Here is a 57671-nt window from a genome sequence, read left to right on the forward strand (position 1 = left end):
GGCTTTCAAAAACCACTTTTTTAATAATTTGTGTGCTTAAATGGTAAGGAATATTCCCAACAATTTTATACCTCTGTTTGTTAGGGAATTGAAACTGTAGAATATCTTGGTGAATTAAAGTGACACGAGTATTCAGTTTTAATTTTTCTGACGATAAGTTGAATAGATGACTGTCTAATTCAATAGACGTTACCTGTTTACTTATTTTAGCCAGTTTCGTCGTTAAATGCCCTTTACCTGTTCCAATTTCGTAAACGGTATCGGTTTCTTTTAAATTCAATTGTTTTATTATTTGGTTGAGTACTTTTTCACTCGTTAAAAAGTTTTGAGAATATTTTATATTTTTGTTCATGTAATCTCTCCTGAAGTGATTACATCTGTAAATAAATACAGAAGTTAAATGATTTGTTTGTAATTTTAGTTATCTGTTTAAAAAGTCATAAGATTAGTCACTGGTAGGAATTAATCTAACGTATTTATTTATCTGCGTAATCACTGTTTTTAGTCTGTTTCAAAACAGTAGATGTTTTATCTACATTACGCATTTGGAATACCAACATGACGAATCCCTCCTTCTTAATTACAAATTTTTAGCATCTAATTTAACTTCAATTCCTATTATACAAAATTTTAAGATAATGCACTATCAACACACTCTTAAGTTTGCTTCTAAGTCTTATTTCCATAACTTCTTTTACGTTTCCGCCATTCTTTGCTGTTTCGATTTTTATGATATGGTGCAAGTCAGCACGAACACGAACCGTCTTATCTCCCATTATATCTTTTTTTGCACTGATTGGTGTATCATTTCGTTTTTCTTTTTGTGCGCCTAAATTTCCCACAATCACTCACTTCTTTCTATTTCTTCTTATTCTTATTTTATCATCAACAATCACAAATCACTTGTGATTTGTGATAAGTGATTTGTGATTAATATATAAAAGCCCTCTTTAAAGGGCTTTTATGTTTATTTTGAGAAAGATATAAAATCAATATATCCCTTTTCTCCGATTTTTACAACGGCATTGTAGGACTTTCTATCTTTCGTTTTGATTCCTTTTACCAGGGTTTCTTTTCCCTCTAGTAATTCTTTTACATTTGTTTTGGTGAGTTTTTTCTTTCTAAAATGTTCAGCTAAAGTGAAGGTACATTCAGGATAATTTGAACAACCATAAAACGATTTTTTTAATACAATATTGTTGCCACACTTAGGACATTTTCCTACAAGGGGTCCCGAGCGCTTAGTGGGAATTTGTACCCCTTATCGATACAAATTCCCCGTAGGCGCTAGGGACCTCTTTAGCTCCTTGGAAGCTGTCAGTAGTATACCTAATAATTTATCTACATTCCCTTTAGTAACGTGTAACTTTCCAAATTTACAAAAGCGACTCATAGAATTATTTCCTCCCGTTAAATAATAGATAACTATTAAAAATAGACAATACTTGCTCATAAGTAACGGTACTTAAATTGTTTACTTTGGCGTGTTTCATTGCTTGATGAAACTGATTTTTAGTAAACAGTTGACGATATTCTCGATTGACCCATTTTGAAACAAAGTACGTATATAGCTTCCAATATTTATCTGGAACATCTGTGGTATGGCGGGTAAGTTTTATTAAGACACTGTTTACTCTTGGTTTAGGATGAAAGCATTCCGCTGGCAGCTTAAGCAATTGCTGAATCGAGACTTGAGTGTGCAAGAGCAACCCTAGTGTTCGGTGAATATCCAAGGTACGCTTGTAGAATCCTTCTTCAACAATCAGATAGATGTCAGACGCATGGCTTTCAAAAACCACTTTTTTAATAATTTGTGTGCTTAAATGGTAAGGAATATTCCCAACAATTTTATACCTCTGTTTGTTAGGGAATTGAAACTGTAGAATATCTTGGTGAATTAAAGTGACACGAGTATTCAGTTTTAATTTTTCTGACGATAAGTTGAATAGATGACTGTCTAATTCAATAGACGTTACCTGTTTACTTATTTTAGCCAGTTTCGTCGTTAAATGCCCTTTACCTGTTCCAATTTCGTAAACGGTATCGGTTTCTTTTAAATTCAATTGTTTTATTATTTGGTTGAGTACTTTTTCACTCGTTAAAAAGTTTTGAGAATATTTTATATTTTTGTTCATGTAATCTCTCCTGAAGTGATTACATCTGTAAATAAATACAGAAGTTAAATGATTTGTTTGTAATTTTAGTTATCTGTTTAAAAAGTCATAAGATTAGTCACTGGTAGGAATTAATCTAACGTATTTATTTATCTGCGTAATCACTGTTTTTAGTCTGTTTCAAAACAGTAGATGTTTTATCTACATTACGCATTTGGAATACCAACATGACGAATCCCTCCTTCTTAATTACAAATTTTTAGCATCTAATTTAACTTCAATTTATAGTATAACACAACAAGATGATATGTTCAATATAAAAGTTATGGAATGAGTCTCATACTTCCAATTCGATGCCAGATTTAAAGGATATGACGAAGTGTTCTTCATAGACTGTAACGCTCTGGATTATCTTCCTTAGTAGCAAGCGATTAGCTTTCACAAAATCTTCTGTTTGTAGTTTTAAAAATTCATCAGGATTTTCTAACTCAACCTCAAAATATTTCATTTTACATTCCCTCATTTCATTTATTGATAAATTGAGTTTACAAAAAAGAGTGGACAATTTTTGTCTACTCTTAACCTTTAAAATAGTTTTTTTTAATCGATTTGAAGTTGCCTAAATTATTACTTATTCGGTAAAATGAAGTATTGCTTTCAACAGATTTCCTTCAACTACACTTCACTTGATTCAAACAAGGTGGGTACATTTCTATTCCCACAAACTCCTTGTCAATGGAAACAAACACGTACCCACAGGGTAAATGGAAATAGAAACTGATAATTTCTAGCTATCACTTCTACTCATTCCAAAAATTTTCTCACTCTGATACTTACCCACCATAAAGCAAAAAGCCTTGCAATCAAGGCTTTCATTATCCCTTTCGTTCAAAGGTTTCTAAGCTTTTACAAGCAGAGCAACACACTCCACGTGATGCGTATTTGGAAATAAATCAGTCGGCTGTACCTTCGTCAATTTGTACCCCAATTCCTCATAAAGTTTAATATCACGCGCCATGGTTGCCACATTACAAGAGATATAAACGATTTTCTCTGGTTTTACAGAAGTACTTGCTTTGATAAAACTTTCTGTCAAACCTTTTCGTGGTGGGTCGACAAAAATCACAGTTGGCTTGACTCCATCTGCCACCCATTTTTGCATAGCGGATTCAGCGCTATCACAGACATAGGTAACATTATCAATCCCATTTCGAGCAGCATTCTTCTGACTATCAAGGACAGCCTTTTCAACGACTTCTACACCGTAAACATGCTTAACTTGTTTTGCAAAGGAGAGACCAATTGTCCCAATACCTGAATAGGCATCAATCACGACATCATCTGCCGACAATTCTGCAAAGTCAATGGCGGTCTGATAGAGTTTTTCAGCCATTTCTGTGTTGACTTGATAGAAAGACGGTGCAGAAATTTCAAATTCATTGCCCAACATGGTATCTGCAATAGTTTCACTGCCATGCAAAAGACGGAATTCTTGACCGAATATAGTATTGGTATTCTGGTCATTAATATTCTGAACGATAGAAACAAGATTTGGAAATTGGCTTGTCAAACGCTCAATAAGGGTTTCAACACGGAAAATCTTCGGACGAGTCGTAACTAAAACTAGCATCAACTGACCTGAATAATGACCACGACGAACAACAATATTTCTCACAAGTCCTGTCTGTTCTTTCTCATCGTAAGGCTTCAAGTCTAATTTTCTCAACAGGTCACGTGTCGCTAGAACCAAGGCATCAATTTCCTTATGTTGAATGTAAAAATCCTCAATCGGAACTAAATCATGTGAATTTTTTCGGAAAAATCCTGTTTCTAACTGCCCATTCACACGACGAACAGGAACAGCTGCCTTATTGCGATAAGCAAGAGGATTGTCCATTCCCAAAGTATCTGCTACTGCTATTTCTGGCAGACCTGCAATCTTACGTAGATTATTCTCAACTTGTTTTTTCTTAAAAGCTAGTTGGGCTGGATAAGTGAGATGCCCCAAGTCAGCAATACCTGTTCTTAGATAGGTCAAATCCAAGTCCTGATTACGGTCTTGTGAGAAGATCTGCCATTCTTCCACCTTACCAAAACCAATATTTTTCTTAAGTTTTAAGATGCGCATGGAAATTTTCTCGCCTGGAAGAGCATTGTCTACAAAGAAGACAAAACCATCAATTTTTGCCACACCCTGCCCCTCATGTGTCAAATCTACAACTTCTACTTCGACAATATCGTTTTTCTTTAACATAATTCTACTTTCTATTTTTGGACCACTAAAAAAGTGACCGAAGTCACTTCTAGTATACCATATTTCTTAACGCAAGCCTAACTCAGCCAAGCGCTGCTGGTATTTTTCAAAATCAACACGAAGAGCCATACCACCATACATATCATAGTCGTCAATCCAGTCTCCATTTTCTGGGATTGTAACACGTTCGATACCATTTGCTGCATCCAATAGAAGGTCTGGTCCCTGTAGCCACATAAAGCTCTGTGGCACTGTTGTCGGAGTCATCGCCACAACCTTACCTATAGCTTCGGAGCCAGAGAATAGTTTCATTGGATTTTTAGCCTGTGTCATAACAGCAGATAACACTTCCTGTTGACGTCTCGTACGACCAAAATCACCTTCATCATCCGAACGATAGCGCGCGTAGTTAAGCAAGGTCTTACCATCCATCTGCTGTACACCGACCTGAATCGTTTGATAAGCAGGAGCATTTTCTTCCAGCTGTAAATCATTCGGCACTTCTACTGAGCTAACGACTTCACCATTAATAGTTGAAAACTGTGCATCAATCGTTACGCCCTCAGGGAAAAGTGTATCAATCGTTGTCGCAAAGGTTGCAAAATCCACCATCGCATAGTACTTGACATCGATGTCAAAATTATTCTTCAACGCCTTCCGAACTTCTTCAGCCCCTTGCTGATTATCCTGTTCTCCCAAAGTATAGGCAGTATTGAGTTTATATTCATATCCCTCAATATCCACCAAGGTATCCCGCATAAAGCTAACAAGTTTGATTTTGTTATCCGTGTTATTCACGTTTAGAACCATGATGGTATCTGTTCGAGTTTCACCTGAACTTTCGCCAACACGACCGTCTGTTCCCAAAATTAAAATATTTGTCCCATTCGACGTATCTACGCCGTTGAAGACCTCAGCTACCGGCTTCTCACTCACGCTATTCATACCTTTGAAAAAACTATAGCCCATCGCTACAATCACTAGCGCTATAGCAAGCAATACGAAACCAATAAAGCGCTTGAAACCACCCTTTTTACGAGCTTTTTTAGGTTTAGGTACTTTCGCTTTGGGCTCGATACGAGGAGACTGAAACCGTTGAGGTTTGGCTTGTCTTGTTTTTCTGGATCTACGTTCAGGATAGCGAGGCAACAGTTCCTCTTGCTCATCATCCTCTTCAAAATAATCTTCCTCGAAGTCATCTTCGTAAGCCGTTGGTGTGAAGCTACGTAGAGATTGCCTTGGACTTCCATGCCGTTCTCTCAGCTCTTTTTTATATAATAGATAATCCAACTCACGACTTTCTTTGTCATTTAAGTAGTGGATATTTTTTTGCAAATAATCTAACCTCAATTGTTCATGATGGGTTAGGATATTATTGTTTTTATTCATCTGTCTTCATCCTAGCTGGTCATATAGACCAGGTAATTCCCTAGTACTTTATAGGTTATGTCTAAACTAGTCAATTCTTTTTGAGAATAGGCTAATAATTCCTCAGACTGATTGTCAAGATCCAGTATGAAAAAATACTCACCCAAAGCCGTTTTCAGGGGTCGGCTTTCTATTTTTGTTAAGCTGATTCCTCTCCATGAGAAAACAGACATGGCCTTATACAAGGCTCCTGGCAGGTTATCTGGCAATGTCAATGCAAGACTGACTTTTTTAGCTACTTGTTCCAGTGCAATAGACGGAGCCTTATCCCCCAAAATCCAAAAGCGTGTAAAATTCTCGCTGATTTCCTGGATGTCTTGCGCAATTACCTCCAGTCCATATTCAACAGCTGCCGCTTGCGGAGCAATTGCCGCAAATGGTTGTTCAGGATGCTCTGCCACAAAGCGAGCAGCATAGGCTGTACTAGCTGTTATTTCAATACGAGCCTGAGGAAAATGTTCCTGAATATATTTCTTCCCCTGAGCAATTGCCTGCGGATGAGAATAGATAACCTCTACAGCTTTATCGGCACTCGTGGCTAACAGTTGTTGGGCAATCGGTTGAACAATCTCTGCAACCGCATGAATCTCCGCCTGATGAAAGAGATAGTCAATCGTTTCATGAACACTACCTTCAATCGAGTTCTCTACTGGAATAACGGAATAGGTAACTTCCCCCGTTTCGTAGGCCTTGATAACCTCTGTAATCGTTTCAAAAGCCTGCAAATCCGCAGTCGGAAAGGCCTGCTGGGCCACTTGATGTGTAAAAGAACCACGAGGTCCTAGATAGGCTACTTGCATAAAATTTTCCTTGCTACTTGTTCTGGATTCAGTTTATCTGTATCGATTACAGTATCGGCTAAACCTTGATAAAGTGCCATTCGTTCACGATAGAGGGCTTCAAACTCTTCCTTACTACACTGTAAAAAGAGAGGTCTTTGCGATTGTCTATCCTTACGAATTCTCTGATAGGAAACTTCAAAGGAGGCAGTAAGAAGTACATTGTCCTCCCTATTCGCCAACAGCAATTCCCTGTTTACTTCAGATTTAATCACACCACCACCAGTTGACACGATACAATTACTAGGTAAGTCCAGCAATTCTTTCAACACCTCTGTCTCCAGTTGTCTAAACGAAGCCTCTCCTTCAAGACTGAAATAGTCAGCAATAGGCATACCAATCCGTTCTTCAATGATATGGTCCATATCGTAAACGGGGAGATTTAACAAATGTGCTGTTGTTGTTTTTCCAACTCCCATAAATCCAAGTAAAACGATTGGCATACGTTCTCCTAATCCATCAAACTATTTAAGTGTTCAAAGAAGGCAGGATAGCTAGTATTGATAGCTTCTGCTCTTTCCAATACAACTTCTCCATCTTTGGCCAACAAGGCGGCAATGGCGGTCATCATACCGATACGGTGGTCACCAAATGTATTGATTTCAGCACCATGTAAAGCAGTTGGTCCGTGAATAATCATACCATCTTCTGTTGGTTCAATAGTTGCTCCCATACTATTTAGAGCATCTGCAACAACCTGAATACGATCCGTTTCTTTAACTTTCAACTCCTCAGCATCACGAATAATCGTTGTTCCATGTGCTTGAGTCGCTAGTAAGGTAATAATTGGCAACTCATCAATCAAACGAGGAATCAATTCGCCTGCAATCTCCGTAGCCTTCAATTCCGACGTTTCAACTGTAATAGTAGCAGATTTTGCAAGTTCATCTATGTTAGAAAGAGTCATTTTACCGCCCATAGCTTTAATGACATCTAAAATACCAGTCCGAGTTTCATTGATTCCCACATTTTCAAGGACAATTTTTGAACCTGGTACGATTAAACCAGCAACCAACCAAAAGGCAGCACTTGAAATATCTCCTGGAACTGTAATCTCTTGGGCAATAAACTCCTGACCACCTTGGATGCGGATTTCCTTGCCATTGACTTCCAACTGTCCACCAAACTGGACAATCATATCTTCTGTATGGTTTCGAGTCAACTCTTTTTCTACGATGACCGACTCTCCCTCAGCCTGCAAGGCAGCAAAAATCAGAGCTGATTTTACTTGGGCAGAGGCTACAGGGAGTTGGTAGTGGATTGGTTTTAAATTCTTATTCCCTTTGATGGTCAACGGAGGTAGGTCACGTTCAGTTTGTCCAGAAATCTCTACTCCCATTTGACTGAGTGGAATAGTTACTCGGTCCATAGGACGTTTGGATAAGGAATCATCACCAAACATAGTCGCCTCAAAATCTTGACCTGCTAAAACGCCTGAAATCAAACGAATCGAGGTTCCAGAATTTCCCATATCCAAATCATTTTTGGGTGCTTGAAGACCATCAAAGCCAACACCGTGTACTTCAACAATATCACCATTGTCTTCAATTTTCACACCCAAATCACGAAAGACCTGCATGGTTGACAAGACATCTTCCCCACGCAAAATATCGTGGACACGAGTAACACCTTTTGCAAGGGAACCAAAAATAATAGAACGATGACTGATTGATTTATCACCTGGGACACGAATCACACCCTGTAGTTTTTCTACGTTTTTTCTTAATTTCATATCCTTACCCCAAACTAGTATTACTTCCATTCTATCATATTTATTAAATATTTTCTGATTTTTATGACAATGACTTGCAAAAAAAATCAATTTCCATTACATTTTTATCCAAAGTGTATGAATCAAAAATCGTTAACCTATTGTAAGTAAAATTTCTTAAATTTTCTTTATATAAAATATTCAGAATTTACTGTAAATTTCACACAAAATCATGAATATTGGTTTTAAATTCTTAAAAATAATGGTATAATTGAGAAATCTATAAATGAAAGAGGAAGACCTATTGTTTACACCAATCAGCGAAAAAATTGACATCAATCAAGTCCGAGAGCATTCTAAACTTTCTCCTGAAACACTTGCTAAAAAACAAGCTCGTGACCGTGAACTTGAAGCCATCTTAAAAGGTGAAGATGATCGTCTTCTCCTAGTAATTGGACCATGTTCTTCTGACAATGAAGAGGCTGTCTTAGATTATGCTCATCGCTTGGCCAAGCTCCAAGAAGAGGTCAAAGATAAAATTTTCATGGTCATGCGCGTCTATACTGCCAAGCCACGTACCAATGGTGATGGTTATAAAGGACTCATGCACCAACCAGATACAGATGCTGCACCAAGCCTTATCAACGGAATCAAAGCAGTTCGTAACCTCCACTATCGTGTCATTACGGAAACAGGTTTAACTACTGCTGACGAGATGCTCTATCCTGAAAACCTGCCTTTGGTTGATGACTTGGTTTCCTACATCGCTATCGGAGCTCGTTCGGTTGAAAATCAACAGCACCGCTTTGTAGCGTCAGGCATCGATGTTCCAACAGGCTTGAAAAATCCAACATCTGGTAACCTCAAAGTCATGTTCAACGGTCTTTTTGCTGCTCAGAAGAAGCAATCCTTTCTCTTCAACAATACTGAAGTTGAAACATCTGGCAATCCACTTGCTCACGTTATTCTTCGTGGCGCAGTCAATGAAAATGGTAAATACCTACCAAACTATTACTATGACAATCTTCTAGAAACCATTGAGCTCTATGACCAATTTGGCTTGAAAAATCCATTTATTATTATCGATACCAACCATGACAATTCTGGGAAAAATTATTTGGAACAAATCCGTATCGTTCGTCAGACCTTAATCAACCGCGACTGGAACAAATCCATTCGTAACTACGTTCGCGGATTCATGATTGAATCCTACATTGAAGACGGTCGCCAAGACAATCCAGATGTCTATGGAAAATCCATCACAGACCCTTGCTTAGGCTGGGAAAAAACACAAGAACTCATCCGAGAAATTTACAACAGATAGGAAGATATTATGGGAATTCACAAACGTAGCACCAGTTTAGACATTGATAAAGTAAAGGAACTTTCCAAGTTAGAAGGAGAATTTCTAGCTGCAAAAAATCAGCGCGATGAAGAACTGAAAAGAATTATCCGAGGCGAAGATGACCGTCTGCTCTTGGTTATCGGCCCTTGCTCATCAGATAATGAGGAGGCCGTTCTAGAATATGCACGTCGTCTCTCTAAGCTTCAAGAGGAAGTCAAAGATAAAATCTTCATGGTCATGCGGGTTTACACAGCTAAACCACGTACCAATGGGGAAGGCTATAAAGGACTGGTTCATCAGCCAGATACTTCTAAATTACCAGACCTCATTAACGGAATTGCAGCCGTTCGTAATTTGCATTACCGTGTCATTACTGAGACCGGACTCACAACTGCTGATGAAATGCTCTACTCTGCCAACTACCCTCTTGTGGAAGACTTGGTGTCCTACCATGCTATCGGAGCACGTTCGGTTGAAGACCAAGAACACAGATTTGTTGCATCAGGTGTCGATATGCCAACTGGTATGAAAAACCCAACTTCTGGTAATTTGACCGTTATGTTCAATGCTATCTACGCCGCACAAAACAAACAGAACTTTATTTACCGCGATGCAGAAGTTGATACAGATGGCAACCCTCTAGCTCATGCTATCCTTCGTGGTGCCAATACTGAAAAGGGCGGTTATGAGCCAAACTACTACTATGATATTCTCTTGAAAACCATCAAACAGTATGAACAATTTGGTCTTAAAAATCCATTTATCGTAATTGATACCAACCACGACAATTCTGGTAAAAATTACCTGGAACAAATCCGTATCGTCCGTCAAACCCTCATCAACCGTGATTGGAATGAAGCCATTCGCAAATATGTCCGTGGTTTCATGATTGAATCCTACTTAGAAGACGGCCGTCAAGATAGCCCTGAGGTATTCGGCAAATCCATTACCGATCCTTGCTTGGGTTGGGAAAAAACGGAAGCTCTGATTCGTGAAATTCATCAAACTGTCTAATTCTTTCCTTAATTTTTATAGGATAAATAATTTGGAGGTAAGCTATGAACATTGATGGTTACACTCGTCTTGCTGCCGTTGTTGCAAATCCAATCAAACACACCATTTCCCCCTTCATTCATAATCTGGCTTTTAAGGAAACAGGTGTAAATGGTGTCTATGTCGCTTTGGAAATTCCAGAAGAGGATTTGGCTGCTACTCTTGAAAATATCAAACGCTACGATATGTTTGGCATCAATCTTTCCATGCCCTATAAACAAGCTGTCATTCCTTATCTAGATGATTTAACAGCCTCTGCACGCCTGATTGGCGCTGTCAATACTGTCATTCATCAGAACGGCTTACTAATCGGTCATAATACCGATGGCATTGGATTCTTCAAAAGTTTAGAAAAACTAAGAGGATTCCAAGTACGCAACAAGCGACTGACCATTCTAGGTGGCGGCGGTGCTTCTACTGCTATCATAGCTCAGGCTGCATTGGATGGTGCAAAGGAAATTACCATTTTCTGCCGTCAACAAAGCTTGGAAAGAACACGGGCGAGTCTTACACCTATTGCTCAAGCAACTGGAGTTCCCATGAAGATTCTAGCGCTTGAAGATAGCCAATTACTACAGGAACATATTACCAACTCCGACTTACTAGTCAACGGAACCAGTGTAGGCATGGATGGGTATTCTCAACCTGTTCCTTCTACCATTCGCTTTCCTGAAAATCTTTTGGTTGCAGATGTGATCTATCAACCATTCGAAACACCTTTAATGAAGCTTGCCCAATCACAAGGCAATCCAACTATCAATGGTTTGGGCATGCTCCTTTTCCAAGCGGCTGAAGCATTCCAAACCTGGACTGGTAAGGAAATGCCGGCTGACTTGATTTGGGACCAATTAGTCCAGAAATACGACATCAAATAGAGAGGAAATCTGATGAAACTGACCGTCAATCTTCCCCACAATCCCTACGACATCCTCATCCAAAGAGGAAGTTTAGCACAGACAGGTACATGGGTCAAAGGGCTCTGGAAACCTCAGAAAATCGCCATTATCACCGATGATTATGTTGCTCCCCTTTATGCTACCACCGTTCAAACTAGTCTGGAAACAGCTGGCTTTGAAACCATAATCTTTGAATTTCCAGAAGGTGAAGCCTCAAAAAATCTTGACACTGTCAACCAGGCCTACGAATTTCTCGTAAAAAATGGCATGACACGCAGTGACGGAATCATTGCCCTGGGTGGTGGTGTCGTTGGCGATTTGGCTGGCTTTGTGGCATCAACTTACATGCGTGGCATTCATTTACTACAAATCCCAACCAGCCTAACTGCCCAAGTTGATTCTTCTATCGGTGGAAAAACTGGCGTGAATACACCATTTGCTAAAAATATGGTAGGCACCTTCTGCCAGCCAGACGGTGTGCTCATTGACCCTGATACCCTAAAAACACTCGGCAAACGAGAATTGATTGAAGGAATGGGCGAGGTTGTCAAATATGGCTTAATAGATGATGTGGAGCTCTGGGAAACCCTAGACCAATTAGACGGCTCTGTCGAGAGCATTCTGGAGCATGCTGACTATATCATCTACCACTCCTGTGAAGTCAAACGCAAGGTTGTTGTCGAAGATGAATTAGACAACGGTGTCAGACTCTACCTCAACTTCGGTCACACGATTGGACATGCTATTGAAGCGACCGCTGGCTACGGCCAGGTCATGCACGGTGAAGCTGTTGCTATCGGTATGGTACAAATCTCACGCGCAGCTGAGAAAAAAGGACTGATGCCAGCTGGTATGACAGAAAAGATTATCGCAATGTGTGAAAAATTCGGCTTGCCGACTACACACCAACCTTGGAATGTAGATGAATTATACGCCGCCCTAACTCACGATAAAAAAGCACGTGGCAAGACCATCAAACTCGTCATCGTCCCTCAATCGGGACAGGCTGCCATCCATCAAATTCCAATGGAAGAAATGCTAGAATTTCTACAAGTATAGCCTTTTAGTTCACATCAAAAGCCGCAGGTATAACTCAATGCTTTCTTGTTTCTAGGCGACCAGCTGATGTACTTCGCTTTTTTGTTCTCAGGCTCAGGTACGAATAGTCCACTGGACTATTCGTATCCCCCAGATTGCTTGCACAGTCAATGGACTGTGCAAGGTGGGAGATAAAAGAGCGGAGCACGTCGCTTTTGCAAAAGCAGGCAAGACGAGTTCAAACAATCCAGTAGAGTGTTTGAATTTGGAAATAAGGAAACGGAGTTTCCTCTTACGTCGAAGTAATAAAAGTCAACTAAATGACGAGATAAGAAAAATGACTACTGATTCAAAATCATCAGTAGTCTTATTTTTTTATAAAATCATTTCATCGTCAGTTAGCTTTTCACCACTGTTTTTGTAGAAAAGGTCCATCAAGTTTTGAACAGTCAAGTTCTTCTTCTCTTCTCCTTCTACATCGACAACAATCTGACCACGGTGCAACATGACCAAACGATTACCATATTCAATGGCGTTTTCCATATTATGCGTAATCATCAGAGCTGTCAACTGGTGACTCTCGACAATCTTCTTAGTCAATTCCATGACCATATCGCTAGTTTTGGGATCAAGGGCGGCAGTATGCTCATCCAAGAGCAGGACCTTTGGTTTGACCAGCGAAGCCATCATCAATGTCAAGGCCTGACGTTGACCACCTGAAAGAAATTGCGTGTCAACCTTCATACGGTTTTCTAGTCCCAGACCAAGCTCTTTCAAGGCTTCCTTAAAAATAGCACGTTCACTATCCTTCACACCCCAGCCAAGACCACGTGACAATCCACGACGATAGGCAATAGCCATGTTTTCTTCAATGGTCAAGCGGGAAGCTGTTCCCATCTTAGGATCTTGGAAGACACGGCTGATGTCCTTAGAACGTTTGGCAGCTGAGACATGCTTAATGGATTTACCTTCAAGCAAAATATCGCCCGAATCAACCGTCAAGGCACCTGCAAGTGAGTTCATGAAAGTTGATTTACCAGCACCATTACCACCGATAATGGAGATAAAATCACCCTCTTTTACATCTAAGTTCAACCCACGAAGGACATGGTTCTCATTAACTGTTCCAGCTTCGAAGGTTTTATGAATATTTTGAATTGATAAAATTGTAGACATGACTTCCTCCTAAGCATTTCCATTCAATTTTGGACGACGAATATTCAATTTCTTCTGCAATTCTGGCACATAGAGAACGGTTGCCAGAAGGATAGCTGAGAAGAGTTTAACAAGGTCTGCATCCATACCTGGAATTTCCAAAATCGCTAAGATAATCAAACGGTAAACAACTGCACCGAGAACAACCGATAGGAGTCTCCAACCCAGGCGTAAGTTACGCAAGATAACTTCTGCAATAATGACAGATGCTAGACCGATAACAATGGTACCAGTACCTGAGTTGAGATCTGCATAGCCATTATTCTGAGTAAGAAGAGCTCCACAAAGGGCAATTAGACCATTCGACAACATATAGCCGTAGATTTTCATATTGTCTACATTGATACCATTGGCCTCACTCATTGGAATGTTATCCCCTGTTGAACGAATAGCTAGACCAATTTGTGTATTGAGCAAGAGCGTCAATAGGCCTACAACTGCTAGTACAAAGACCAGACCAATCACCAAAACAGCATTGGTTTTTGTCAAACCGAAATCCTGCAATTGGGTCACCAGTGTTTCTTGTTTGAGCAGGGCTACATTGGCTTTGCCTAAAATTTTCAAGTTGATGGAGTAGAGTCCTGTCAAGGTTACAATACCAGTCAAAAGGGCTGGAATTTTTAGTTTTGTATGAAGTAAACCAGAAATCAATCCTGCACCCATACCAGCTACCATAGCCATAAAGGTTGCCAGCAAGGGATTCACTCCGTTCACAATCCCTGTCGCACAAACAGCAGCTCCAAGCGGATAAGAGCCCTCAGCTGTCATATCAGCAATATCTAAAATACGAAACGTCAAGTAAACACCAATCGCCATAACTGACCAAAGCAAGCCTTGCGAGATACTTGATAAAATAATATCCACGATTTTCTCCTTTTTCTAAATTCGTAGTCAATACTAGGTACTATCATACCAATCTTATTCAGATACAGCAAGCTTAGAAGTATCGATACCTAATTTCTGAGCCATTTCTTCATTAACGTGAAGACTGACGGTCTCTGGGTATTCTACCGCTGTTTCTGACACATTGGCTCCTTCGATAATCTTAATAGCCATTTTTGCAGTTTGACGACCTAAAGCTTCATAGTTGGTACCGTAAGTCAAAAGACCTCCTTCATCCACCATGTCCGTTGAACCACCGATTACTGGAACCTTATGCTCTACAGATAATTCACCGATCATGGTCATGGTTGAAGCGACAGTATTGTCTGTTGGAATAAAGAGAGCATCTACATCCTTCATCAAACTTGTTGTCGCATCTTGTACTTCATTAGTCGAAGTGATTCCTTTTACCACTACCTTATAACCTGCTTTTTCTAGCAAGTCCTTAGCTTGCTCTACCTGGACTTCTGAATTACGTTCGCTAGTAGTGTACAAAATACCAACTGTCTTAGCATCAGGAACAGCTTGTCCTAGCAATTCAACCTGTTTGTCAATTGGAGCTTGATCAGAAGTACCTGTCAACAGTCCACCTGGTTTTTCAATGGATTCTACCAAGTCAGCTGACAAGGGATCTGTAACCGCAGTAAAGACAATCGGCGTTTCAGTAGACACAGTCGCTAAACTCTGGGCAGACGGCGTAGCGATTGCCAAGACAATATCATTTCCATCGATTAATTGTTCTGAAATGGTTTGAAGGTTAGCTTGATCGCCTTGGGCATTTTGATAATCCAAAACCAATTTTTCACCCTCTTTGTAGCCATTTGCTTCTAATTCCGCCACAAAACCCTCACGGGCAGCTGTCAATGATTCATGCTCCATATATTGGAGAACTCCAACTTTGACCACATCTGAGGAAGCTTGTTCTGATGATGAGGAACAAGCTGCAAGTGTTAGCAAACCCATACTTGCTACTGAAATAGTTGCCAATTTTTTTACTAGCTTATAATACATAAACGTTTCTTCTCCTAAATATTTTACTCTTCTAATGCTTTTATAGTCGCTGCATCAATACCAACAGCTTTAGCCATTTCTTCATTGACAGTAATAGCCGCTGTATTTGGTTTTTCAACTGCTAAGTCAGCTGGCTTTTCACCCTTCAAAATCTTCACGGCCAATTCACCAGCTTGAACACCGATAGCATGGTAGTCGACACCGTAGGTAAATAGAGCTGCGTCAATAACTGCTGCGTCACTTCCCATAGCTGGAACTTTTGCTTCTTTTAAAATATCACCGATTGTTGAAGCTGTAGAGGCAACTGTGTTATCAGTTGGAAGATAGATAGCATCGACTTTTCCTGCAAGTGAAGTAATAGCTTGCTGAACATCGTTTGTCGTCGTAACTGTTGTCACTTCTACCTTTACACCTTTTGCTTCGAGTGCTTTTTTAGCCTGCTCAGCTTGAACTTCTGAGTTAACCTCGCTAGAATTGTAGAAAATACCGACAGTCTTCGCAGTTGGTACAACTTTGAGCAACATCTCGATTTGACCTTCCACATCAGTTGCATCAGTCGATCCCGTCATGGTCCCACCTGGTTTTTCCAATGATTCAACCAAACCTGCTTCAACTGGATCTGTGACAGCTGTGAATACACTTGATGTTTCACTATCTGCATTAAGCATGGCTTGGGCTGCCGGTGTTGCGATGGCAAAGTTAAGATCATTTTTCCCTGCCAATTTCTCAACCATTGTCTGTAAGTTTGCTTGATCACCTTGGGCATTTTGCAAATCAATCGTCAGATTTTCACCTTCCTTGTAGCCTGCTTCTTCGAGTGCCTCTACAAAACCTTCACGAGCTGAGGTCAACGCTTCATGTTCAGCATATTGAATAATACCAACATTGACTGAGCTTGAATCTGACGAATTGGAACTGCATGCAGCAAGCGTTACTGCTGACAAAAGTGCTACTGAACTAAGTATAATTTTTTTAAATCCCATGATTATTCTCCTTTTATAAATATAATAGCAAACAAGAAAGGACCGCTTAGACTACACTCTAAACGGTCCTTGTATTTCATCTGTATAGGAAAACAGAATGAATTATCCGTGCCATTTAGATGTATCATCTATGGGCACATGTCAAAATAGCTACAGCCACATAGATACAAACTTTACGTTCCCGTGTTTGCATCCATGTTTACCATGTCTACAAACACTATCTAAAATAGCCGTAGAAATAAGTATGATTAGCTGAATGATTTTGACACATTTGTAACATCTCTGTTTCCCTTCCTCATTTATTTGTAACTATCATAACTGTTTTCAAATTATTTGTCAATAGGAAATTGCGTAAATTTTCAGATTTTTCAAGTTTTTTCGAATTTTTCTAAAAATAAACCCCTATATTATTAGCTATAAAACGATCTGTCAACAGCCGCCAGCTATAACTTAATTTTTAGCATTGACTTGAAACAGTCCCCTAGATTGCTTGCACAGTAAATGAACTGTTCAAGGTGGGAGATATAAGAGCGGATTGCAAAATCAGGTCAACAACGACTGATTTTGATTTTCGAAGGGTATAAATGACTATATTTGATGTCACAAAAAAGTCTGAACCTAAGCTCAGACCCTACTAAAACAATTATTTTACTTCAACTTTTTCAGTCCAAGGACATGCTGTAGTTGCTAGAACCTCGTTGAGTTCTTCTACGTTGCGGCGGCCTTGATCTGCCAACCAAGCTTTGGCTGCTTCTTCACCCTCGCTTGCAAAGATGGCTACTGCATCCTTCCAAGTCGCCCGACCACAAAGGACACCATTAAAGCTTGAACCTGCTTCTTTAGCAAAGACAAGTGTTTCTTGGAAGAGTTTGGCAGATACACCTGCACTCAAATAGATGAATGGCAAGTGAGTACTATCTGTTTGTTCCTTGAAGAAGGCCTTAGCTTCTTCAACTGTATAGACTGGCTCTTCATCTGTGTAGCCTTCTACAAAGTTCATATTGACAGGCACTTCAACCTTGAGCACGTCTGCATTATAACGTGACTTGCTAAATTCACGCATGGCACCATTGACCTTGTGTGGTTTGAGGGCTGCGTATTCACGAGAAGTCACATCCATATCGCTGGCATCGTAAGTCAAGATTTCGACAAAGTAAGGAATATCTTCTGCGATACACTCACTACCAATGCGTTCTACCCAGGCATGCTTAATGTCATTGATTTCTGGCTTGTCATCTACATCATAGTAAAGCAAGATTTTTACGGCATCCGCTCCCAATTCTTTGATGCGTTTAGCTGACCAGTTTGGCAAAAGGTCTGGCAAACGACCTGGTGTGGACGCATCGTAACCTGTTTTTTCATAAGCTGCAATGAAGCCACAATCTGCATGGCGTAATTCTGAAGCTGGAACACCATACTCAGCATCCAAGAGGATAGAGCTTGCATAAGGGGTCAAATCACTTGAGATGACTTTCTTGAAGTCAATCAAAATGTCATCTCCAAATTCGCCACCACCTGCTGCAGCAGCAAGCAAGCGTTTCAAAGCCCCCCGTTGGTCAATCGCCAAAGCCGCAATCACCTGATCGCTGTTTGACAAGCGGGTCATGTGATTGAATTTAGCCTGAGAAAGTTGTAATTTTGTCATTAGTTTCCTCCTAAGGAATTTTATTAACCAAATCGTTTCACGCCATCTAGATAGGTCGCTTGTAAGCGTCCTGCATCATCTACGACGATAAAGTCTGCAGCTCGGCCTTCTGCAATCCGACCACAAATATGGTCAATATTGACAGAGCGAGCTGGTGCCAGAGAGGCCATACGAAGGGCATCAGGTAGGGACACCAAGCCCCATTTCACAACATTCTGCACTGCTTCGATCAATTCTAAGATAGAACCTGCCAAACTACCACTTTCTTTTAAACGAGCAGTTCCATCTTTTACAACAACTTCAAATTCACCGAGGCGGGACTCTCCTTCACCCATACCGCCAGCTCGCATACAGTCCGTAATCAAAACAGTTTCCTCTGCGCCACGTGCTTTGACCACGATTTCTGCCGCAGCTGGATGAACATGGTGTCCATCACAAATCATTTCCGCATAGACATTTTTTAAATTCAAAGCAGCTCCGACCATACCTGGTTCACGGTGATGAAGCCCACTCATCCCATTGTAAACATGGACGAAGATATTGGCACCAGCTTCTACTGCTGCTTCCGCTTGTGCATAGGTCGCATCACTGTGAGCCAAGGCAGTATGAATTGCCTTGCTGTTGGCAAATTCGATAAATTCTGTCACGCCTTCTCTTTCTGGCGCAATGGCAATTTTATTGACTAAACCTTTCGATAAGCTGTGCCAGTTGTCCAACTTTTCAATGGATGGATCGCTCATGTACTTAGGATTTTGTGCTCCCTTGTATTTTTCTGTAAAGAAAGGACCTTCTAAGAAAATACCTTGAATCTTGGCGCCTGTTTCCTGCCCTGCATAAGTCCCAATCGTTTCACAAACTGCATCTAAATTTTCAGTCGTATCTGTTAAGGTCGTTGGAAGCCAAGAGGTTACCCCACAAGACAAGAGGCCTTCTGAAATTACCTTGATCCCTTCAAAATCATTGTCCATAACATCGTGAGAAGCGTAGCCGTGGATATGTGTATCAACTAGCCCTGGTGCTAAATGAAAGTCCGAATAATCAACAATCTCCCCTTCAGGCTTTTCGGTCACAATCCGTCCAAACTGACCCTTGTCAGTAATTTCCAAATAGGCTGATTCGACCTCACTCTCTGGTAAAATAATAGATTTTGCTTTTATAAATACTGTCATACTATCTCCTTTATTGATATATACACTTATCAAACTGGTTATAACCATATACTAAATATATTGTAGAACTTCTATTAGAAAATGTCAAGTAATTACCATAACTTTATAAGAAATGGATGCTGTGAGAAGGTAGAAAAAAAGTTCTTACTCCCCAAAGTACCGTTTCTGAATCTGTACTTGGAGATAAGAACTCTACGTAAGCAGTATATACTAGGCGTCAATCCACGACCTAACACCCTGCTCCTATCAAATATAAATATATTACAACAATTCGTTGAGAGGCTTGAAGATGATACGTTCCAAATCAGCTACATAAGTTCCCAATTGTTGTTGCTTGCTGAAATATTCTGTCAAAAGTGGATTTCCCTGAACTTTCTTGTTGAAATCCAACATTTTCTTTTGGTCAGCTTCAGTAGGAATTTCACCAGCCTGCAATTTAGATTGGATTTCTTTTTGGAAAGAAATATAACTTTCCAATATTTCTTTGGCTTCTGAATCCCCCTCAACTGAGACCTTAACGGCTTCCACCGCCTTATATTCAGGCAGGTTACGGATTGCACGTTCCAATTCATTTGCTATATCATAGATATTTGTTGACATAATTTTCTCCTAATCTAAATGAATTTTGTAAGTCGTCTGCTCTCTTAAACGTTTCGCAGCGTCTTCCAAATTTCCCTTATTTTTAAACGTAATTTGTAAAATACCGTGTATATCTTCACGGTTCTCTTCATTGATACGAATATTGACAATGGAAATCCCCCGTAAGACTTCCAAAACCTTCAAAATCGTATCTTCCTCATCAGGAACACTAAGGAATAAATCGTAGAAAGAATCAACACCTGCACGCTTGTGAATTTCCATGGCTTTACGAGTTTGACGCCCCTTATCAAAAAAGTCCCAAATTGCTTTTTGATCGCCAGATCTGAGCACATCTGAAATTTCTGAAAGACGTTCTTGAAATTCCTCGATTCGATTTAGAATAGAATCTGCATTGGTTAGCAAAATGCTAGTCCACATGCTCGGCTCACTTTCCGCAATCCGTGTCATATCTCTAAATCCGCCAGCTGCAAAATTATTCGTAAAGGGATGTTCTTGCGCAAACTCTCCAGCTTGATGCATCAAACTAGAAGCCAATACGTGTGGAAAATGTGAAATTTGACTGGTCACACGGTCATGTTCTGCTGCATCAATCTGAACAAAACGTGCCCCCGTTCCAGATAACAAATCTGTCAATCGGGGAACCGCATCCCGCTTGGTAGCCTGACACGGTGTCATAATGTAGTAAGCATTCTCAAATAGATAGAGATCTGCTGCACTGGCACCAGATTTATGACTACCTGCCATAGGGTGGCCACCGATAAAATTAATTTGTCTTGGCGCCAAATGTTCCTCTGCAGCAGCCACAATTGCAGACTTCGTTGAACCTGCATCTGTAATCAAGACCGTATCCTTCAATTCAAGGGCGCTAAATTCTTCAATCAAGCGCAAAGAAACTTGAATTGGAACACAAAGAAGAATCACATCAGCCTGCTTTGCTACACCCTCCAATTCCGTTGACACCACATCAACCATCCCCTTGCCCAAGGCAATTTGGCACGATTGTTCGTTAGGATCAAAGCCAATGAGGTGATAGTCAGGATGGTCTTTGCGAATACAGAGCGCAAGTGAACTTCCAATCAACCCTAGACCTACAATTAAAATCGTTTTTTTCATTAATTACCTAGAAATTTTTGACATAGTCGCGATGACTGGCTACTGCAGCTTTCAATTCCTCCATATTATCGGAAGAGAACTTCTCTAGGATTTCTGTCGCTAGAGTTGTGGCTACGACTGATTCCATGACCACACCAGCTGCTGGGAGAGCCGTTGGATCTGAACGCTCCACAGTAGCTTTATAAGGTTCATGGGTATCAATGTCAACCGACATCAATGGCTTATAGAGGGTCGGTATTGGTTTCATAACACCGCGAATGATTAGGGCCTCGCCATTGGTCATACCACCTTCGAAACCACCTAGATTATTGGTTCGGCGTGTATATCCTTTTTCTTGGGACCAGAGAATTTCGTCCATGACTTGGCTCCCTTTGAGATAGCCAGCTTGGAAGCCTACTCCAAATTCTACTCCCTTAAAAGCATTGATTGAAACAACAGCTTGCGCTAATTTTGCATCTAACTTTTTATCCCATTGCACATATGATCCCAAGCCAGCTGGAACTCCTCCAACAACAGTCTCAATCACTCCGCCAATAGTATCTCCATCTCGCTTGATTTGATCAATATAGGCTTTGATTTCTTCTTCACGCTCTTGGTTGACAATGGATACTTCTGACTGGGCTGCACGATCTTTGATTTCTGCTACGCTTAAACCATCTGGGACATCAATTTCCTTCCCTCCGAAAACGACTACATGGTTGGCAATTTCAATATCCAACTCAGCCAAAATCCGTTTGGCAACCGCACCAACAGCTACACGCATAGTTGTCTCACGCGCACTAGAACGCTCCAAGGAATTACGCAAATCATCAAAGCGATATTTCATACCACCCACTAGGTCAGCATGTCCTGGTCGTGGATGTTTGATACGACGCTTACTTTTGAGCTTCTCTTCGATGTCCTCAACTGCCATAATATCCAACCATTTTTGATGGTCTTTATTGGTCACATTCAATGTAATCGGGGCACCGGTTGTCTTACCGTGACGAACACCAGCCGTAATCTCTACGCGATCTGTTTCAATCTGCATCCGACTACCACGACCGTATCCCCCCTGGCGACGTTTTAAATCTTCATTAATATCCTCGGCTGTTAAAGGAAGACCAGCTGGAACTCCCTCAATAATGGCTGTTAGACGTGGTCCATGAGACTCACCAGCTGTTAAATAACGCATACTTAATTCTCCAAAATTTCCAAAAACTTACGAGTATTGCCTAAAGACATCTGTCCAGGTGCAGATGTTTCATCTAAGCTGGCAAAAGTCCAGCAGGATCCTGTAATCACACCTGCAATACGCGTTAACTTCCCTAGTTCACCCATAGCGATTGTCGCAAATGTCTGCTCGGTGTTCAGCGATTTAAAACCACGAGTATAATTCATAACATCTAGGACGTCCTGCTCTGTCTTAGCCATTACAGCCATTTTAACAACAGCTGGTGACAGGCTAGTCAGTTCAGACATGATTTCCATATAATTAGACGGTGTTTCCTCAAAATTATGATAACTCAACACAAGATTAGGAAACTCCAACATCTGCTCAAAAACCGACTTATAAGAATAATATTCAAAATCAATATAATCTGGCTGATAAAGCGCTGCAACTTCTTTGATTAAATTAACATATTCTTGATCGTCCAAATCCAAGTGGCCACCTTCACGTGTTGTACGAATGGTGAAAACCACTTCCTTACCATTACATTTTTCAAATATAGCAGGTGCTACTCTTAAAATATCATCTTTCGGAAGATAGTCTGCTCGCCATTCAACAATATCTGCCTCTGCTAGACGTTCTACATCAATGGCCTCTACCTCTTCCAGATTTCTAGGCATAATAGGAACTACTATTTTCATTTATCTACCTGTATCGTAAAGACCTTTAGGTAATTACTACTTTCATCATTTTTATTGATTACAAAATCGGCTGGCAAGCGATAACTTGCCTCATAACGGTGTTTTCTAACACCAAAACCTTTTTCAATCTGCCGCTTAAATTTTTCAACAGAAACATTTGCAGCGTTGGTCGAAGCGATAATAGTTCCACCTGTATTTAGTATTTCCAAAGATTGAGAAATCAACTTGTGGTAATCTTTGGCTACTGAAAAGGTTTGTTTCTTATTTCGTGCAAAGCTTGGCGGATCCAAGACAATCACATCATAAGTCAAGCCTTTACGTTTGGCATATTTGAAATATTCAAATACATCCATTACTACAAAGTGATGATTATCTAAGTCTGAACTATTAACCTTAAAGTGAGCTTTAGAAAGTTCTCGCGAGCGTTTGGCTAAGTCGACAGAAGTCGTTTCCCCTGCTCCGCCCATGGCAGCAGCAATAGAAAATGCTGCCGTGTACGAAAACATGTTCAAAAGTGACTTGCCTGCCGCCAGGCCATCCACCAAGGAACCACGTACTTCATGCTGATCCAAAAAGATTCCCGTCATCAGTCCATCATTCATAAAGACCTGATAGTGAACTCCATTTTCCAACACAGTGAAATACTCAGGGGCTTCTTCTCCATAAAGATGAGCAGACTCAAAGGCCAAACCTTTAAAACGAATCTTCTCATAAGCTCCTCTTACTTCTGGAAATACCTGTTGAAAGGCAGCAACAATCATCTCTTTGACAGAATAAATAAAGGTATTATACCATGAAAAAACTGCGTATTCATCATACAAGTCAACCGTCATTCCACCAAAATTATCTCCATCTTGATTAAATAAACGAAAAGCATTCGTCATCTCAGATTGATAAAAATGTTGACGTTTCTGTTTAGCATCCACGAATAATTTAACAAAAAAATCCACGGTCAAGTCTTGGTTGCTTCTACTAAACAGCCAGCCTATTCCCTTATTCTGTTTGGACAAATAAGCCTGACCTAAATAGCTTCCAGATTCTGAATACAAAACAGCCAGCCTGTCTTCATCAAACGAAAAACCTGAAAAATCAGCGCTATCCAAGAGTTGAATCCCTCTGTTTATTTTCTGTTCTGCAATACGGTTTACCTTTATTTTCATAGAATTATTATAACATGTTTCTTCATATATGCCAAAAAAACTCTAAACTTTGAGGCTTATTTTAAAATTATGGTATAATGAACTAAGCTTTTAGAAAGGACCATGAGGTTTTATTGTGAAAAAACTAATTGACTACGTCAAGAAGAGCGGACAAACTCGACTTGGCTTCGTCTTGATTTTGCTAATCATTTACTGGCTCAAAACACTCTGGGCCTACTATGTTGATTTTAATTTAGATACCCAAGGATTTTTCCAAAATTTTATCGCTATTATAAATCCTCTACCAGTAGGAATTTTATTGCTTGGTCTCTCGCTTTATATAAAGAATACGAAGGCATTCTATAGTGTAGCGATGACCATTTATATTGTTCTTTTCGCCTGGCTCTTTTCCAATACAGTCTATTATAGAGAATTTTCCGATTATATCTCCATTTCTACCATGATGGCTACCTCTAGCGTATCTGCTGGATTAGGAGAAGCAGCTCTTAAGTTATTTAGGCTATGGGATATTGTCTATTTTCTTGATTTTATAGCTTTTGGTTTCTTAGTCTACCGTAAGGCATTTCACTGGGACAAAACTCCATTTCATAAAAAATCTAGCTTTGCCATCACAGCCTTTTCAGTATTATTATTCTCTATCAATCTCTTTTTAGCAGAAATTGATAGACCTGAGCTACTTACGAGAGGATTTTCTAATACTTATATCGTCAGAGCCCTTGGGTTACCAGCTTTCCTTGGCTACAATGCTAATCAAACCTACAATGCCCATAAGGATCGCTCTGGGGCCACCGCCTCAGACCTGGAACCTGTAAAACAATATATTACAGAACATTATGCTCAGCCGAATGACAACTACTTCGGTATTGCCAAAGGACGAAATGTTATCTATCTCCACCTAGAAAGCTTACAACAATTTGTTATTGACTATAAGTTGAACGTCAACGGTGTCGAATACGAAGTCACACCTTTCCTCAATTCTCTGTATCATTCTAGCTCTACTCTCGCCTTTTCCAATTTCTTTAACCAAGTTAAGGCAGGTAAGACCTCTGATGCCGAAACCATGATTGAAACCTCTCTTTTTGGACTCAATCAAGGCTCTTTCATGGTCCAATATGGCGGAAGCAATACCCAGCAAGCAGCACCATATATTCTCTCTCAAAATGGTGGCTATACATCTGCTGTATTCCACGGAAATGCAGCCAGTTTCTGGAATAGGAACAACACCTATAAACAATGGGGGTACAATTACTTCTTTGATCAATCCTATTTCTCTAAAGCCACTGCTGAAAATTCATTCCAATACGGTCTAAATGATAAAATCATGTTCGCCGACTCTATCCAATATCTGGAACATTTACAGCAACCCTTCTATACCAAATTTATCACAGTTTCCAACCACTACCCCTATACAACCAGCTTGATTGGGGATGAGATTGGCTTTCCATTAGCCAATACAGATGATGAAACCATTAATGGCTATTTTGCTACTGCCAACTATCTCGATGCGTCCATAAAGGCATTTTTCGATTACTTAAAAGCGACTGGCTTGTACGAAAACTCCGTCATCGTCCTCTATGGTGATCACTATGGAATTTCTAATTCACGCAATCCTGACTTGGCACCGTTGATTGGAAAAGATTCTCAGACTTGGTCAGATTTTGACAATGCCATGATGCAACGTGTTCCATATATGATTGTTGTACCTGGAATGACCAACGGTGGGATTTTTGATACCTACGGTGGTGAGATTGATGCACTTCCTACTCTCGAACATCTTTTAGGAATCAAATCCGATAACTATCTTCAAGTTGGTCAAGACCTACTTTCTAGCCAACACAGCCAAATTGTGGCTCTTCGAACCGCTGGCAGTTTTATCACACCAAAATACACTAGCTACGAAGGTAAAATCTACTATACAGAAACTGGTCTTGAAATTACAAATCCAGATGAGACAACTCAGAAAGAAATTGATGCAATTAAAGAAGCTACCGCAGCACAACTAGCGACTAGCGATGCCATTCAAACTGGTGATCTTATCCGTTTCTTCGACAATGGATTGCCAGCCTTGGATTCAAGTCAATATAACTACATTGACTCATTGGCTGCCGAGATTGCTCTGGAGAATAAACTTGGTACACAATCGACAAGTTTGTATAGTAAAAACGGCAATAAGTCAACAATTGAACTATTTAAAGCACCAAGCTACCTAGAACTTCACGGTAGTACAACTACTACTAGCACACCAAATACTGGTACAAGCACTAGCTCAACAAGTACCAGTTCAAATTCGCAGTAATACACTAAAAGGCTTAGAATCATGTCAGTTACTACATTGATTCTAAGCCTTTTTATACTCAATGAAAATCAAAAACAGGCTAGGCGACGCAGATGCAGATAGAACTGAAGTTCATCAAATCAAGTCAACAACGTCTGATTTTGATTTTCGAAGAGTATTAGACCACTATTTCAAATCACTCATCTCTATTCCATCAAGGAAATATAGAATCCTCACTAGGCTCTTCCCCTACTGATGGATTCTTAGGGACATCTATGGGTGCAACAGTACTACTTTCAGTTACTTTTGTATCTTCTGTTGTAGTTTCAGCTTCTGTTACAGTTTCTACTTCTGGGCTAGGTGTCAACAAATCATCTAACCAGCCGTCTGCATCCTCTTCTCCATTTGGGACATCTGGAGTATTCGGCAGTGGATTTCCAGGCAACCAAGTGTTCCCGTTCTCAGCTGTTCCGTCTTTGCTATCACTTTCAACTTTATCGAAATGAATATCGTAGACAGTATCTTCCAAAATAGGTGTATCCCATGCTACATTTGGAATAACAGGTTTTGTATAATCTCGTTTATAACCTGTATCACTCTTCAAAGATGGCGGAAAAATTCCAGCTTGGTTCAATGTTAACCCTTTTCTGACAAGGTAAACAACTGTTTTACTAGTTCCCAAATGGGTCTGAAGTTGACCGCCTTCACTTGCTCGAAATGCGAGGGCTACATAATTCTTTGGATCATGCCAATGGTAATTTGGATGTCTACTTGGATCATTGATGTCCGTTGGATTATCCGTATTTTCGGCAATATATGGCCCTATACGAAGAGCCGTTGTCCCAAATGCTGCCAAGCTCGTTGTGGCGCTAACATAATCTGTATCTTTTTCACCACCGGTAATAACTGTCCTAAACTCGATGAATTCATAATCTTTACTTGGAATCGGTTCTGGTACAACAAGCCCCTGCTCCTTAGCTTGTTTCCAAGTTAAGTCAGATTTCACAAAGTATATGAAGCCTGCTCGAATCTCACCATTTAATTTTAAACGACCATTGGCTATCGCACTATATTTAACAGGTACATAGTCTGATAAATCAATATTTGAAACATCATCACTTGGAGTGTAAATATTTTTTGTCGGCTTACGATAAACAGTATCAAAATCAGCATAAAAACTCCGATGTTCTCTTGCCATCTTACCAGACTTTGGCAAAGTAGCATTCCAACCATTGAAGACGCGTCCCTTTTGTCGAAGGGTCTGCGGATAGGTGATGTTCAAATCCTCCCAGTTTAAATCTTTACGAACCAAATAATAAACTCTCTTCGTTTTTTTACCATTAACGACAAAATCACCAAAATCACTATTTGTACTGAATGTTACTAGAATAAAATTTTTAATATCCTGAAGCCCTTCCGGATGATACTTTTGATGGACACCATTACGTGTTAAATTTTCTGTTGAACCTTCTGTATAAAAAGGCCCATATACCGATTGTTTCTCAATAGCAAGATTTACCGTTTCGGTCTTAACATCACGCTCAGGATCATCTGGCAAACTAGGATCAATTTTATAAACGTGCGCATGGTCCCCATGGCGTACACTCATATAGTTCCCATCAATTGTAATGTCCTCACGCTTGACTTTAAAACGCTCCATGTACTGCTTAATGAGACGTTCTTTTCTCTGTTCAAGAGTTTCTCCATCCTTTTGCTTAAGAATACGATCCTCTGGACTTTCAAACGGCTTCCTTGTATCAATTTCCTTTAATAAAACAATATGTGTATGATCTCCATGCGGATACTCTAATCCAATTTGACCGTCAACGATGACTTTCTTAAGACGTGACGGCTCTAAATTCAGTTCTTTTGCTAAATAGTCCAATTTGGTTTGATACTCAAAATTTTCTACCTCAGGTTGTAACTTCTTATCCGATTCAACACTTGGTTTGTACTGGTTCACAAGATAAGACCATTTACTCTTTTTCAATGTTTCAAAATGAATAAGATGCAAATGTTTCCCATGCCTTACTAGAATCCCGGTTTCCGTTACACCGCTGATATTTTGCCCATCAAACAAGAAACCATCACTCGTTTGAAAATCAATCCCCGGAATCCCTTCCTGTTGGTGAACGATAGGAAGAGTTGGCGATTGACGACTATCAGAGGTCAATTGCCTGTGTATCGTGCCACCTAAGCTTGATTTTAAAATATAGTGATAATGATCCCCATGCCGAACAGTATAGCCATTGGCATCCTCTGCGACAATATCTTTAGGATCAAAAACGTATTCATCTTCGGTCTGTTTCGATCCTGACGATAATTGACTTCTCTTAGGTTGTGAAGAATGTGTTTTTTCTTGATAGTTTTCAGGAATTAAATAAGCCCATTTTGTATTCTTTAAATCTGAATAAAAGAAAAAGTGCTTATGATCGCCATGATTGACAATAATTCCTAAATCAGTTTTTTCCTCAATTTGTGACTCATCAGTGAGTAAAAAACCATCATCCGTCGCCTTATCAATCCCTGGAACTTCCTTTTTCGAATCTGAAGGAATCTCTTTTGATTGCTTTGATTGCGATGTTTCTATGCTTGTTATTTTTTGATGGCTCGATTGCTCTTTATAATTAGACACTTGATAGGTTACCAATGCTACAGCACAAATAAGCGATACTCCTGCTACATAAAGCAAAGTCTTACCTTGTTTCATATCACTATTTCTCTCCTTACTTACTATTATATTTATATTATTGACATGATAAATAGATTCTACCCTTATAGAATGGCATCGCCATATCCATTTACTTCATAAAATAAAATTTGTCGCCTTTTTGATTTACCAGTTAAGTATATCATTCATATTGAAATTTAGCAAGCCATGAGCAAATTAAAACAAAATAAAGAGCTTGGTACACAGACCAAACTCTTTATTTTATATACTTATTTAGCAAGCTTTGCTTTAGCAGCATCTGCAAGAGCTGTGAAAGCTGCTGCATCGTTTACTGCCAAGTCAGCAAGCATTTTGCGGTTTACTTCGATTTCTGCCAATTTCAAACCGTGCATCAATTGTGAGTATGACAAACCGTTCATGCGAGCAGCCGCGTTGATACGAGTGATCCACAATTTACGGAAATCACGTTTTTTCTGACGGCGGTCACGGTATGCATAGTAGTAAGAGTTCATTACTTGTTCTTTCGCAGTGCGGAACAAGAGATGTTTAGCTCCGTAATAACCTTTAGCTAATTTTAAAATACGTTTACGGCGTTTACGAGAAACAACGCCACCTTTAACACGTGCCATTTAATTTTCCTCCAAATAATCTAAATTCTAGTAGTCGGCTTATTTCAAACCTGTAAGCATTGATTTGATACGCTTGAAGTCACCAGCATGTACCATACCTGCTTTACGAAGGTGACGACGTTGTTTTTTAGTTTTACCGTGGAAACGGTGTGAAGTATAAGCGCGGAAGCGTTTCAATCCACCAGAACCTGTACGTTTGAAACGTTTAGCTGATGCGCGGTGAGTTTTTTGTTTTGGCATGTTAATTCTCCTTTTGCTTAAAAAGCTTATTTTTTATCTGAAGCTGGGGCCAATTGCATAAACATTTGACGTCCGTCCATCTTAGCGCGTTGTTCGATAATGGCAATATCTTGGGTTGCTTCAGCGAACTCAGCTAATACTTTCGCTCCAACTTCTTTGTGGGTAATCATACGACCCTTGAAACGGATCGAAACCTTAACCTTATTTCCTTTTTCAAGGAATTTACGGGCATGACGAAGTTTTGTCTCGAAGTCCCCTTTATCAATAACTGGACTTAGACGCACTTCTTTTACAGTGACAACACTTTGTTTTTTGCGTTGTTCTTTCTGTTTCTTCTGATATTCAAATTTGAACTTACCGTAGTCCATAATTTTCGCTACTGGTGGTTTAGCTTGTGGTTGAATCAATACTAAATCCACGTTGGCGCTATCAGCAATGGCCTGAGCCTCATTGAGCGGTTTGATTCCCAACTGTTCACCCTCAAGACCGATAAGACGAACTTCACGCACTCGAATTTCATCATTGATGAACAAATCTTGCTTTGCTATGGCTTTTCACCTCATTTTATATTTTTCGAGAAAAACGAAACGGACTTGCTAAACAAGTCCGCACTACACCATTATTCTTTCCGAAGAAATCTTAATCCGTAGAGCCAGACAACGTTAGTCGCAAGGCGAGAAGCTCTCACTTCTGCTTTTCTCAATACGACTATTCTAACATGTCTAAAACTACTTGTCAAGAATTTCTTTCGCTTTTTCGGAAATAAATTTCACTACACCTTCGATGGATACTCCTGTTGTATCAAAGGTAATGGCATCATCTGCCGCCTTTAAAGGAGAAACTTCTCGATGAGAATCTTTATAGTCACGAGCCGCAATTTCCTGCTTTAGAGATTCCAAGTCGGTCTCAATGCCACGTTCCGTATTTTCCTTAAATCGACGAAGGGCACGCTCTTCAACAGAGGCAATAAGGAATATTTTGAGTTCTGCCTGTGGTAAAACAACTGTTCCAATATCGCGACCATCCATGACAATACCACCAGCCTGGGCAATTTCCTGTTGCAGGCGTACCAATTCTTCCCGTACTAGAGGAAGTGCTGCTACTGCCGACACATTATTTGTTACTTGGTTATCACGAATTGGCAAAGTAACATCTTCATCACCCACAAAAACTAATTGTTGGCCATTTTCATCACGCCCAAATCGAATAGGATACTGAGCAAGCAAGGCCACGATTCTATTTTGATCTGTGACCTCTATGCCGTTTGTCAAGGCTAGATAGGTAGCCGAGCGATACATAGCGCCTGTATCTAAGTAAGTATATCCAAAATTTTTAGCAATAATTTTAGCAACCGTTGACTTCCCACTTGAAGCTGGACCGTCAATTGCAATTTGAATTGATTTCATAACTCCTCTTTATCTAATACGAACTACATCACCTGGGTGTGCAAGCCAAGACCCTGTTGTCATTTTCTCTGGATTTAATCGCTCTAGCTCAGCAATTGAAATCCCGCCACGTGCGGCTAATTGTCCAACACCTTCACCTGCTTGAACAGTAAGGGTAGAGCCATCCGTAGCTTCTGCTAGACTGGAACTTGTTTCCGTTGTTTCTGTTTCTGTCGCATCAGTAGAAGTAGACTCCTGTGTTTCTGCAACTGAAGTTGAACTTTCTGCTACAACTGCTGCGGAGCTTGGATTATAGAATTCTTTAGTTGAATCTGTTTTACTTCCTCCAACCGACAAATAGATGGCAGTGATACCAATAATCAGTACGATAACAAAGAAAATAATTGCCAAGACTGTAAATACTGTTGTACTTGCTACTCCCTTGTTTAAACGTTCTTTTCGACTAACTGTTTCTGTTTGATAAACTTCTTCATTCCATGGCTCTTGTGACATTATCGAGAAAACTCCTTGTATTTTTATTAAAATATGATTACAATACTAATATGAAAATAAAACTTATTCCTGAACGGTGCATTGCCTGCGGGCTCTGCCAAACCTATTCATCTATATTCGATTATGATGACGACGGTATCGTTGTTTTTTCAGACGACTCACAATTTGAGAAAACGATTGAACCCAATCCAGATATTCTCAAAGCCATCAAATCATGTCCTACAAAAGCCATTTCAACGGATTGATTTGGCTTTTTTTGTATAATACTCTTCAAAATAATCCTGTTTTATTAAATGGTCTATTAATTCAATCTCACCCTTGAAGCAATTATGAATAGCTAAATGGTTAATAAAGTATTTTTTCGGCCATTTGCGCATGTGATACACCTGCCCATTGGGAAATTCTTGTGAAAATATGCGAATGGCTAGATAAGAAACTTCAATTTTTTCTATGGTAGCAATTTCAATTTTCTGTACTGCAAAAGGATTAGCCGAAGCAATCCGTAAATGCTTTTCTTTTATCTCGAAATAGCGATGTAAGCCAAGCACTACTAATACAGCAAAGAGAGAGAGAAGTAAGATAAATAATCTTGATACTCTCAACTTTTCCAATAAAAGTGTCATACCAATGAAAATAGGCGTGAAGGTAAGTGACCAGTAAATAATGGCCCATGATAAATCCGGTTGCCAATGGTAACGAATTTTACCAAAAATTTTGATCATATCGGACCTCCATCTATTATTCTAGCACAAAAAAAGAGATTTTCCTATGAAAACCTCTATCTTTTGAAATTTTTTATTACATTTATATGACAACGGCGTCTTATTTGTAAAAGAAATGAAATATTTTACTTCTCTCTATTACGAACTTTTCAGCAACCATTTATAGTTGACAAGGTTTACTTGCCAATAAACCTTAATTTATTGAACAAATTTTAAAATCCACAAATTCTTTGTATTTTACCATAATAATATATATCAATGATAAATAACACCGAGTCCTCGAATGATGTAAAAATCATAAATATAACTTTTGAAAATATGAATACTACTTAAAATAAGTAAGAGAGCCGAAATAAGGAAAACCAGTCTTTGAATTTTCGGATACATTTTTAATAACTTCCAATACCCGAACATCATCATCAAGCATAGTGGAACAAATAATCCAATGATATATCTACCTTGTGGCTGATAATCAGTAAAGTAACTCCTATAAACGTGTAAAAAAATAGTTATTAGCATTGAGCCTGCAAGTGATAAATATGCAAAAATTTCCCATATCGAGAGCTTTATTTTAAACTTATAAAAAATGCTAAAACATACTCCAATTATCAAACTATACCAATAGACATTGTAGAGAAAGTCTGACAGAACCAAGGACATATAGCTAAATCGACCAATAAATGACTGCCAAGTCCAAACAATAAAATCATAGTTACGCCAAGTAAAAAACTCTATAAAATTTCTACCATAACTGATAGCGCCATTTAACATTGACTCACCACCTTGTTCAATCCATTTTTGATGAGCAGCTTCAAAGGCACTACTGCCAAAAAAATCTCCATATAAGAGATAATTTCTTACAAAAAATGGTGCAACAACGACAATTAGGATAATTGATAATAAGACACAATGATTGATTTTCATTGCGAAGCTATTGTTCTTCAATGTATTAGAGTAGTTAATTGCGAACAGGAAATATATACCAGCAAACAATACAAAACCATAGGTATTGATATATCCCAATAAGCAAACAATAAAATCCAATGCTAAATAAATGGTATCAAAATATGTCCACTTGCGAGCAATGCTTGTTTTTACAACTACATCAGTGACTAAAGCTACTCCCAACAATCCAATGATGTCATTATTAACGTAGGAGGATAAAAAGATAATTTGTGGCCAAAGTCCAACAAATAAGATTGTAAACAAGCAAATCATTTTACTTTTTGTGATTCTCCAGACAGAAAGTGCAATCACATTTGCAGTCAAAACTCCGCTAATAACACTAGTAAATCTTGCAGCTAATAACAGTGTCTGGTCACTTTGGCTAAATAAACTCGTAACTTTCATGAAAAGCGCACTAAACAATGGAGCTAGAAACTGAGAATAAAAACCATAAGACCAATTTCCACCTCTATCAAATAAAGTTTCGGTATCATAGCCAGTTGGGAGATGTCCATGCTTATATATAAACATGGGAATCTTATAGCGTAAGTACTCATCAGGAGCACCATCAAATGGAATTGTTTTTGCCCATACTAAATAGGTTAAAAACAAAATAGAACTGAATAGAATTAAAAAAATTTGGAATCTATAGCGTTTCATTAGTTCTCCAATAAGTAAAGTTTTTAATCAATAATAACATAACCAATAATAAGGTGAATGCTACTAATACTAGAATCTCTATAAAAAGTAATTAGTCCCTATGCTCTATTTCAGTTCTATCACTAATAATATATTTAGGTCTGTGTTTTACTTCTAAATAGATTTTCCCGATATATTCACCAATTATCCCCAGACATACTAATTGAACGCCACAAAATAGGCTGAGTAAAGTACCATTTGATGCCCAACCTGAAACGGTTTGACCAGAGAAAAACTTGATAAAAATCCAAAGAATTACTAAGAAACTAATAAAAGCCATGAGCAAGCCTAAAACTGTTACCAATCTAATAGGTTTTACACTTAAACTAGTAATCCCATCAAATGCAAGATTTATCATCTTATTCAGTGGATACTTACTTTTCCCTGCTACTCTCTCGTTACGCTTATAATAAACTGCAGAGCTATTAAAACCAACCAGAGGAAACATACCTCTCAAAAACAAATTGACCTCATCAAACTTTTTGAATTCGTTCAGAACTTTACTAGAAACCAAACGATAATCTGCATGATTATAGATAGCTTCCACTCCCATCATATCCAGCATTTTATAGAAGAGGTGAGCGGTTGTTTTCTTAAAAAATTTATCAGAATCACGATCATTCCTGACACCATATACAATTTCTGCTCCTTGCATATATGCAAAAATCATTTCATCCATTGCGTCAATATCATCTTGACCATCACAATCAATGGAAATCGTAATATCCGCCCAATTTTTACTTTCCATCAAGCCGGCATAAACTGCATTTTGATGTCCTCTATTTCGACTTTGACGCAATCCAGTACAATGAACTGATTGTTTTGATAGATTAGAAATAATTTTCCATGTATAGTCTTTACTTCCATCATCTACAAATACTATTCTACTATTTTTAGCAACCAAACCTTCTTCAATTAGTGATTGTATTTTCTTTAAAAACAATGGAGCAGTAATTGGTAAAACATCCTCTTCATTATAGCAAGGAACAATAATTGCTAAAATGGGCAATTCTAAAAACTTCACTATACTCCTCTTTTCCACTTACTTTAACGAACAATATCAGTATATATCCAAAAGTAGTAACCAACTATTTAACTTTTTTCTTTTACTATATAGATTGGCCTTTTCTTTGTTTCTAAAAAAATTTTTGAAATATATTTACCAATAATACCCAAAGCTAATAATTGAATCCCACCTAAGAATAAAATAACTGTCACTAGGCTCGCCCAACCTGGAACTGGATCAGCAAAAATTAGTTGGCGAATAATAACAAAAATAGTACTTATTATTGAAACAATAAAAGAGCAAAGTCCAGCCCATGTAGCAAGTGTTAATGGTACATCAGAAAAATTTATAAATCCCTCAACAGAATATTTAAATAAACTCCAAAAATTCCATGATGTTTCTCCTGCAATTCTTTCACGATTTTCATAAGAGATATAGGTAACGTTATAACCTACCCATGAAAATAATCCTTTGGAAAATCGATTTACTTCTTTTAATTCTAAAATACTATTAACAACTTGTCGAGTCATTAACCGAAAATCTCGTGCTCCATCAACCATTTCCGTACTTGATACTCTATTCATTATCTTATAAAAAAGGTTAGCAAAAAATGAGCGAATAACTGGTTCCCCAGTGCGATTGGATCGACGAGTTGCAACAATATCGTAACCTTCGTTTATTTTCGAATACATTTCAATTAGAAGTTCTGGAGGGTCTTGCAAATCAACATCCATAACGGTCACAAAATCTCCATCGGTCGACTCCAATCCAGCCAGCAATGCAGCTTCCTTACCAAAGTTTCGTGAAAAAGAAATAAAGTGTATATTCGGATTTTGGCTTGAAACTTCCTTCAAGACTTTTAAAGTACCATCTGATGAGCCATCATCTATAAATATATAGCTAAATTGAAGTTTACTGCTTAATTCATTTTCAATTTTCGTTATAGATTCTAAAAAGGGAACAATTGTCTTTTCTTCGTTAAAACATGGAACGACGACCGATAGTTTTTTCATTTAATTTCTCCAAAATTTTACATACCACCAAATAACAAAATAAACATACAAAAGATATACTTTCAACCGTGAAACCTATTTTTTGCAAAGTAGTTTTAGCAAAGTAAACTGATACATGACCACTGGAGGAAATTTTAAGAGTAGCCCTTCCATCATATAATGCTTTCTTATTATTTTCTGGTTTTCCTACTTGTAAATCAGCATGTATTTCCTCAGGAGTTTTTTCAACATAGAATATCTGAGGTTGACTTCCGTTCGCACCTTCCAAATATTCAGCAATATATCCTTCATACCAAATTCTTGGGAGTACAATTAGCTGTTCCTCCCCTTCACTGGCCAATTTTACATCAAACTCTAATAAATTATAGCTATGTCTAATATTCGTAACTTCAACAGAGTCTCCGTCAAATTCAAAATTGTTAATAACACCATTCCTAATATTTTCATGATTTACATCTATGTTCAGATATTCATCACCAGATGTATCATATTGATAAGTCAGAGGATTATTATATGCATTTAAAGCATCCTGATTTGTATTAAATATAATTTCTCGAGTAGTTGATGTATAACCTCTTTCAGAGTAGGGAATACCATCTATTGTAAATCTCATTGGAAACGCATAAATATAAATTAAAAACTGAAGAACAGTTGCTAGAATTACTATATTTTTGGATGCTGATTTAGCAAGTGCAAAAATGACAAAAACCGGTAACAGATAGATTAGGCGTTCGGTATATTGAAAAACTGATAGAAAGGACTCCCTTAATAGATGCCATGGTAAGATGTTAGAAGAAAAGATAAACATTAACACTGTAGCAAAAACTAACTGCTTTGAGAAACGATCTAATTTTCTAATGGAAAAAATAGCTAGTAAAATAAATACATATATAATCGGCCAATAATAATTAGATAAAATAGACAGAATGCTACCGGGAGCCATTAGGGCTCCAGAGGGAAAAGGATGGTCACGTAATTTCCAATTAACAAAAAATATTTGTGAAGCATTCTGCTCAAGATACTGAACAATAAAACCACTTAGCAATAAAATAGAAATAAGAACAGAATAGCTAAAAGATTTTATTTTTTTGAAACTTAGCAAATCTATATTCAGCAGAACTAGAACTAATGCAAAAATAGCTAAGACAACTGTAGATATTATATGAGTTTGAACCAATAAAGAAATTACAATTGCTAAAAGAATTGGATTGCACTCATCTTTATAAATCACTTTGTAAATTGAATATAATAACAGAGGAATCAGCGGCACCACCGCAGTCATCCCAAATCCAAAATATGTCACTGAACAGGATATTGCAATGGCTCCACAAAAAGAGTGAAGCCACCTTCCTGTCATCTTTTCTAAAGTAAAATAAGTTGTGCAAACTGTTGCGAAAGTCGATTGCCAAACCAACACAGCAAAAGAAAGTGTAGCAACCTTTGTTTTAATAAAAACTATAGCAGGAAGATATAAGACCCAGTTGCCATAAAACATAGGCACACCATAGCCTGAGCCTTTAAGAAAAACATAGTTTAAGCTAGGTAAAAAATCATAATTGCGAATAGATTGAGCTAGACCAACAATTCTGCCTAGATGAAAAGGATAATCATATATTATACTTGACATATTTGCAGAATAATAAGAAATAATTGTAAATAACACTGAATATATAAATAGGTAAATATACCTATTATAAACTATCTTTTTTATCATGAATACTCTCCACAGGTAGAATTTCTTAGTTTTCTACACTAAAAAATTCAGCGTAATTTTTTAAATAATTTTTTCCAACTGTAATATCATACTGAATAAGCTTCAAATCATCAGCAGTTAATTGACCTTCTTCATCCAACTCAGTTTTATCAACGCTAGATTTTTCTAATACATCCGTTAAAAGTGCATAATAAGGGGACACTTTTGAATTTGTATGTGCTAATAGTGCCGTTGGAAAATCACTGGAATTGATTAACGGAAAATTTAATTTCTGATTATCTTTATTACTCCAAATAAAATAATCGGTTAAATACTTGGACTCTGAATTATTCTTAAAAAGAGTTTCAGGATACAATCCTGGAAGATGATCACCATAGAAAACAACTGTTATCTTCTTTTCCATTGTTGATAATTTATCTAAAAATTCTTTTGTGACTTTATCCGTTTCAAAAAGTAAGCGTGAGAAATTAGAAAGTTGATTATTTTCATCCGCACTAAAACCTTCACCTATTCCCGTGATTTCAGAGGGCTCACCTATGGACCACGGAACATGATTTTGGTAAGTAATGACTGAAAAGAATTGGCTTTGATTCATATCTAGTTTATCAAGAATATTTTGATAGGTTGAACTATCGCTTGGAAAATTACCATATTTTATACTTTCCGTTGGTGGTAGCGCAAGATTATCGTTTGCTATAAAACTATCGAAGCCTAATTTACCATAAACTTCTCCTCTAGAGTATAATTTTGTTTCTCCAAGATGAATAACATAGCGATTCTGAGAATGATAGACATCACTAATGGAAGGTATTTTTTTCATTTTAGGAACAACTTCAGTATTGTATATTGAGATTGAGGAAGATAAATTATAATATGGTAAACCAAGCAGTGTTTGAATTTCAATATTCGCAGTACCACCGCCATAAGCGTCCGATTTCATTAAACCGCTCGTCGTTTCGGAAGCAATTTCTTTAAAATTAGGCAACACATCCTGACTTAATGTTACTCCTTCAAGTCTAGTGGGGTCGGCTAGACTCTCACTTAATATAAAGATAACCGTTTCATCCTCTATCAATTGCGAACGACTAGCATTTATTTCAGCAGCTCTCTTTGTATATTTTTCAACTAACGTTTGAATCGTTTGCTGGTTATAATTATTTGGCTTGTCCATTATCGGACGAGTGAATTGTTTCATCCACACATAAGATAATGATTGAAAACGTGCTGTAGTTGCGTGACCTGTGAAAGAAATATTATAACTATTATTTAGTCTAGATAAAATAGGAATATTATCCGCAATTCGCCCGTTTTCTTGATTAAAAAATACTGTCAGAATACCAACAAATACCGTGAACACTGCTGAAAGAACTACTAATTGGATTTTTACCTTAGCTATGATTTTTCCCGTCAGATATCTACTCTTTAAAAAGAATGTGATAAATACGGATGTAATAATTAATAAAATTGCTACACTTAAAATCTTTAAGTCTATATAATTAAAGATTAAATCAAGTTGAGATACCATTGAAAAATCTGTCAACAATAGCGGTTCACGCCTCATGGAATACTTCATTCCATTTACAATCGCTACTGTAATTCCAGAAAAAATAATCAAAATAGTTGATGGCCAATAGCGATTAAAAAGTAGGTAGACGGTCAAATTGATTAACGCAAATAATATTATTTGAAATGCAGTTGCTCCTGGAAAAATATATTCCCCATAAAAATCTTCGTTCATCCGAATGCCAAATTGGATGAAAAAATTGAAAATCATCGCCAAAAATAAGCTACTAATAATTACTAAAGATAGGCTAGTTTGATTATTTCGCAACTTATTCATTGCTTGCCAAAATGAAATAGTTATAAAAATAACAATTAGTATAACGGTTGCTGAGAAATATAAAATTTGCAAATAGAACTGCTGATAATCACTATAATCTGACAATGCTAAAAATTGCTTCAACTTCTCTATCAGCTTGCTATCGTGCAATACGATTACTGATACTAATAAAGCTAATAATAAATTTGTTGACTTATTTTCATTTAAATAATTAGAATACTTTCTAATCACTTCAACTTTGCTGGTCAAATACTTCAGAACAAATGCCAAAGAAATGATAATAAAAATTACTCCAAAACTTCCTATCTCAAAAAAATAATCAACATCAAAAGTGGTAATATCAAAAGATTCATTATTAAGATTTTGGGTCATTAGTAAAAAATAAGAGATGAGTAAATATACAAAATATGAATCTATTAACTTTCTAAAAAATTCCCCTCCAATAGTTACAGAAAGATAGGATGAAAAAATGAGAATCGAAATAGCGGATAAGACCTGTAATACATACCGAAATTCGGTTACACTCTGGCTAATAGTGATATAATCTACTAAATATTCACTCAATGAAAATGTTCCAATCACAATAGCTGCTAGCATCAAAACAACTTTCATAAGTATATCTTTTTGTATGCTTTTTTTAAAATACTTTTTCATTGATTGAATTTTCAAATCTCTATCCATTATTTTTCTCATATTTTCGTAAAATATTTTCTTAAAATAAGGCATTTGGAATACTTTCTCTTCCTAATTAAATAACATTTAGATTGTCAACTAATAGACTATTTTCTTTTTTTTCCCTGATGTTCTAATGAAAAGCTTGATATATCCTCATCTAGTTTTATCATATTTGCAAGTCGAATTCCACGCCATTTCTCAATATGGAACAAGGGATTAACAACTGACCAATATAATTTCTTCTTTAAAGAATAATCTTTATCTCTCAATATTTTAGGTATATCTTTTAGAATCCCTTTCAAACTTTGACGGAATATAAACCACAAGCTCATTTGCGACTCTGGTGCTCCACTATTTAGACGAACGTTATATGTTTCGTCAAAGATACGTTTTTTATACTCTTTTAACAAAACATCGTTTGAGTGTTCGACTATTGCTCGGCCATTATATGCCTTGTAATATCCCGCATCTATAATATCTTTTCCATACTCATAATCCTCGGAATACTTGACTGGGCGATAACCTATTTCATTCACTAGAAAAAGACGCGGAGCTGCTGAACACACATCACTATAAAATGATTCTTTTGTGTACATTCCAACCTGTTCTGAAACAGTTCTAGTCCAAATCGTCACCGCATCAGGTGTCCCTTGCTCCTCAAATACCGCATTGATGTCGTATTTCATGGCAGGAAAACAATAGTCTCTAGGTTTCTGACGTGCAAGTACCGCAACGACTTTTTCACTAATTTCAAACGGCGCCAGCATCTCATTTAACCAATTTTGATTGTATGGAACAGCATCCTGACTAAGATACACCATATACTCTCCGTCTGATATTTCAGCCGCCATTTGTCGAGTTCCACCATGTGAATATTCACTTTTATCAATCTGCTTTAACGTAAGGTTCCCATATTTATCAGCAAACTTACGAATAATAGGAACAGAATTATCGCTTGAACCAGAATCCGTTATAAGGACATTCCAATTAAAATCCGTCTCTTGATTGTAAAGAGCGGACAATGTTTCTTCTAAATGGTCATTTTCACCATTATAAACTGGAATAAATACTGTAGCTTTAATTTGGTTAGCCATTTATAACCTCTCGACGAATAATCTTTTCTACTTTTTTATAGCTTTCATCCCATGATAAACCAGTATACTTATCACTCATTTGTTCGGCATGCTTATTAATATCGGCTCTTTCGACAGCTTCACATAACTTATTTGCTAATGATACGGGATAGGCTTCCGTATAGAGGATATCATCAATCTCACCGAGAACCATACGGTTATTATCTCCATCGTTCATGACTGGAACACATCCTGCTACCAACAATTCTAAAGGCAATAATGATACATTTGTTAATGAAAGAACTAAACATGCTACACTTTCATGATAAATTGCTGCTAATTGCTCTTTATTTAAAATACCACGGTCTGTAAATTCGAACGGAATATCGTAATTTGACATATCTTGACCGAAAAACTCGATTTCATATTCAGGATGTTTTTCTTTGAAAATTTTCAAAGCCATAACCCCAATTTCAAAACCACGACGTTCAGTGTGAGCCCTAGCATAAAATGAAATTTTTTTCTTCTTTACAATTGGTGTTTTGGGTTTGTAAATATCAATATCTGCACCGAAATCAAAATAATCTGCTTGCATTCCATATTGACCAACTTTTTCTACAAGCCACTTCCCTGCTGTGATACCATAAAAACCAAACTTATAGGTTGCTTCAGCAAGCATGTATCTAGATCCCACACCAAAGAATATCGGCTCAAAATCCTGAACAAAATAAAACTTATGCAAATGGTCATCTTGTAGATTGAAAACAGCGTAAGCAGTTTCCCAACTCGTAGCAAATACTACATCTTGATTTTTAAAGTCTTCTAATTCTTCTACATCCACGTCTATTCCATAAGAACGAGAAAAAATCTGCTGTGCTTCACCTGCTGATTGTGGAATAGTATTGTTATGATAGATATAAAATGTAATGTGATGTCCCTGACTTTGTAAATATTTCACAAATCGCGAAATGGTCGTATGACCACCGCCGCCAGGTCCGACTGGAGGAGATACCCAAGCAATATTTAACTTGTCTTTGGATAATTTTTCAGGTTTAATATAGGGATGATGAATATAATCAGCACTAGCTAAATCTGAAAATTGTGGCATTTGAGGAAGTTCGTCCATGTTTATTTTAGAGGGAGGGGTAACAACTACTTGGTTTTGTCCTAGTAGATGCGCTTTAATTTTTCGGATTGTTGCCTTGGTTCCTTCTTGGCGATAAGTACGAATAGTACTATGAATAATTTTTTTCATTTTTTCTCCTTTCGGCCTATTCTCCATTTGTAATAATTCCATTTGACAATAAATTTTAACGCCTTAAACGGAACAATAAATAGATTTTTAATATTGCTATTACTAAGGTCTGACATGTTAATATAAAAATCTGGGTAGACTGGGATTTTGACTTCTTTTATGACTTCTACTTTAACTTCTTTTACTACCTCAATTTCCTTGATTATTTCAACCTCATGATAAACTTTTTGACGATTCAATACTTTATTATCTAGAAATGAAGGTAGGGAATTTGGATTTTCAATAATTCGAAAATCATATCCTTTATCCCAAGCTAAGTAAACAACTAGTCTATCAATAATGCTAAATAGTTTATTTTTATCAGAGTAGTCATCTCTAAGTAACTGGCTAATTGGTACATTTAGCAAATGCTTGACCACTTCATCTTTCATCCAAACCGCTCCACCATATGGCAAAACAAAACTATCAAATGATGAAAAATCAATATTTTTCCGCTCGGATACTTCTCTCCACACTTGATTCAATTCGTTTGAGAGCCTATTCTCCATATCAGCATCGACCAAGCGTTGCATTCGGAATGAAGTCGGTACATCAGGAATGAGCACCCCTACATTACTTTTGCTTAAAAATTCGAGTAAAATGCTATCGTTCTCGGTAAACATCATATCAGCTAATTCAGTGTAAGTTGAATGTCCGTTATAAAAGTCATCCGAATCAACCATAAAACTGTTCAAAAAACCGATATAGTTGTAGTGAGTAATATTATCTTTTAGTTGGTAAAGAGGAGAAAACGCAAAACCACATTTTTCTATAATAAAAATTTGAGCCACGATAGTAAATTTTTCCAATTCAAGGCGAATCCTCTTTTTCAGTTCTTCACTTTCAACCGAAATAATTATATCGAATTTATTGGCTAACGATTTTATTTTATCAATAATACTATTAAAGGTCCATAAGTCAGTAAGATGAATGACTACTGCACCATTAGAAAATTCGTCAAAGTTTACTAGCTTTGTTTCTTTTTTTAATAGTTTTTGACTTAATTTGAAAACCGAATCAGGATAGTAAACCTGAGATAGATGGTCAATAATCAAGTTTGTTGGATAGTCTGTTTGTCTCTTTAATTCCTCTAAAATATATGGAGAGATAGGTTGGTGCATTTCAAAAAGTTTAACTTTTAAGAATGGAATTTTGGCCTCAATCAAAGTTTTAGGGTGATCTAATGAAAAATTCAACTTCCCATTATTTTCTATTTTTGTTGTATCTAAAATGGATTGATAATGAAATCCAGCATCTATCAATATTTTTGTTAGTTGTGTTTCATACTGATTAATTACATTTTGAACATCTGTAAAATTTTCTACATTCTTCATAAAATTCAAGAATATTTCAGAACTAAAAACAGACTTTTTAAAAACCATGAAATACGATTGTAAATGTTCTGGAATAAATGGCTCGCTATTTGGAACCTCAGCATGATTTGTCATACCCCAAAAATCTACATCAGTTTGCTGTTCAAAAATTTGATAGTAACCTTCCAAATCCCAAATTGGACCAAAACATGTATCATTCATAAATGTGATGGAATCAAATTCAAGAAGTTCTTGACTATCTAAATTGAAAATCCCATCCCTCCAAGCCGCGAAATCAAAGCCAACATTTTCTCGTATAATAGGATTTGAAATTTTAAACTTACTCTCTAAACTTTCAACTATTGATGTGCTTAATTGACTATTGCTGATGAAAATAGTTCTATCAAAAATGGGTGTAATTGTACTCAATTGATAATCAACATATTCACTATAAGCATTATATTTATTATAGTGAACATATACTAGTAGTCTTCTCATTTAACACCTCTGAGTCCATGTTTTAGATTGTTTTAAAGGTTCCCTGTCTTTTAAGAATTCCATCTGCAGAATCCACCAATGATAAATCAGTTTGATCAATTTTGCGAACGATAGTTACAATCGGCGACTCATCCAATGGTGTTACAGCTAAAATCTCAGAAGCCCTATTCTTCACAACCATCACCATTCTAACCTTAATACTATTAAAGTAATCTAAGCAACACTCATAACTAAATGTTTTTTTACCAATCCCTGTAGTTGACAGGTACATAGAATTATCATTGTATAAAGGTTGCCCTGTATCAAGATCAAAAAATGTAAATGCTAGATAAGTATCATCATCAACTAACTGATCATAAGAGATTTCAAATTGAAGTATATCCTCGGGCTGATAAATTTTATCATGTAGTAATACTGCTTTCAAATTTTGAATTCGATGATTTGTTTCAAGCTCACCTTTTGATGACGATTCCTCTTCATTCGATGTGGTAGTAGGGGTGTTAGTATGAGTGTTATCCAATTGGTATTGTCCTGCAACATCAAATGGTTCACCATAAGCTTTTACCAAACCGTTCTCGATAAGCACCGCCTTATTACAATACTTTTTAACAGCACTCATATCATGAGTTACAAGTATTGTTGTTTTACCAGATTTTTTCCGTTCCATGAAATAGTCATTACATTTTCTCTGGAAAGCTTCATCACCAACAGCTAATACTTCATCAAGGATTAGTACATCTCCTTGAGCTTTAATCGCAACGGAGAAAGCTAAGCGTACTTGCATACCACTGGAGTAATTTTTCAGCTTTTGATTCATGAATTCACCAAGTTCAGCAAAATCAACAATATCATCATACATATCATCAATTTCCTTTTGGGTAAATCCTAACATGGCCCCATTCAAATATACATTTTCTTTACCTGTTAATTCTGGGTTAAAACCTACACCAAGTTCAATAAACGAAACTAACTTACCATTTACAGTTGCTTTTCCTTGTTCTGGAACATAAATTTGAGAAATAATTTTAAGGAGTGTTGATTTACCTGAACCATTACGTCCAACAATCCCAAAAAAGTCCCCTTCTTCTACTTCAAAATTGATGTCTCTGAGTACATGTTGTTTTTTATAACCTTTTATCCCTTTAAAGCGATTTACCAAAGCTGTTCGAAGGCTCTGGGTACTTTCAGTCGGCAATTTGAAATATTTTGAAACATGTTCAACTTTTACTGCAATATTTTTTGTCATTAAAGAATCTCCGCAAAACGTTTAGAATTTTTTCTAAAGATAATCAGTCCAATCCCAAAAATTACAAATGGAATGACATATGGAACTGAGGCAATTACCTTGTTTCCAATTAGGTCCCATCCACGCAAGTTTCCATCATAGACGATATAGTGACGAATATCTTGGACAATCTGAGCCAATGGATTAAGCATAAGAAATTTAGCTACTTGTTCTTGCCCTCTATCCAAAAGATACGTTAGTGAATAGATAATCGGTGTAGCATACATCCCAGCCTGCATGATAACTTCCCAAATTGGACCGATGTCTCGATATTTTACAAACAGGCTTGAGAGAATGAAGGCAATCCCTGTAGCCAAAATAACTAGTTCAATAAAGAGAGGAATTAAAACGAGAAAATTGACATTAGGATAAATTCCGTTCACAATTGAGAAGGCTAAAACGACAATTAAGTTGATACTATAGTTAATAGCAGCTCCTGCAACTGAGGAAATAACTATAATCTCTTTGGGAAAACTTAGTTTCCTCAATAAGTCTCCTCGTGATACAATGGATAACATTCCCATATTAGTTGCTTCAGCAAAAAAGTTCCAATTGACCATTGCAAACAAAACGCCAACAGCAGCATGTGGGGTACCATCATCAATTCTCAAAAATCGAATAAAGACAAGATACATGATTGTAAATAGTAACATTGGTTTCAAAATTGACCATAGATGCCCAATAAAGGAACCTTGATAACGTAGTTTAAAATCTGTTTTTATCATCTCTCTTAAGAGTATTTGATTTTCTTTATTTAATAAATTCATAACTATTCCTTATAAGCAAATTTTGTAATTATTAAGCTCGAAAAAACAAAGGTATGGAAAATTTTATTTTTTCTCAAACCATATTTTTTTAATGTTTTATAGCGTTCAAGCATTGGTTTATCCATAATGGTTACAAATGCTTCAATTAATTCTCTATTTGACTGAGATAGAGGCATTTGTAGTAAGTGTCGGGCTTGTTTTTGACTATTTTTTATCAAATCCCAATAGATAGCAAATAAAATATGAGGGCGAATCCATTTTTTAAAGCGTTTTGAGAGAGTTCGAGCTCCTAAAACATTATCAGAATGCTGCCGGTACAGTTCCCCTGGTTGATCAATAAATACCAAATTTCCAAAGGCTGACGCAAGCAGGGCCAGATACCAATCATGCATCAAAATATCCTCAGTTACTTGCCACATTTCAGCAAGATGATGATTAATCATGGCGACACCGCCAGTCACAGTATTCTCAGTCAACTCTTGCACCAATTCCGTATTGGCATGATGAGATTGAGATTTTACCATGCTTTCTGCCATAACCTCTAGATTTTGATTGACAACTTTGAGGTCCATATAAACCATCAATGGCAAATTTGTTGGATAGGCTTGTGCTTTTTTCAAGCTAACTTCCAGTTTATTTGGTAGCCAAACATCATCTTGGTCACTGAAAAAATAGAAATCAGCAGTATCATAATGAACTAGCCTATGAAAACTTTTGATGACACCGAGATTTTCATCTGTCTCAACATCTATGAAATGAATTCGCTGATCTTGTTCAACAAAATCTTTAATAAGCTCTCTAGTTCGATCACTGGAACCATCATCACGAATAAATAGTGTCCAGTCTGTGTAAGTCTGTTCTTGGATAGAGCGAATTTGCTCAGCTAAGAACTGTTGACCATTGTAGGTCGACATGAGTATGTTTACTTTCATTGTAAAAATAATTCCTCGTACTCTTGGACGATTTTTTCCCAGGTGTATTCATCCTTCATGTGTTTTTTCGCAATTTCTCCTAATTCCACCGCTTCAGCATTCTCATCAATTTGGTTAATTAATTGACTCAGGCTACCTGACTCCTTACTCCAATACCGAGCACCTGCTAGGGCAACTTTGCGGTTAAAATCAACACCTAAAACCAAATTTTCATTGGTTTGCGCCAGCGCTTCTAGGAGACTGGGATTGGTTCCTCCAACTTCATGTCCATGAATATAAGCTCGACATTCTTGGCGCAGATACTTAAGTAGTTCTTGGTCATATACTGTTCCTACGAACTTAATCCGCTTATCGGATATAAAGCCTGTCTCATCTTTCAATTTTTGAAAATAGGCAGAGCCTTCATGATTTGCAACGATTACTAAATCACGTCTCGTGTTGCTTGCCATAAACTCCCTAATTGCTGTCACATAGTTATTCTCAGGTACAAAACGACCGATAATCAGATAAAATTCTTTCTCTTTAATGTTCCAATTTGTAAAATATTGGCGAACTTGTTCAGATTCTTTTGTTAACTTAGTCGGACTTAAATCTGTACCATAGGCAATAAAGCGTGTATTGGTAGCCAAGTATTCAGATTGAATATAATCCTCAATTCCCTCATTATCAGCAATAATCAAATCAGCATATTTGACCATCATTTTTTCAGAAAATTTTAGATAGCTTTGGACTGGCTTAGCCCACTTGGCCCGTTTCCATTCCAAACCATCTGGATTGACAAACAAGATACCTCCAACAGAGTGAATCTTTTTCGCAAAAGGTGCTATGAAGCCACCTATGGTATTTCCCAAGATATAGAAAATTGGTCGCTCTATCTGCTGTTCCTTAATGATTTTAAGGGCATAAGCGATCGCCATCATATCATAAGCAATCACACGAGCTGGTCCAAGTTTTGGTGGATTAATGGTGAAGCAATCTGCACCCAAGTAGGTCGAATGTTGGTGATTACTTGTATCAGACAAGCACGCCACATGGTAATGAATCTTCTCAGATTGCTGGTGACTGACCAATTGTTGGACAAAGGTCTCAAAGCCACCATATTTTGCTGGCAGTCCACGACTACCGATAATAAAAACGTGTTTCATGAATCCTCTCCATCAAATTGCAGTCCTTTTCATTATACCATTTTTTTATTTTTTTTTCTAATTCTATACGTGGTTTACTTAGTGTGCTATTGTAGGCTAAATTCTACAGATTCCTATGCTAGCCTAGAGAGACAAGAAATCGTGTAAAAGCCATTACAACGAATTTATTTCTCCTGCCTAGGAAGAGTTGAAATGGAGCAAATAAAGTTTGCATTTACTACAAATGAGCCCCCTCGCTCTCTAGTTTCTAGCCCCAGACTGTTTCTCTCCAACAGGATAACCGTAAGCTCAGCGATAAACGATTCTATTGCCCCATGTTTCGAATGCATCTAACAAACAGGCAATCCTAAACAAACTTCTATCCTACCCGGACGAGCTAAAACAGAACTATGGACCCTTTCTGCTACTCCTATTTCATTACTGAGAGAAAAACTCAAACTATTTCTTTGACCTAATCGAACAAGAAATAGCCACTGTTAATCCTATTTTCCAGACGGTATTTAAGACATTTCTAAAGGATAAAGACAAGGTTTTAAACGCGTTGGAATTACCTTATTCCAACGCCAAACTGGAAGCTACCAATAATCTCATCAAAGTCATTAAGCGAAATACTTTTGGCTTTAGGAAGATGAAAACTTTAAAAAACGGATTTTAATCGCTTTGAACAGTGAAAAGGGCTGGGGATAGCCCTTTTCAGCCTATCTCCTAAAAATAAGAAAGAGATAGAAAAAGAGAGAACGAGTTCGTCCTCTCTAGGTGTTAGCTTTTCATCTACCCACTACAGTTGACAAAGAGCCAAAAGAGTCTACTAGATATTAAACTTCCAATAAAATCTATTCTTATTCATATTATTGCTCAATCCGAATCAAACTAATTGACATCGTATTGATCAAGCCCATATCTAAGAATTAACGATTTTAATTTCTCTGCGTATGCTGGATCGGTTGCATAACCAGAAGCTAGTAAGCTAGTTAATGCAGACTCATAATCCTTAGCTTGCAAAAAGTTAGAATAATTTTTTATTCTCCAAGGTGTTGAAGTAAAGAAATTACCATAGTCAGCTATACTTTCAAAAATAGTCCCATATGCACGGAATTGTTTCTCGACCGTAACTGTTTTTCCGCTTACAACTTCGTTTGTTTGAACAGTGTAGGTGTTTCCTTTCCAACTTACATCGGCCTTAATTCCAAAAATATTATTCGCATTTGTAGCTAGTTGAGACGTTCCCCATGCACTCTCTAAAATAGTCTGTGCTAACATCACACTAGTAACTATACCTTTATTTTTTGAAACTTGCTGCACTGTAGGTAATATTTTATTAACAAATGCTTGTTGGCTAGTTGTCATCTGAACTCGTTCAACAGTATTTTTCTGGTTAGTCGTTTCAGTTGCTGATGGTTTGCTACCAACAACACTATACCAATTATCAATACCAGTAGCCAAAGCTTTTGCAAGTTTTGTATGGTATGCCTCTTGTTTAATTTTTTGCAATTCAGATGGATTATCCATGAATCCAAGTTCGACTAATATCGCTGGAATTGCAGTCTCGCGTAAAACTGCAAATGTTTCTCTACGAACTCCTCGGTTTACCGCACCAGTTTCACGAATTAGACTAGTTTGAACTTGATTTGCCAAAATCTCACTTTCAGCTAAACGAGTCGGATTGTTATGCATTTTCTGATTAATTTTAGGTTGGTATTCTGGATCATATTGATACCAGTATGTTTCGATACCAGTTGCACTAGATTTCCCTAAACCGGTTGCATTGAAATGGATACTTATGAAGAGATCAGCATTGCTTTGATTAGCCATTCTCGAACGTTCTGTTTTGAAATCAACATCATAGTCTGCTGTACGCGTCATTAACACTTGGTAACCCATTTGTATCAAATTAGCTTTTAATTTGTTGGCGACCGACATTGCTAAGTTCTTCTCGTAAATACCATCATATGATGCACCAGAATCTGAACCGCCATGACCTGGATCAATATAAATTGTATAAGATCGGGAGGACGGAATATTTACAACAGTCGAAGTTACATAATCTTTATAGTCAGAATATACATAATATACAGAGACCTGATAATCACCGATATTATTACTGTGATTTTTTTTATCAATTTGCACTGCGTAAGTACCATCACTTTGAGCAACTGCATTATATGATTTTAAATCGCTAGGATTTTTTTGAGACCAAACAACAACCTCAACATATTTTAAAGAAGATGATGGTACAATATCCGAAACCTTAAGATTGAATGTTCCGTTCTTAGCATCTAACGAAGAAACTGAAAGCTTTCCTGAAGACTTGACAGCTGCCAATTCTGTTGTTGTCGATCCAGCAAAAGTCAGTCTACCATCTGTATCACGATAGTACACATGAATATTGTATTTACCAGTTTCATATTTATGTTGAGCCTTATTGACTGTAAATAGATAACTGCCATCCGCCTGAAGACTGGCTTCATACCATTTTATATCATCCTGACCATTAAATTCTGTCCAGGTTGGTATGATAACTTTACTTAATGTATTAGGTGCTACAATGTCTGTTACTCTGACTTTGAAAATACCTTTTAAATTATCTTGTTCAATAATCTTAATATTACCAGAAACTTTAGCTTCAGGTAGATTTGCTACAGCTTCAGTAACATATACCAAACGATTATCTAAACCACGATAATACAAATGAATGTTATATTTACCAGTACCATACTTATGCTGAGCCTTATTGATAGTAAGTAGATAACTACCATCCGTCTGACGATTAGCTTCGTACCATTTTATATCATCTTGACCATTGGAATCTGTCCAAATTGGAACAAGAACCTTGCTAATACCATTAGGCGCTAAAACATTTGTTATACGAACTTTAAAAGTACCGTGTTGTTGATTTATGTCCGATACCGTAATAGTACCTGATGCTTTAGCGGAAGGAAAATCAATAACTGTTTCATTCACATATCTTAGACTACCATCGTCACTCTTATAATATAGATGTAAGTTATATTTACCAGCCTCATAATTATGTTTGGTTCTATTAACAGTTAGGATATAACTGCCATCTGTTTGTCGGCTTGCTTCATACCACTTTATGTCATCTTGGCCACCTGACTCTGTCCAAGTTGGAACAAGAACCTTGCTAATACCATTAGGGGCTACAATATTTGTTATACGTACTTTAAAACTATCACTCTGAGGATTGATATCCAAAATCGTAAAATCTCCTGATAATTTAACTTCAGGGAGATTAGCAATCGTTTCAGTAATGTATACTAAATTTCCATTACTATCCTTATAATATAAATGTAGATTGTAATCACCTACACCATTTTTATGATTTCGTTTATTTACTGTTACCTTATAGTTACCATTTGTCTGACGTTGTGCTTCATACCAAACAATGTCATCTTGGCCACCTGACTTTGTCCAAGTTGGAACAAGGACTTTACTCAAACCGAGTGGCGCTGAAATATTTTCAATATTGACGTCAAAAGTCCCAGTTACTGAATCAATATTAGAAACTGAAATTTTTCCACTAGCTTCTACATCAAATACAACTTCATCTAGATAAACCATTTTACCATTACGATTTGCATAAGTGTGAATCTGATACTTTCCATAATCACGATGTTTTCTCAAATCTACATAAGCAGCACCAGTTTGATTGGCATCATACCAAATAAGATCATCTTGAGAATTTTTTTCTGACCAAACTGCAAATTTAATAACTTCTCCGCTACTAATTGGACGAGTATATTTTATTTCCAATATCTGATTCTTTTGTGCAACTTCAGTTATCACACTTGACGGTGTTGTACCTGTTTGTGATTGCGTACTTGTATTCGTTGCTGCTCTCATCATAGAAGCCGATTGAAGCTGTGTTCCCACGCTACTTAAAATTTGACTTGCGCTTGCTACCGTCTCAGTTTGTGTACTCGTTACCAATTTTGCTAAAGAAGTGCTTACAGAATTGGTATCATCTGAATATACAGTATTTTTTTCAGAAATTGTTGTCCCACTAGTCGTAGTCGAAGCTAAAGTAGATGAAATACTAGAAGTAACCGAACTATTTGAAGCTGTCGTCTCTTTTCCACTATCTTCTTTAACAATAGCTACTTCTTGACTAATATCTGTGGCTTTTATCCAAGAGAATGTATATTCATCCAAACTATGTGAACTTCCATCTAGGAGATTAACTACTAAAGTCAAAGTAAATATTTGATCTTCATCTGAAAAATTAGAGCGATTTAAATAAGCAACATACTGTCCCTGAGCATCAATAGTGAAGGCAATAGTTTTTCCTGAGTTTGAACTTGATTTAAACTGTCCTGTTACTCCAATGATTTCCCCAGTAATATGTGAAAGAACAGCTTTCATCTGACCAGCTTCTTCTATAACGGATAACTGTCCTCCGGTTTCCGGTGAACTAGGAACACTCATTAACTGACTTGAAGCTTCTAAACTATCCGCTTGTACGACATAACCACTCAAAACAATCGCACATACAGATAGTAAGAATATCGTTTTCTTTTTCACATTACCCTCCTTTAATTTCAGTTAAGTTAATAGCCATAGCTACACTAACAAAACTAAAATCTATATTCTAAATTATAGCACAATTTCTCATTTTTAAACAAAAATTTTATCATACAAACAATAATTATTCGGTTTTATTAAGCCCCGAAATTTGTAAAATTAAGCTAGACAAAAAAACATCTATGTTAGGCTCAGATAAACTACCACATTTATCTGAAATGACTAACATAAATGCAGGTCCCCTTCTTACCACAAATGAACTCATTATGATAAAGGCTTGCTTTCAAGAAGACAAAAAATTTGACAAAACTGAAAATTTTAGATAATTCAAAATAGACTATCTATAATGTATAATGCACTTTCTCAAAAATGGAAATTCAGCTTACGACTACTATTAGCTAAATAAGAAACGTTATAATCTGAGTAGAACGAACCTAACATCATCAGAAGAAGCCTTTATCCAACCTCATTCAGAAGAAGATTGGAACTTGACGGTGATAAAAGGAATCTGTCCTAACAGGATTCCTTACTCTATGAGAACTCTCTAAATGTCTAACTTAATCTGACAATGTCAAACTACTACATACATCAGACAAGAAGCAAACCATTTCAGTATATATAGCAATAAAATTACAATCACTAATGATAGCAAGTGAATAATTAACGAAAGAGAATTTCTATCGCTTCTCCTGCTTATAAAAAGCTTCTAGAGCTTCTTGCCAAGTTGGGATGACAAAGCCTGTGGCTTTTGCCTTATCCAAGCTCATGGTTGAGTTGAATGGACGTTTTGCCTTGGCTGGGAACTGGCTAGAATCCACTGGCAATACCTTGGTATTAGTATCCTTAAGGATTTCCGTCGCAAAGTCAAACCAAGTCGTATCTTCTGCTGCATCGTTTGACAAATGGTAGTAACCAAATGCTTGCTTGGTGTCCACCAAGTGTACCATGAATTCCGCAAGTGTGCGTGTCCAGGTTGGACGACCGTGTTGGTCGTTAACAACTGTCAAGGTATCTCGAGTTTCCGCAAGGTTTTGCATGGTGAAAACAAAGTTTTTACCGTAGTTCCCAAAGACCCAAGCCGTACGAACAGTGTAGAACTTGTCTGCAAACTTCTCAACTGCTTCCTCACCCAAGCGCTTGGTACGACCGTATTCTGATTGAGGATCTGGTTGGTCATCTACTTGCCACTCTTGACCAACTGGCAACTCACCGTTGAAGACATAGTCTGTAGAGATATAAACGAGGGTTGCACCGTATTTAGCAGCTGCCTTGGCAACATTTTCAGAGCCTGTTACGTTAATCTTGTAGTTGAGTTCTTTGCCTTCATCTTCTGCCATATCAACAGCTGTATAGGCTGCACAGTGGTAAACAACGCTTGGTTTGACTTCTGCAAAGAAAGCATCTACCTTGTCCGCATCTGTGATATCCATTTCTGCTACGTCAGCAGCCACGTACTCGACACCACGCTCATCCAAGAGATAACGCAACTCTGTACCCAACTGACCATTTGCACCTGTAATTAAAATCATATTTGCTCCTTATTTCAAGAAAGGCTTGGGCAAGAGCCCTAGCCTTTAATAGTCTTATTTAATAACTTCCTGTGTCTTAGCATAGTTGGCTTCAACAGCTTCTTTCTCAGCCTTCCACCAGTCTTGGTTATCTGTATACCACTGGATTGTTTCTTCCAAACCTTCAGAGAAGTTGGTAAACTGTGGTGTCCAACCAAGCTCGTCACGAAGTTTGCTTGCGTCAATAGCATAGCGCAAATCGTGTCCTGCACGGTCAGTCACGTGATCATAAGCATCTTTTGGTTGACCCATTTTTTCAAGAATCAATTCAAGCACTTCTTTGTTGTTCTTCTCACCGTCAGCACCGATTAAGTAAGTTTCACCCATACGGCCTTTTGTCAAGATTGCCCAAACACCAGTCGAGTGGTCGTTGGTATGAATCCAGTCACGGACGTTTTTACCTTCACCGTACAGTTTTGGCTTGATACCTGCCAAGATGTTGGTGATTTGGCGTGGGATGAATTTCTCGATGTGTTGGTATGGTCCGTAGTTGTTTGAACAGTTTGAAATGGTTGCTTTGACACCAAATGAACGCACCCATGCTTTGACAATCAAGTCTGAAGCAGCCTTGGTTGATGAGTATGGTGATGATGGGTTGTAGTTGGTTTCTGCTGTAAATTTCTCACCTGGACCCTCACCATGACCTGGCAAATCTTCACGCAAAGGAAGGTCGCCATATACTTCGTCAGTTGATACATGGTGGAAACGGATATCGTATTTACGAGCCGCTTCAAGAAGAGTATAGGTACCGATAAAGTTGGTATGGATGAACGGACTTGGGTCGTTGAGAGAGTTGTCGTTGTGGCTTTCTGCCGCATAGTGAACGATTGCATCTGCCTTAGCAGCCAATTTGTCGACCAACTCAGCATCTGCAATGTCGCCAACAACTAGCTCAACACGGTCACCAAGGATGGCTTCGATGTTAGCCTTGTTACCAGCATAAGTAAGTTTATCCAAAACAGTTACGTGAACGTCTGGATGATTGTTATAAACATAGTGTACAAAGTTTGAACCGATGAAACCAGCTCCACCAGTTACGATAATATTTTTAAATTGAGACATTTTTTTCTCCGAATTTTTCTTATTTTGATAGTTTCCTTAGGTAGTGGGGACGCCAGCAAACCTTCGGTTTCATGGCTAAATTTTGAACCTAAGGTTTCAAAATTTCCCTGCAAGATTACGTAAAACGTAATCTTGCTTTCACTACGGCGGAAACTATCGCTATTGGCTCACTGTGCTCGCCTTCTTTAAATTACCAGACTACTTCAATACTTCTTCCAAGTAAGCAATCTTGGCAAAGTCTTTTTGATTATTGTTTTCTGCACGGTAGGAATCTTTTGAAGAGGCTTGGTAGATTTTCAGGTATTGTTCAAGTGTCGGTAGGTAATAGCGAACACCTGCTGTTTCTAGTTCTTCCAAATCTTCTAGCTCTACACCAGCAAATTCAGGCAGTGAATGCAGGCCTCCGAATTCAACAGATAAGCCATCTTTATGAAATTCATGTTCGTGACGGTCAACCAGGACATAGCCGAGTTGGTTCATCATGGCAATCAGCTCATCTGCACGGTAAATCCGTTCGTCGTCTGGGGCTTCCCAACCACGTGGATCACTTGGAACATGAATATCTAAATCTCCTGCCTGCCAGTCCCTACCTGTTCGCCTTTCCAAACCAACTGAGCCCATTAACAAGGGAGTGATTCCTAACTTGTTTAACTGCTCTGCTATTTCCAAAAAGGCTTGAAACATTAGAGGTCCTCTTTTCTCAAAGGCTTAACGTCCTTGAGGAGTGGGTGATTCTCATCTGCTTCTGAAACTTCTGCTTCTTCTAGGTTTTCCCACTGGATGTCTAGGCTAGGGTCAGCGTAGTTGACGAAAGCATACTTAGGCTTGAGTTCCAAAGCCCAGTAGTCATTAACCAAGTAGCTGTAAGCCACGAAATCTGACAAAACTTGGAAACCATTGGCAACGCCACGTGGGACAAAGATACCTTTTGAAGCATCAATAACGGTTTGATAGGTATTACCGAAGGTTTCGCCTTCACGAAGATCCACCCAAGTTCCCAAAACCTTACCGCCATCTGCCACTGAAATGTATTTATCCCAAGGCTCAGCGTGAAGACCACGAAGAACATTTTTGCGAGAGAAGGAAACATTATTCTGCAATTTTCCTTCTGCAAAGAAGCTTTCTGGGAAGCCCAGTGGCAACATTTTTTCCTTTTGGAAGTTCTCCTTAAACCAACCACGGTTGTCACCATGAACAGGAATGTCGAATTCTAACATTCCTGGAATAGCTTCAACTGGGCGAGCTGCTAGTGTTTTACCGAAAAAGTTTTCTGTCATTAGGCTTCTCCAATCAAACGGAGCAAGTATTGTCCGTATTCATTTTTCTTAAGTGGCTGTGCTAATTCGTGGACTTGTTCTTTTGTAATATAGCCCATGCGGTAGGCAATTTCTTCCAAGTTAGCCACTTGAACGTTTTGCAAACGTTGAACCGTTTCGATGTACTGTGCAGCTTCCAAGAGGCTTTCATGCGTACCTGTATCTAACCAGGCAAATCCACGGCCCATAAGCTCAACAGACAAGTCGCCACGCTCTAAGTAAGCCTTGTTGACATCTGTGATTTC

Annotated in this window: 53 protein-coding genes, 2 pseudogenes and 1 other annotated feature (1 of these 56 running past the window's edge); of the genes and pseudogenes, 7 read left to right on the forward strand and 48 right to left on the reverse strand. The window is 37.7% G+C overall.

The features are described 5' to 3' along the window. The 12 genes and pseudogenes from ODU46_RS02420 to aroA form a co-directional block, all read right to left on the reverse strand. On the reverse strand, positions 1-352 hold a 352-nt coding region (locus tag ODU46_RS02420; RefSeq protein WP_153052032.1), incomplete at its 3' end, for an rRNA adenine N-6-methyltransferase family protein. A 124-nt stretch (positions 353-476) separates the two neighbouring features. After that, positions 477-560, reverse strand: coding sequence for a 23S rRNA methyltransferase attenuation leader peptide (locus tag ODU46_RS02425; RefSeq protein ID WP_001814874.1), 84 nt, complete (start codon positions 558-560; stop codon positions 477-479). A 48-nt stretch (positions 561-608) separates the two neighbouring features. Further along, the gene (locus ODU46_RS02430; protein ID WP_000635249.1) at positions 609-848 is read right to left on the reverse strand and encodes a peptide-binding protein; all 240 of its coding nucleotides are present in this window, start codon (positions 846-848) and stop codon (positions 609-611) included. Between the two features lie 119 nt (positions 849-967). Beyond that, positions 968-1228, reverse strand: a pseudogene (locus ODU46_RS02435) (topoisomerase DNA-binding C4 zinc finger domain-containing protein); the annotation flags it as partial. A 169-nt stretch (positions 1229-1397) separates the two neighbouring features. Continuing rightward, positions 1398-2135, reverse strand: coding sequence for a 23S rRNA (adenine(2058)-N(6))-methyltransferase Erm(B) (erm(B), locus tag ODU46_RS02440; protein WP_013362818.1), 738 nt, complete (start codon positions 2133-2135; stop codon positions 1398-1400). A gap of 124 nt (positions 2136-2259) precedes the next feature. Next, the gene (locus ODU46_RS02445) at positions 2260-2343 is read right to left on the reverse strand and encodes a 23S rRNA methyltransferase attenuation leader peptide (RefSeq protein WP_001814874.1); all 84 of its coding nucleotides are present in this window, start codon (positions 2341-2343) and stop codon (positions 2260-2262) included. Between the two features lie 108 nt (positions 2344-2451). Further along, a complete protein-coding gene (locus tag ODU46_RS02450) occupies positions 2452-2622 on the reverse strand; it encodes a hypothetical protein (RefSeq protein WP_002941306.1) in 171 nt (56 codons plus the stop codon). A 390-nt stretch (positions 2623-3012) separates the two neighbouring features. Beyond that, on the reverse strand, positions 3013-4368 hold the full coding sequence (rlmD, locus tag ODU46_RS02455) for a 23S rRNA (uracil(1939)-C(5))-methyltransferase RlmD (protein WP_398579180.1): 1356 nt from the start codon (positions 4366-4368) through the stop codon (positions 3013-3015). 66 nt (positions 4369-4434) lie between these two features. Beyond that, positions 4435-5757 carry an LCP family protein gene (locus ODU46_RS02460; protein ID WP_202846231.1) on the reverse strand — a complete coding sequence of 441 codons (1323 nt, stop codon included), beginning with the start codon at positions 5755-5757 and terminating at the stop codon, positions 4435-4437. A gap of 11 nt (positions 5758-5768) precedes the next feature. After that, positions 5769-6596 carry a prephenate dehydratase gene (pheA, locus tag ODU46_RS02465; protein ID WP_002941297.1) on the reverse strand — a complete coding sequence of 276 codons (828 nt, stop codon included), beginning with the start codon at positions 6594-6596 and terminating at the stop codon, positions 5769-5771. After that, complete coding sequence (locus ODU46_RS02470) at positions 6587-7078, reverse strand: shikimate kinase (RefSeq protein ID WP_024393608.1); 492 nt, start codon at positions 7076-7078, stop codon at positions 6587-6589. The genes pheA and ODU46_RS02470 overlap by 10 nt, the downstream gene beginning before the upstream one ends. 8 nt (positions 7079-7086) lie before the next feature. After that, the gene (gene aroA, locus ODU46_RS02475) at positions 7087-8367 is read right to left on the reverse strand and encodes a 3-phosphoshikimate 1-carboxyvinyltransferase (protein WP_398579181.1); all 1281 of its coding nucleotides are present in this window, start codon (positions 8365-8367) and stop codon (positions 7087-7089) included. A gap of 265 nt (positions 8368-8632) precedes the next feature. Here aroA and ODU46_RS02480 point away from each other — a divergent pair, with 265 nt between their 5' ends. Genes ODU46_RS02480 through aroB form a run of 4 tightly spaced genes read left to right on the forward strand, consistent with a single transcriptional unit; the run spans position 8633 to position 12699 of the window. Beyond that, positions 8633-9670: a 3-deoxy-7-phosphoheptulonate synthase gene (locus tag ODU46_RS02480; RefSeq protein ID WP_398579182.1), complete on the forward strand. Its 1038-nt coding sequence runs from the start codon at positions 8633-8635 to the stop codon at positions 9668-9670. 9 nt (positions 9671-9679) lie between these two features. Next, the gene (locus tag ODU46_RS02485; protein ID WP_024407365.1) at positions 9680-10705 is read left to right on the forward strand and encodes a 3-deoxy-7-phosphoheptulonate synthase; all 1026 of its coding nucleotides are present in this window, start codon (positions 9680-9682) and stop codon (positions 10703-10705) included. Positions 10706-10749: 44 nt separating this feature from the next. Beyond that, positions 10750-11619, forward strand: coding sequence for a shikimate dehydrogenase (locus ODU46_RS02490; protein ID WP_398579183.1), 870 nt, complete (start codon positions 10750-10752; stop codon positions 11617-11619). A 12-nt stretch (positions 11620-11631) separates the two neighbouring features. Next, entirely contained in the window at positions 11632-12699 is a 1068-nt protein-coding gene (aroB, locus tag ODU46_RS02495) for a 3-dehydroquinate synthase (RefSeq protein WP_398579184.1), read from the forward strand. Positions 12700-13053: 354 nt separating this feature from the next. Here the strand turns inward: aroB and ODU46_RS02500 are convergent, their stop codons facing one another. The 11 genes from ODU46_RS02500 to ODU46_RS02550 form a co-directional block, all read right to left on the reverse strand. Then, entirely contained in the window at positions 13054-13854 is an 801-nt protein-coding gene (locus ODU46_RS02500; RefSeq protein WP_002940641.1) for an ABC transporter ATP-binding protein, read from the reverse strand. Positions 13855-13863: 9 nt separating this feature from the next. After that, complete coding sequence (locus ODU46_RS02505; protein WP_002940642.1) at positions 13864-14757, reverse strand: ABC transporter permease; 894 nt, start codon at positions 14755-14757, stop codon at positions 13864-13866. Between the two features lie 54 nt (positions 14758-14811). Continuing rightward, positions 14812-15786 (reverse strand): ABC transporter substrate-binding protein, encoded by a 975-nt coding sequence (locus ODU46_RS02510; protein ID WP_208572455.1) that lies wholly within the window; start codon positions 15784-15786, stop codon positions 14812-14814. Positions 15787-15809: 23 nt separating this feature from the next. Continuing rightward, on the reverse strand, positions 15810-16769 hold the full coding sequence (locus ODU46_RS02515) for an ABC transporter substrate-binding protein (protein ID WP_024400040.1): 960 nt from the start codon (positions 16767-16769) through the stop codon (positions 15810-15812). Between the two features lie 643 nt (positions 16770-17412). Beyond that, positions 17413-18414 (reverse strand): tagatose-bisphosphate aldolase, encoded by a 1002-nt coding sequence (gene lacD, locus ODU46_RS02520; RefSeq protein ID WP_013730422.1) that lies wholly within the window; start codon positions 18412-18414, stop codon positions 17413-17415. A gap of 23 nt (positions 18415-18437) precedes the next feature. Beyond that, the gene (gene nagA, locus ODU46_RS02525) at positions 18438-19583 is read right to left on the reverse strand and encodes an N-acetylglucosamine-6-phosphate deacetylase (protein WP_398579185.1); all 1146 of its coding nucleotides are present in this window, start codon (positions 19581-19583) and stop codon (positions 18438-18440) included. A gap of 261 nt (positions 19584-19844) precedes the next feature. Further along, complete coding sequence (locus tag ODU46_RS02530; RefSeq protein ID WP_024401417.1) at positions 19845-20183, reverse strand: YlbF/YmcA family competence regulator; 339 nt, start codon at positions 20181-20183, stop codon at positions 19845-19847. A gap of 9 nt (positions 20184-20192) precedes the next feature. Next, complete coding sequence (locus ODU46_RS02535; RefSeq protein WP_208583920.1) at positions 20193-21296, reverse strand: prephenate dehydrogenase; 1104 nt, start codon at positions 21294-21296, stop codon at positions 20193-20195. Positions 21297-21303: 7 nt separating this feature from the next. Further along, entirely contained in the window at positions 21304-22470 is a 1167-nt protein-coding gene (gene aroC / locus ODU46_RS02540) for a chorismate synthase (protein WP_208583919.1), read from the reverse strand. Positions 22471-22472: 2 nt separating this feature from the next. Further along, entirely contained in the window at positions 22473-23147 is a 675-nt protein-coding gene (aroD, locus tag ODU46_RS02545; protein ID WP_002940621.1) for a type I 3-dehydroquinate dehydratase, read from the reverse strand. Next, positions 23144-24307 carry a class I SAM-dependent rRNA methyltransferase gene (locus ODU46_RS02550; RefSeq protein WP_208583918.1) on the reverse strand — a complete coding sequence of 388 codons (1164 nt, stop codon included), beginning with the start codon at positions 24305-24307 and terminating at the stop codon, positions 23144-23146. Before ODU46_RS02550 ends, aroD begins: the two co-directional genes overlap by 4 nt. Before the next feature lie 115 nt (positions 24308-24422). Between ODU46_RS02550 and ODU46_RS02555 the strand changes: the two genes are divergently transcribed. Further along, entirely contained in the window at positions 24423-26603 is a 2181-nt protein-coding gene (locus ODU46_RS02555) for an LTA synthase family protein (RefSeq protein ID WP_208583917.1), read from the forward strand. A gap of 193 nt (positions 26604-26796) precedes the next feature. Here the strand turns inward: ODU46_RS02555 and ODU46_RS02560 are convergent, their stop codons facing one another. The 6 genes from ODU46_RS02560 to ODU46_RS02585 form a co-directional block, all read right to left on the reverse strand. Beyond that, positions 26797-29292, reverse strand: a complete 2496-nt coding sequence (locus ODU46_RS02560) for a pneumococcal-type histidine triad protein (protein ID WP_398579186.1) — start codon at positions 29290-29292, stop codon at positions 26797-26799. A 230-nt stretch (positions 29293-29522) separates the two neighbouring features. Beyond that, entirely contained in the window at positions 29523-29882 is a 360-nt protein-coding gene (rplT, locus tag ODU46_RS02565) for a 50S ribosomal protein L20 (protein WP_012028296.1), read from the reverse strand. A gap of 39 nt (positions 29883-29921) precedes the next feature. Next, positions 29922-30122, reverse strand: a complete 201-nt coding sequence (gene rpmI, locus ODU46_RS02570; protein WP_012027223.1) for a 50S ribosomal protein L35 — start codon at positions 30120-30122, stop codon at positions 29922-29924. A 26-nt stretch (positions 30123-30148) separates the two neighbouring features. Beyond that, positions 30149-30655 carry a translation initiation factor IF-3 gene (gene infC, locus ODU46_RS02575; RefSeq protein WP_002940606.1) on the reverse strand — a complete coding sequence of 169 codons (507 nt, stop codon included), beginning with the start codon at positions 30653-30655 and terminating at the stop codon, positions 30149-30151. A gap of 40 nt (positions 30656-30695) precedes the next feature. Next, positions 30696-30824 (reverse strand) — a sequence feature (ribosomal protein L20 leader region). A 26-nt stretch (positions 30825-30850) separates the two neighbouring features. After that, positions 30851-31528 carry a (d)CMP kinase gene (gene cmk, locus ODU46_RS02580; protein ID WP_014637749.1) on the reverse strand — a complete coding sequence of 226 codons (678 nt, stop codon included), beginning with the start codon at positions 31526-31528 and terminating at the stop codon, positions 30851-30853. A 9-nt stretch (positions 31529-31537) separates the two neighbouring features. Then, positions 31538-32020, reverse strand: coding sequence for an SAG1386/EF1546 family surface-associated protein (locus ODU46_RS02585; protein WP_015646683.1), 483 nt, complete (start codon positions 32018-32020; stop codon positions 31538-31540). Positions 32021-32070: 50 nt separating this feature from the next. Between ODU46_RS02585 and ODU46_RS02590 the strand changes: the two genes are divergently transcribed. Continuing rightward, the gene (locus ODU46_RS02590) at positions 32071-32265 is read left to right on the forward strand and encodes a ferredoxin (RefSeq protein WP_044669890.1); all 195 of its coding nucleotides are present in this window, start codon (positions 32071-32073) and stop codon (positions 32263-32265) included. On the opposite strand, the gene ODU46_RS02595 is transcribed toward ODU46_RS02590, so the two are convergent. The 13 genes from ODU46_RS02595 to cps2T all read right to left on the reverse strand — a co-directional run bounded on the left by ODU46_RS02595 (position 32254) and on the right by cps2T (position 48941). After that, positions 32254-32742, reverse strand: a complete 489-nt coding sequence (locus tag ODU46_RS02595; RefSeq protein WP_014637746.1) for an EbsA family protein — start codon at positions 32740-32742, stop codon at positions 32254-32256. The genes ODU46_RS02590 and ODU46_RS02595 overlap by 12 nt on opposite strands. Positions 32743-32997: 255 nt before the next feature. Next, entirely contained in the window at positions 32998-34347 is a 1350-nt protein-coding gene (locus ODU46_RS02600; RefSeq protein WP_105150839.1) for a hypothetical protein, read from the reverse strand. A gap of 91 nt (positions 34348-34438) precedes the next feature. Continuing rightward, a complete protein-coding gene (locus ODU46_RS02605; protein ID WP_230333963.1) occupies positions 34439-35410 on the reverse strand; it encodes a glycosyltransferase family 2 protein in 972 nt (323 codons plus the stop codon). A 68-nt stretch (positions 35411-35478) separates the two neighbouring features. Further along, entirely contained in the window at positions 35479-36405 is a 927-nt protein-coding gene (locus ODU46_RS02610) for a glycosyltransferase family 2 protein (protein WP_105150840.1), read from the reverse strand. Continuing rightward, complete coding sequence (locus tag ODU46_RS02615) at positions 36371-38119, reverse strand: hypothetical protein (RefSeq protein ID WP_398579187.1); 1749 nt, start codon at positions 38117-38119, stop codon at positions 36371-36373. The genes ODU46_RS02610 and ODU46_RS02615 overlap by 35 nt, the downstream gene beginning before the upstream one ends. A gap of 25 nt (positions 38120-38144) precedes the next feature. Beyond that, positions 38145-40640 (reverse strand): LTA synthase family protein, encoded by a 2496-nt coding sequence (locus ODU46_RS02620; RefSeq protein WP_202849104.1) that lies wholly within the window; start codon positions 40638-40640, stop codon positions 38145-38147. A gap of 98 nt (positions 40641-40738) precedes the next feature. Then, complete coding sequence (locus ODU46_RS02625; RefSeq protein WP_105150843.1) at positions 40739-41728, reverse strand: glycosyltransferase family 2 protein; 990 nt, start codon at positions 41726-41728, stop codon at positions 40739-40741. Next, positions 41721-42953, reverse strand: a complete 1233-nt coding sequence (locus tag ODU46_RS02630) for a glycosyltransferase family 1 protein (RefSeq protein WP_398579248.1) — start codon at positions 42951-42953, stop codon at positions 41721-41723. Before ODU46_RS02630 ends, ODU46_RS02625 begins: the two co-directional genes overlap by 8 nt. A gap of 5 nt (positions 42954-42958) precedes the next feature. Then, positions 42959-44812 carry a rhamnan synthesis F family protein gene (locus tag ODU46_RS02635; RefSeq protein ID WP_105150844.1) on the reverse strand — a complete coding sequence of 618 codons (1854 nt, stop codon included), beginning with the start codon at positions 44810-44812 and terminating at the stop codon, positions 42959-42961. A gap of 22 nt (positions 44813-44834) precedes the next feature. Then, positions 44835-46058: an ABC transporter ATP-binding protein gene (locus tag ODU46_RS02640; RefSeq protein ID WP_105150845.1), complete on the reverse strand. Its 1224-nt coding sequence runs from the start codon at positions 46056-46058 to the stop codon at positions 44835-44837. Further along, positions 46058-46864, reverse strand: a complete 807-nt coding sequence (locus ODU46_RS02645; RefSeq protein WP_044668178.1) for an ABC transporter permease — start codon at positions 46862-46864, stop codon at positions 46058-46060. The genes ODU46_RS02640 and ODU46_RS02645 overlap by 1 nt, the downstream gene beginning before the upstream one ends. A 2-nt stretch (positions 46865-46866) precedes the next feature. Next, positions 46867-47796, reverse strand: coding sequence for a glycosyltransferase family 2 protein (locus ODU46_RS02650; protein WP_398579188.1), 930 nt, complete (start codon positions 47794-47796; stop codon positions 46867-46869). Next, positions 47793-48941, reverse strand: coding sequence for a beta 1-4 rhamnosyltransferase Cps2T (gene cps2T / locus ODU46_RS02655; RefSeq protein WP_398579189.1), 1149 nt, complete (start codon positions 48939-48941; stop codon positions 47793-47795). Before cps2T ends, ODU46_RS02650 begins: the two co-directional genes overlap by 4 nt. Before the next feature lie 266 nt (positions 48942-49207). Here cps2T and ODU46_RS02660 point away from each other — a divergent pair. Continuing rightward, positions 49208-49628, forward strand: a pseudogene (locus tag ODU46_RS02660) (transposase); the annotation flags it as partial. A gap of 183 nt (positions 49629-49811) precedes the next feature. Here ODU46_RS02660 and ODU46_RS02665 read toward each other — a convergent pair. The 6 genes from ODU46_RS02665 to rfbA all read right to left on the reverse strand — a co-directional run. Beyond that, positions 49812-53480, reverse strand: a complete 3669-nt coding sequence (locus ODU46_RS02665; RefSeq protein WP_395327184.1) for a GBS Bsp-like repeat-containing protein — start codon at positions 53478-53480, stop codon at positions 49812-49814. A gap of 677 nt (positions 53481-54157) precedes the next feature. Beyond that, positions 54158-55009, reverse strand: a complete 852-nt coding sequence (gene rfbD / locus ODU46_RS02670) for a dTDP-4-dehydrorhamnose reductase (protein WP_105210683.1) — start codon at positions 55007-55009, stop codon at positions 54158-54160. 54 nt (positions 55010-55063) lie between these two features. Further along, the gene (gene rfbB, locus ODU46_RS02675) at positions 55064-56110 is read right to left on the reverse strand and encodes a dTDP-glucose 4,6-dehydratase (protein WP_024411830.1); all 1047 of its coding nucleotides are present in this window, start codon (positions 56108-56110) and stop codon (positions 55064-55066) included. A 198-nt stretch (positions 56111-56308) separates the two neighbouring features. Next, positions 56309-56794, reverse strand: a complete 486-nt coding sequence (locus ODU46_RS02680; protein ID WP_105150850.1) for a phosphoribosylanthranilate isomerase — start codon at positions 56792-56794, stop codon at positions 56309-56311. Then, positions 56794-57387, reverse strand: a complete 594-nt coding sequence (locus ODU46_RS02685; protein WP_014637724.1) for a dTDP-4-dehydrorhamnose 3,5-epimerase family protein — start codon at positions 57385-57387, stop codon at positions 56794-56796. Before ODU46_RS02685 ends, ODU46_RS02680 begins: the two co-directional genes overlap by 1 nt. Then, positions 57387-57671 carry the final stretch of a glucose-1-phosphate thymidylyltransferase RfbA gene (gene rfbA, locus ODU46_RS02690; protein ID WP_015646663.1) on the reverse strand. It continues 585 nt past the right edge of the window, so the window shows 285 of its 870 coding nt (coding positions 586-870); the start codon falls outside the window, past its right edge; its stop codon occupies positions 57387-57389. The genes ODU46_RS02685 and rfbA overlap by 1 nt, the downstream gene beginning before the upstream one ends.

This window comes from Streptococcus sp. 2020WUSS089 (genome assembly GCF_044427405.1).
Classification (GTDB): Bacteria; Bacillota; Bacilli; order Lactobacillales; family Streptococcaceae; genus Streptococcus; species Streptococcus hashimotonensis.

Excerpts from the sequence above, each read along its gene's own strand:
- ODU46_RS02585 (WP_015646683.1), bottom strand. The coding sequence starts at position 32,020 with ATGTCACAAGAGCCATGGAATGAAGAAGTTTATCAAACAGAAACAGTT.
- ODU46_RS02595 (WP_014637746.1), bottom strand. The coding sequence starts at position 32,742 with ATGATCAAAATTTTTGGTAAAATTCGTTACCATTGGCAACCGGATTTA.
- ODU46_RS02425 (WP_001814874.1), bottom strand. The coding sequence starts at position 560 with ATGTTGGTATTCCAAATGCGTAATGTAGATAAAACATCTACTGTTTTG.
- ODU46_RS02640 (WP_105150845.1), bottom strand. The coding sequence starts at position 46,058 with ATGACAAAAAATATTGCAGTAAAAGTTGAACATGTTTCAAAATATTTC.
- ODU46_RS02445 (WP_001814874.1), bottom strand. The coding sequence starts at position 2,343 with ATGTTGGTATTCCAAATGCGTAATGTAGATAAAACATCTACTGTTTTG.
- ODU46_RS02615 (WP_398579187.1), bottom strand. The coding sequence starts at position 38,119 with ATGATAAAAAAGATAGTTTATAATAGGTATATTTACCTATTTATATAT.
- ODU46_RS02625 (WP_105150843.1), bottom strand. The coding sequence starts at position 41,728 with ATGGCTAACCAAATTAAAGCTACAGTATTTATTCCAGTTTATAATGGT.
- aroA (WP_398579181.1), bottom strand. The coding sequence starts at position 8,367 with ATGAAATTAAGAAAAAACGTAGAAAAACTACAGGGTGTGATTCGTGTC.
- rlmD (WP_398579180.1), bottom strand. The coding sequence starts at position 4,368 with ATGTTAAAGAAAAACGATATTGTCGAAGTAGAAGTTGTAGATTTGACA.
- cmk (WP_014637749.1), bottom strand. The coding sequence starts at position 31,528 with ATGAAATCAATTCAAATTGCAATTGACGGTCCAGCTTCAAGTGGGAAG.
- ODU46_RS02610 (WP_105150840.1), bottom strand. The coding sequence starts at position 36,405 with ATGAAAAAACTATCGGTCGTCGTTCCATGTTTTAACGAAGAAAAGACA.
- aroC (WP_208583919.1), bottom strand. The coding sequence starts at position 22,470 with ATGCGTTATTTAACAGCTGGTGAGTCTCATGGACCACGTCTAACAGCC.
- rfbD (WP_105210683.1), bottom strand. The coding sequence starts at position 55,009 with ATGATTTTAATTACAGGTGCAAATGGTCAGTTGGGTACAGAGTTGCGT.
- ODU46_RS02550 (WP_208583918.1), bottom strand. The coding sequence starts at position 24,307 with ATGAAAATAAAGGTAAACCGTATTGCAGAACAGAAAATAAACAGAGGG.
- ODU46_RS02645 (WP_044668178.1), bottom strand. The coding sequence starts at position 46,864 with ATGAATTTATTAAATAAAGAAAATCAAATACTCTTAAGAGAGATGATA.
- ODU46_RS02650 (WP_398579188.1), bottom strand. The coding sequence starts at position 47,796 with ATGAAAGTAAACATACTCATGTCGACCTACAATGGTCAACAGTTCTTA.
- ODU46_RS02490 (WP_398579183.1), top strand. The coding sequence starts at position 10,750 with ATGAACATTGATGGTTACACTCGTCTTGCTGCCGTTGTTGCAAATCCA.
- aroD (WP_002940621.1), bottom strand. The coding sequence starts at position 23,147 with ATGAAAATAGTAGTTCCTATTATGCCTAGAAATCTGGAAGAGGTAGAG.
- ODU46_RS02560 (WP_398579186.1), bottom strand. The coding sequence starts at position 29,292 with ATGAAACAAGGTAAGACTTTGCTTTATGTAGCAGGAGTATCGCTTATT.
- ODU46_RS02600 (WP_105150839.1), bottom strand. The coding sequence starts at position 34,347 with ATGAAACGCTATAGATTCCAAATTTTTTTAATTCTATTCAGTTCTATT.
- ODU46_RS02680 (WP_105150850.1), bottom strand. The coding sequence starts at position 56,794 with ATGTTTCAAGCCTTTTTGGAAATAGCAGAGCAGTTAAACAAGTTAGGA.
- ODU46_RS02530 (WP_024401417.1), bottom strand. The coding sequence starts at position 20,183 with ATGTCAACAAATATCTATGATATAGCAAATGAATTGGAACGTGCAATC.
- aroB (WP_398579184.1), top strand. The coding sequence starts at position 11,632 with ATGAAACTGACCGTCAATCTTCCCCACAATCCCTACGACATCCTCATC.
- cps2T (WP_398579189.1), bottom strand. The coding sequence starts at position 48,941 with ATGAAACACGTTTTTATTATCGGTAGTCGTGGACTGCCAGCAAAATAT.
- ODU46_RS02450 (WP_002941306.1), bottom strand. The coding sequence starts at position 2,622 with ATGAAATATTTTGAGGTTGAGTTAGAAAATCCTGATGAATTTTTAAAA.
- ODU46_RS02620 (WP_202849104.1), bottom strand. The coding sequence starts at position 40,640 with ATGGATAGAGATTTGAAAATTCAATCAATGAAAAAGTATTTTAAAAAA.
- ODU46_RS02480 (WP_398579182.1), top strand. The coding sequence starts at position 8,633 with ATGAAAGAGGAAGACCTATTGTTTACACCAATCAGCGAAAAAATTGAC.
- ODU46_RS02635 (WP_105150844.1), bottom strand. The coding sequence starts at position 44,812 with ATGAGAAGACTACTAGTATATGTTCACTATAATAAATATAATGCTTAT.
- rpmI (WP_012027223.1), bottom strand. The coding sequence starts at position 30,122 with ATGCCAAAACAAAAAACTCACCGCGCATCAGCTAAACGTTTCAAACGT.
- ODU46_RS02485 (WP_024407365.1), top strand. The coding sequence starts at position 9,680 with ATGGGAATTCACAAACGTAGCACCAGTTTAGACATTGATAAAGTAAAG.
- ODU46_RS02515 (WP_024400040.1), bottom strand. The coding sequence starts at position 16,769 with ATGGGATTTAAAAAAATTATACTTAGTTCAGTAGCACTTTTGTCAGCA.
- nagA (WP_398579185.1), bottom strand. The coding sequence starts at position 19,583 with ATGACAGTATTTATAAAAGCAAAATCTATTATTTTACCAGAGAGTGAG.
- ODU46_RS02470 (WP_024393608.1), bottom strand. The coding sequence starts at position 7,078 with ATGCCAATCGTTTTACTTGGATTTATGGGAGTTGGAAAAACAACAACA.
- lacD (WP_013730422.1), bottom strand. The coding sequence starts at position 18,414 with ATGACAAAATTACAACTTTCTCAGGCTAAATTCAATCACATGACCCGC.
- ODU46_RS02685 (WP_014637724.1), bottom strand. The coding sequence starts at position 57,387 with ATGACAGAAAACTTTTTCGGTAAAACACTAGCAGCTCGCCCAGTTGAA.
- ODU46_RS02460 (WP_202846231.1), bottom strand. The coding sequence starts at position 5,757 with ATGAATAAAAACAATAATATCCTAACCCATCATGAACAATTGAGGTTA.
- ODU46_RS02500 (WP_002940641.1), bottom strand. The coding sequence starts at position 13,854 with ATGTCTACAATTTTATCAATTCAAAATATTCATAAAACCTTCGAAGCT.
- rplT (WP_012028296.1), bottom strand. The coding sequence starts at position 29,882 with ATGGCACGTGTTAAAGGTGGCGTTGTTTCTCGTAAACGCCGTAAACGT.
- ODU46_RS02590 (WP_044669890.1), top strand. The coding sequence starts at position 32,071 with ATGAAAATAAAACTTATTCCTGAACGGTGCATTGCCTGCGGGCTCTGC.
- ODU46_RS02510 (WP_208572455.1), bottom strand. The coding sequence starts at position 15,786 with ATGTATTATAAGCTAGTAAAAAAATTGGCAACTATTTCAGTAGCAAGT.
- ODU46_RS02535 (WP_208583920.1), bottom strand. The coding sequence starts at position 21,296 with ATGAAAAAAACGATTTTAATTGTAGGTCTAGGGTTGATTGGAAGTTCA.
- rfbB (WP_024411830.1), bottom strand. The coding sequence starts at position 56,110 with ATGTCTCAATTTAAAAATATTATCGTAACTGGTGGAGCTGGTTTCATC.
- pheA (WP_002941297.1), bottom strand. The coding sequence starts at position 6,596 with ATGCAAGTAGCCTATCTAGGACCTCGTGGTTCTTTTACACATCAAGTG.